This window comes from Candidatus Planktophila sp., from assembly GCA_030681675.1.
GTDB lineage: Bacteria > Actinomycetota > Actinomycetes > Nanopelagicales > Nanopelagicaceae > Planktophila.
The window spans coordinates 1-57,671 of record JAUXRP010000017.1; the positions used below are offsets into that span (position 1 = coordinate 1).

Genomic DNA, 57,671 nt, shown 5'->3' on the forward strand with positions numbered 1-57,671 from the left:
GTTGTGATCATTAATCCACCACCGACTAATCCACCACCGACTAATCCACCACCGACTAATCCACCACCGACTAATCCACCACCGACTAATCCACCACCGACTAATCCACCACCGACTAATCCACCACCGACTAATCCACCACCGACTAATCCACCACCAGTTGATGAAAATGTCACACCAGTAGAGGTCTCATCGACGTATTCAGTACTCTCAGATACAACGAATACGCGAATCACCTCTTCTTCAATCCCTAGCGGTTATTTATCGGCCATGGGAATTGCATCTACATCCGGTTCAACGATTTTTGACCACCCAAGTGGCTTGGCTTCCAATGGAGTTAATTTATTGTTGGCCGATCGTGGCAATAACCGGATATTAGTTTGGAACACGGCGCCAACCTCTTCTTCAACTGCGCCAGATTTCGTTTTGTGTCAATCCTCAACTACCACGACCGCAAGTGGCTCTAGCCTAAATCAATGCAACTGGCCGAGCGATTTGATTGTTACAAGCACTGGCAAATTACTTGTTGCAGACACTGACAATAATCGCGTCCTCGTATGGAATACATTGCCAACAACGAGCGGGCAGAGTGCTAGTTATGCCATGGACCTTGGTGCTGATGCATGGCCATGGGGTGTCTGGTCCAATGGAACAAAAGTCGTCGTGAGTGCGACTGGAAAATCTCAACTAAAAATCTGGAACACTTTTCCCTCAACTGGAACTGAAGCCTCAGATATAACAATGATTGGGAATACAACAAATTGTCTGGGTACTCCGCGCGGAGTAACGAGCAACGGAACGGCAATCATCGTTGGTGACCATAATGGCAAGTGCGGGGTTGAACATGTAGCACATGTATTTTCCTCGTGGCCAGCCTCTTCCAGCGCCGCGGTTTCCTACGATATTGTCCCATCGGATACAAATGGCGCGTGGCCCTCCGGCTCTTTTGATCCAGCGACAGGCAAAATGTATCTGCTTGCAACCTGGCTTGTTGAATATTCTGGTGCGCCCGCAACCCAACCCACTGCGACAAGAATTGCGAGTGGAACTCCATTTGATGGTGGAGATGGCGGAGATGTAGAGATTATTAATGGGTATACCTACGTATCTGAGTACAACGGTAATCGAATCGCAGTTTTCATGGGAATTCCAGGAGCGAGTGCGGCAGCGGATTTCTATCTTGGATCGACCGGTCCTAGTGGAGCTTCGAAGGTAGGAAATGGTGATTACGTGGGCCAGGCCATTGAAAATACTTTGCAGACAAATTATTTAATTACAAATCCACAAGTTGCAACCCTTGGCGGAGCGATGGCAATTAACAGCGACTTTGATCGCAAGATTTATGTTTGGAAATCAATCCCCGCCACCGACGGAGCTAAACCTGATTTAGTGTGGACAACACAAAACCAAAGAGCGAGTAATCCGCTCTTGGCGATGGATTTTCAACCCGACTCTTCTGCTGCAACAGTTGCAGCCGATGGCAATCCGCTTTACGCATTAGCAGGAGAGAAAACCTTTATCATCTGGCGCGGAATTCCTACAAAAACAACAGACCTACCGATACTAAATATCTCTAACTCAATAGGTAATGTGACTTTCGGTGGCGCGCTTCGAGTGGCAGCAGATAATAAGTATTTCTATATTCTAGATACTGACGCAAAGAAGATATTTGTATGGTCGGGTTATCCAACTGATAAAAATGACAGCCCTGATTTTTCAATCAATGCGACACTTAATCGAATTCGATCTGATGGCACGTGGCTAACTGGAACAAGCCTCTACTCGAACCCACATGTATCACTTTGGTCAGTTGCCTCACTCAGTCAAAACGCATCAACAAGTGGCACAGTAAGTGGTGTGGCAATGAATTTACCAAGTGATGCACTCGTTTCAAATGGAGCTCTTTTTGTTGCAGATACTTCTTTTCACCGAATACTTGTGTGGAATAGCCTGAGCTCGGCCTTGGCTGGCGGGTTACCTGATGCATATCTAGGCGCGACATCATCTTCCGATACGAGGGCGGCACAGTCAGCCACTGAAGTTCGCTGGCCAGCATCGCTTTGGGTAGCAAACGGCTATCTCTGGGTCGGTGAGCGTAAATTCGGGCACCGTGTTTTGCGCTATGCCTTATCGCCCTAATTGGGTTGAATTAGCTATTGATTGGGCAATTTGACCGTATGGGGCGCGCATCCGTACTCTTATCCTCTGCCCGCCGCCATTTGAGCGGGCTTAATTGAACTGGAGTAACACGTGTACGCAATCGTTAAAGCTGGTGGGCGCCAGGAGAAAGTCGCAGTTGGCGACACAGTAATCGTCGATCGTATGGCCGCTGCTGTTGGTGCAACCGTCTCATTTCCTGCCCTTCTCCTCGTCGATGGTGCAACTGTTACTACCGATGCCGCGGCCTTAGCTGCAGTGAAGGTAACTGGCGAAGTTCTTGAAGAGGTTAAGGGGCCAAAGATCGACATCTTGCGTTATAAGAACAAGACCGGTCACCGTCGTCGTCAAGGCTTTCGTGCCCAGCTCACACGCGTAAAAATTACCGCCATCAACGGCGCGAAGTAAGGGAGAGAGCGTAAATGGCAAGTAAGAAGGGTGTCTCCTCGACACGTAACGGTCGCGACTCAAATCCACAGTACCTTGGCATCAAGCGCTTTGGTGGCCAGGAAGTTAACGCAGGCGAGATTTTAGTTCGTCAGCGCGGAACACATTTTCACCCAGGCAAGAACGTAGGACGTGGTAAAGATGACACGCTCTTTGCTCTTGCAGCAGGCGCCGTTGAATTCGGTCGCGCTCGTGGACGTCGTGTAGTGAACGTGGTTCCGGCCGCTTAATTTAGGTTTCTCATAATAGAGCGAGCCGCGAATCGTGGCTCGCTTTTTTATTGCTGGTGATTAGGAAAAGTAATGAGTATCAATTAATAAGTAAAGATTGTGTAGAAACTATTAATGTGAAGGGAGTACATGAGATGACAACTTTCGTCGATCGTGTAACTCTCTATGCCATCGCTGGAAAAGGTGGCGATGGTTGTGTCTCTGTTAAGCGAGAAAAATTTAAACCACTGGGTGGACCAGATGGCGGAAATGGTGGACGAGGTGGAGATGTAGTTCTCGTCGTCGATCCATCGGTTACGACGCTTTTAGATTTTCACCATTCACCTCACCGCAAAGCAACTTCGGGTCATCAAGGATATGGTGATCGAAAAGATGGATATCAAGGCGAAGATTTAATTCTCCCAGTTCCAAACGGCACGGTAGTTTTCAATAGTAACGGCGAACAAATCGCAGATTTAATCGGTAACGGAACCGTATTTATTGCAGCCCAAGGTGGACATGGTGGTCTTGGAAACTTGGCCCTTGCATCTTCCAAACGTCGAGCACCTGGCTTCGCACTTCTCGGTGAACCAGGTGAAGAGCGCACACTTTCCCTAGAACTTAAATCCGTAGCCGATATTGCACTCGTGGGTTATCCAAGTGCCGGCAAATCCTCTTTAATTGCCGCGATTTCTGCGGCACGTCCAAAGATTGCCGACTATCCATTTACAACCCTTGTTCCAAACTTAGGCGTTGTCCAAGCTGGTGAGACACGTTTTACTGTCGCCGATGTTCCAGGTTTGATTCCGGGGGCTAGCCAAGGCAAGGGTTTAGGTCTTGAATTTCTACGCCATGTCGAGCGCTGTGTTGCTTTAGTTCATGTGCTTGACTGTGGAACGCTAGAGACAGATCGCAACCCAGTTCATGATCTTGAGATTATTGAAAATGAACTTGCACTTTATGGTGGCCTTGAAGATCGAGTGCGAATCATTGCGCTAAATAAAATAGATTTACCTGATGGCCAGGCGATGGCTGACATGGTGGCAGATGAACTTCGCGAAAAAGGTTATGAGGTTTATCCTGTATCGGCGGCCTCACGCGCTGGCTTGCAAGATCTCACCTATGCAATGGCGCGTTTGATTCAAAAGGATCGCGCCGCTGCAGTCGTCGAAGTACGTACTCGAATCGTTTTGCGACCAGTTGCAGTTGATGACTCTGGTTTTGCAGTTAAGGCAAATGCCGATGGTTCATTTACTGTTCGGGGTAAGAAAGTGGAGCGATGGGTACGTCAAACTAACTTTAAAAATGCCGAGGCCATTGGCTACTTAGCTGATCGCTTAGCTCAATTAGGCGTTGAAAAAGAGCTCTTCAAAAAAGGCGCGGTCGCCGGAAGCGAAGTCCGAATCGGTGATGGAGCTACCGAAGTTGTATTTGATTGGGAGCCAACCATTGAGGCCGGGGCCGAGCAGTTAGCTGGCCATTTACATCGCCGCGGCGAAGATTCGCGTCTTGAATCGACATGGGCGCAAAACGAGCGGGTAGAAGTTGAAGATGTCTTAAGCGATGATGAAATCGCCAAGCAGTGGGAGTACAAGGTAACCGACCCTCATACGCCTAAACTTTCACCACTCATCGCTGATGAAACAGCAGAAGTTGGAGATGCCAAGTGAGCAGAGCGCAGATTACCTCTGCAAAACGCATTGTCATCAAGATCGGCTCATCCTCTCTCACTGGTAAGGCCGGATCCCAGTTAGATTCAGCGGCACTTGAAAAACTCGCTGACGTCGTCGCTGTATGTAAAGCGCGTGGTGCAGATGTTGTTATCGTCTCATCCGGTGCGATTGCCGCAGGACTTGCCCCACTTGGTCTGACATCGCGCCCTAAAGATTTGGCTACCGCCCAAGCTGCAGCCTCGGTGGGTCAAGGTTTATTGATCGCTCACTACACGCAAAGTTTTGCCAAACATTCAATTACTGCCTCACAAGTATTAATTACTACCGAAGATGTTGTGCGCCGTTCACATTATCAAAATGCTCAGCGTACCTTGTATCGCCTGCTTCAACTCGGCGTTGTACCAGTGATTAATGAAAATGACTCGGTCGGAACCCAAGAGATACGTTTCGGTGACAATGATCGCTTAGCCGCACTCGTTGCACTCCTTGTTGGTGCAGACTTATTAGTCCTTGTCTCAGATATCGATGCTTTATATGACGCGCCTCCGACTCAGCCAGGTGCTAAAGCAATCCATGAAGTTGTAGATATCTCCGATATCGAAAATGTCGTTCTCGGCGGTGCTGGCACTGCCGGAGTAGGTAGTGGAGGAATGATCACTAAGGTTGAAGCGGCTCGAATCGCCACTAACGCTGGAATCCCAATGCTTTTAACTTCATTGGCCGATGTTGATAAATCTATGAATGGCGCAGAGTTCGGAACGTATTTTCATGCTCATACAAGCAAAACTACTTCACGCTTATTGTGGTTAGCTCATGCAACAACAACCCAAGGAAAACTCGTTCTAGATGCAGGGGCAGTTACAGCAATTTTGGAGCGCGGAACTTCGCTCTTGCCTGCAGGTGTTACGGCAGTTCATGGAGATTTCATTGCAGGAGATGCAGTTGAATTAGTTGGACCAGATGGGACAGTAATCGCGCGCGGATTAGTGGCATTTGATAGTGAAGAGATTCCAGTGATGCTGGGTCGATCGACTAAAGAGTTAGCCCAAGCACTAGGTCCAGAGTATGAGCGTGAATTAGTGCACCGAGACGATTTAGTCTTACTTTAAATATGGGCTGCCACTCTTAATTTGGATTCCTTAGAAGTAGAGAACTCATTAGAATTTTAGAGCATCCAAGATTGCTCTGAGGAGTGGCAATGGAAAGTAACTCTGCCCACACACGTTCTGTCTTCACTATTGTTTTAATTCTGGCCGGCTTTAGCGGAATGAATTTTACGAACGCTGCACAAGTCAAATACACGGTGCCTTCAGCACCGACCAATGTCTCTGTGACTGCCGGTCTAAATAGTGCAACTTTGAGATGGAAAGCACCTTCAAATAATGGAGGTAAGAAAATCACTTCGTATAGAGTCACATACAACCCAGGTAAGAATATTTATCTTTGCAAAAAATCTGCCACAAGCTGTCAAGTTCCAATTGCAAACCCAAACAAGCCAAGTGCTAAGCCAGCACCTGTTTGGTTCTATTTTACAGTAGCTGCCGTCAACTCAATTGGAACTGGTTCAGAATCTATAGTTGGAAATGCTCGCGTGCTTATTCGTTTTCGTGCCACGAAGACCATCCCGTGGACTGTGCCAGACTCAACTTTGATGCCCACCCCTACGCCAACATCCAGCGCTTCACCATCACCTACAACGCAGGTTTCAACCCCTCCACTGCAGACAGGTATAAAGAATTTTGATGGAAAATATAGAGGCACCGCAGTCGTTTCCGTTACTCAAAATGAGCAAGTAATCTCATTTCTCTCCTCAACCATCGACACCGTAGACACTGTATTGAATGGTGACATCACTGGGAGAGCTGGAATATGGAAAATTAATGGAATAGTCACTGATGCACTAGGTATTGCAACAATTACGGCATCTAACTCTTTATTTGGAAGTATCTCTTTTACGCTAACTTTTGTCACTGATCCAATAACCAAAGTAGCTAAGGGTTCTGGTCAAGGAATCAGTACCGTTGATTACCCCGGTTTGGGTAGCATAAAAATAAGTTTTACCTTCAATATTTCAAGCGGTGCTTAATACGGTAGAACTGTGCACTTTACTTATTTGAAATTAGGGCCAAAACAGGCGCTACACGCTCACTTCGCCCATCTGAGCTCGTTGGCTCATCACTGAGTTTTACGATGACAGTTTTATTGGCAGGATCCATCCAGACAAATTGACCATGTAGCCCCAACATTAAGTTAATACCGGGATATGGATGCCAGACTTGGGCACCATATCCCCAGCCATAATCAAGAGTTACTGTGGGGGTAGAAATTCTGTTTCGCCAAGTGCTACTAATGATGCTTGATGTGGGTTTTATTAACTCAACTCCGACCAGAGCATAATCTCGAGCCGTGGCATTGAAACAACAGAAAGCTTTTTCAGTTCCTCCAATTCGATCAACGTTCCATGTTGCGATTTCTCTAGCTCCAACTTTTTGCCAGATACTTTCGCTGAAATAGTCGACCAAACTTCGGCCCGTAACTTTTTTAATTATCATTCCCAGCATCAGCGTATCAACTGAGCGATACTCAGCAAAGGTGCCAGGCTCTTCCTTCATCATTCGGTTGTGCATCAAAAACCAGTCAACATCGGTGGATGCATACATTTGAGCAATAGCAACGCCCCATCCGCTTGGACCAGTGGGATAGTTATCGGAAACTCCAACACCGGCCTTCATATCAAGTAAATCTTTGATGGTGACGTTATCAAAAGAAGTACCGGCCTTGAACTGAGGCAAAACGCCAACAAAAGTGTCGCTCTCTTTAATTGATCCCTCATCAATTAACTTTCCAATCATCAGCGAGGTCATTGTTTTGGCTACTGAATATGAAGGAAGTCGAGTTTGCGCACTCATCCCATTCAAATACTTTTCATAGGTTAAAACACCATCACGAATGACTAAGAAAGCATTTGTGTGCGTTGATTCCAAGAACTCATCAAAAGTTATTTGTGAACCTTCAAAATCTACGGTTGCCGGCATATCTTCAGTTCCCGTGCTCCAGTTCGCAGGTACATCTGCCGCCTTGATCGTATGTGCCGGCATTAAATCCGGCGTCTTAGATGCAGGTGCTAGACCTAACTTTATGGCGGCAATCGGCTCGGGATATCTAATCGCCTTTGTTAAACCGAAAAGAGCAACATAAATAACCAAGATAACAATGAAGGACCTGCGAATAAATCTAAGCACGCCCATGAGCCTAATCCCGATAGGCTTGCCCGCATGGATGCCACAGCGCTAATTTCCAAACTCGCTGGATCTGCGCGCACCGCCGCACGTACCTTGAACGTTGCCTCGGGGGCAGAGCGAAGTGCCGCCTTACTCTCTATCGCCGAGGCAATTGATCTCCGCAATTCTGAAATTCTCGCCGCCAATGAAAAAGATATGGCACGGGGCCGTGCAACTGGATTAAATCCCTCCCTCTTAGATCGCTTGTTATTGACTCCAGCTCGAATTGCTGGAATTGCCGAGGGTGCACGCCAAGTCGCGGCTCTTGAAGATCCACTCGGTAAAACTCTTCGCCAATCAGTACTTGCTAATGGAATTGAGCTTCAACAAATTACTGTTCCATTTGGTGTGATCGGAATGGTCTATGAAGCGCGCCCGAACGTCACTGTAGATGCGGCAGTTATTTTGCTCATGTCTGGAAATGCGGCACTGCTACGCGGATCATCAAACGCCGCTGAAAGCAACCAAATTCTCGTCACTGTAATGCGCGATGCATTAGCGACAACCTCTATCTCACCCGATGTAGTGCAATTAGTACCTTCCGATGATCGCGACACCGTAAAGGCACTACTGCATGCCCGAGGAAAAGTTGACCTTGTTATTCCACGTGGCAGTGCATCGCTCATTCGAATGGTGGTCGACGAATCTACAGTTCCCACAATTGAAACTGGTGCAGGTGTTTGCCATGTATTTATAGATGAGTTTGCCGATCTTTCTATCGCGCTGCCAATTATTATTAACTCGAAAGTACAGCGCCCTAGTGTGTGTAATGCGGCAGAGACGCTTTTAGTTCATAAAAATATTGCACAAGAGTTTTTACCTGTTGCTATGGCCGCTCTCAATGAGGCCGGCGTAATTTTGCATTGTGATGCTCGCTCCCTAGCTTTGGCGAATTCAATTCCAGCCAGTTTGGCCACTGAAGAAAACTGGTCAACTGAGTATGGGAGCCTTGAAATGAATGTGGCGATTGTGGATTCAGTTGATGCCGCAAGTGATCACATCGCTAAATACGGTACCCAACATACCGAGGCGATAGTGACTGAAAATAAAGCTAATGCTGCGCGTTTTATAGCACTAAGCGATTGCGCTGCGGTAATGGTAAATACCTCGACTCGATTTACCGATGGTGAGCAGATGGGCTTTGGCGCTGAAATTGGGATATCAAATCAAAAACTCCATGCCCGCGGTCCTATGGGATTAGAAGCTATGACTACCACCACCTGGATCGTCACCGGCAATGGTCAAATTCGCAGTTAACCTGCAAATTAATTAGACTCCACACCTATGAGCAGCCTCTCACGCGATGATGTCGCAAACCTTGCACGCCTTGCACGCATCGAAATGAGCGAAGAAGAACTCATCAACTTAACGAACGAGTTTACGGTTATTTTGGACGCAGTTGCTAGAGTGCAAGAGGTAGCCAGCGCTGATGTGGAGCCAACTTCTCATCCTTTGCCACTTCGAAATGTTTTTCGCCCCGATGGTGTTGTGACATCTCTGACTCCAGAAGCAGCATTGTCGGGTGCACCTGCACAAGAGGATTCACGTTTTCGCGTGCCACAGATTTTGGGTGAAGAAGCATGATCCATTTAACCGCCGCCCAGATGGCCTCAAAACTTATCGCTGGTGAAACCACCTCAGTTGAATTAACGCAGGCGCATCTACATCGCATCGCCGAAGTTGATTCCGATGTGCATGCCTTTCTCTTTGTTGATTCAGTGGGCGCGCTCGAACAGGCTGCTGCAGTTGATGATAAGCGTTCAGCCGGTGAAAAACTGGCGCCTTTAGCCGGAGTTCCACTTGCTCTTAAAGATGTCATGGTGCAAAAGGGCATACCAACTACTGCAGGGTCAAAGATTCTTGAAGGCTGGCGTCCACCGTATGACTCAACCGTTGTTACAAACTTAAAAAATAATGGAATTATTATTTTAGGTAAGACAAATATGGATGAGTTTGCAATGGGCTCATCAACTGAAAACTCAGCTTATGGCCCAACCCACAACCCTTGGGATTTAACACGAATCCCTGGCGGCTCTGGCGGTGGATCGTCAGCGGCTTTAGCGGCATTTGAAGCACCACTTGCTATCGGAACCGATACGGGCGGATCGATTCGCCAACCTGCCGCAGTCACCGGAACGGTGGGTGTAAAGCCAACGTATGGTGGGGTTTCACGCTTTGGTCTGATCGCCTTTTCATCATCACTTGATCAAGCAGGACCATGTGCACGTACTGTTTTAGATGCCGCGCTCTTGCATGAGGCGATTGCCGGTCACGATCCAAAGGATTCAACGAGTATTAATGCACCCGTTCCGCAGGTTGTTGCTGCAGCAAAAACTGGCGACGTTAAAGGAATGAAAATTGGTGTTGTTAAAGAGTTAAATGGCGATGGTTATCAAAGTGGAGTACGCATGCGTTTTGAGGAGTCATTAGAACTTCTGGCTGAGGCTGGCGCTGAAATAGTTGAAGTATCTGCACCTAACTTTGAATACGCTTTAGCGGCATATTATTTAATTGCACCATCTGAGTGCTCATCTAACTTAGCTCGCTTCGATGCAATGCGCTATGGACTTCGTGTTGGGGATGTCGATGGAGCATCGGCCGAATCAGTAATGAATTTAACTCGCGAAGTTGGTTTTGGGCGCGAAGTTAAACGTCGAATTATTCTTGGAACGTATGCACTTTCATCCGGTTATTACGATGCGTATTACGGTAGTGCACAAAAAGTTCGCACGCTCATTACACAAGATTTCAATAAAGCCTTTGAAAAATGTGACGTAATGGTCTCACCAACCTGCCCAACAACGGCCTTTAAAATCGGCGAAAAATCAAATGATCCAATTGCAATGTATTTAAATGACATCGCAACTATTCCAGTTAACATGGCTGGTATTGGTGGAATGTCGCTACCTGCAGGTTTAGCCCCTGAAGATGGCTTACCAGTTGGTTTCCAAATCATGGCACCTGCGATGCAAGATCAGCGTATGTACTTAGTTGGCGCTGCTCTAGAGGCCGCGCTTCTGACACGATGGGGTGCGCCTTTGCTTTCACAGGCACCTGAATTGGTAGGTAAATAAGTGGCACTTACGTACGATCAGGTCATTTCAAAGTACGAACCAGTACTTGGCCTTGAAGTTCATGTTGAATTGAATACGCAGTCGAAGATGTTTTGTGGCTGTAGTACGATTTTTGGTGGCGCGCCAAATACGCAGACCTGTCCAGTTTGCTTGGCTCTGCCGGGTGCACTTCCGACGGTCAATGAAAAGGCGATTGAATCCACAATCAAAATCGGCTTAGCGCTGAACTGTTCAATTGCGCCTTTTTCTCGCTTTGCACGTAAGAATTATTTTTATCCCGATATGCCTAAAAATTTCCAGATTTCACAGTATGACGAGCCAATCTGCACCAATGGATTCGTGGATGTTGAAATCGAAACCGATGAAGGTCCCAAGAGCTTTCGTATCGACATCGAACGCGTACATATGGAGGAAGACACAGGTAAATCACTTCACGTAGGTGGCGCAACTGGACGTATCCATGGAGCTGAATACTCTTTACTCGACTACAACCGCGCGGGAATTCCTTTAGTTGAAATTGTGACGAAAATTGTTCCTGGCACAGGTAAATATGCGCCAGAGGTTGCAAAAGCCTATGTTGCCGAGCTCCGCGATATTTTGCGCTCACTGGGTGTCAGCGATGTAAAGATGGAGCAAGGCTCACTTCGCTGTGATGCCAACGTCTCTCTCCGCTTAATTGGAGCCGAAACTTTAGGCGTTCGTAGCGAGACTAAAAATGTTAACTCGTTGCGCTCTGTTGAACGCGCGATTCGCGGAGAAATGATTCGCCATGCCGAACTTTTAAATAAAGGGGAGCGAGTTGTCCAAGAGACTCGTCACTTCCAAGAGGAGTCTGGGCTAACACGCTCTGGTCGCTCAAAAGAGCAGGCCGAGGATTACCGCTATTTTCCAGAGCCAGATTTAGTACCAGTCGCACCAGATTCTGTATGGATTGAAACTCTGCGCCAATCACTTCCAGAGCGACCATCGATTCATCGCAAACGTTTACAAGAGGCATGGTCGGTGCCGGATAAAGAAATGGCGGCGATGATAAATGCCGACGTCTTGAATCTCGTTGAGGCAACGGTTAATGAAGGTGCAGATCCAACCAAGGCTCGCAGTTGGTGGCTCGGTGAGATTTCACGAATTGCAAACGACAAGGATGTCGCTATTTCTGATTTAGCGATCACACCCGCAGATGTCGCAGAGATTGTGGCTTTAGTGAATGCGGGCGAACTAACCGATAAGTTAGCCCGTCAAGTAATCGAGGGCGTAATTGCAGGTGAAGGTAAACCCGCTGCAGTGATCTCTGCGCGCGGAATTAAGGTTGTAAATGATGATGGCGCACTGATGGCCGCAATTGAAAAAGTCTGCGCAGAACAACCTGAGACCGCTGAAAAAATTCGCAACGGCCACTTACCGGCAGCGGGGGCGTTAATTGGCGCAGTCATGAAAGAGACAAAGGGCCAAGCAGATGCCGCTCGCGTACGAGAGCTTCTACTTGGCCATTTGCTTCAAAGATGATTTGGCTCAAACTTAATTAGTGAACTAAAACCTCTTCACTTTCAACCACTGCCTCTTTTCCTATATTGATAAAGAAGAACAAGACCACTGCACCAATAAACAGCAACCCTGCACTAGCCTTAAAAGCAACGGTAAAGCCATGTGTCATTGCAAATGCCTGCGTTAGATCTCCAAGAGAACTATTGGCAGTTGCATATGTGGCCGTTGCTGTAGCTGCAACAGTATTGAGGAGTGCGGTACCAAGTGAGCCACCAATTTGCTGACTTGTATTCACCATTGCACTGGCAACACCAGTGTCATGATGTGAAACGCCATGAAGTGAAGTCGAAGTAAGTGGAATAAATACGAGCGCCATTCCACTAGACATAATTAGGAGCGATGGCATCACATGAGTTAGGTATGAAGTGTCGGGAGTGATTCGTGCAAGAAGAAGCAAACCCAGACTAGATGCTATTAAACCCGGGATCATAAGTGGCTTTGGTCCCACCTTAGGCAAAAGTTGCGAAGCGATTCCGGCAAAAGCAATAATGCCGGCGGTGAAGGGCAAGAAAGCAAAGCCGGATTTCAAAGGACTGTATCCGAGAATTACTTGTAGGTAGAGACCTAAAAATAAGAACATTGAAAATAAACCTGCGCCTACTACTAATGATCCAAGGTAAGAGCCACCACGATTTCGCTCTGTAATAACGCGGAGGGGCATCATTGGATTTACAACTTTGCTTTCAATGATCACGAACATAACTAGAAGAACAATCGCAGTGATTAAGAAGCCAATAGTTAGACTATCTGACCAACCGGTCGTTGCTGCTTGGTTAAAACCATATGTAAGTGAAAAAAGACCTGCAGTTGCGGTGATTACACCTGGGATATCATAAGTTCGATTTCCTTCGGCCTTAGATTCATGAACAAAACGTGTGGCCAATAGAAATGCAATAATCGCGATTGGAACGTTTACACCTAAGCACCAACGCCATGAGAAAAACTCAGTTAAAGTTCCACCAACGATTAAGCCAATGGCCGCGCCTCCACCGGAGATTGCGCCCATGACACCAAAAGCCTTAGCGCGCTCAGCAGGTACTGTGAAAGTTACTGAGATGATTGCTAAAGCTGCAGGGGCAAGAAGTGCGGCGAAGACACCTTGCAGTGCGCGAGCACCAAATAACAAGCCTTGTGTTGTGGCAATTCCGCCCAGAGCAGATGCACCTGCAAAGCCTAATAAACCAATGAGAAATATACGTTTGCGGCCCATGAAATCTCCGATGCGACCACCGAGCAGTAAAAGTGATCCGAATGCTAATGTATAAGCGGTTATGACCCACTGCTGATTCGCGTCTGTAATTCCAAGGTCAACTTTGGCACTTGGGATTGCAATGTTTACGATGGAAGAGTCTAAAACAATCATGAGCTGCGCAATTGCAACTACAAAAAGTGTACGCCAGCGATCTGGGGCCTGACCTGCTGGATAGTTAGGGTTTGACATGTTCTCTCCTTTTATTTGTTACTTTTTCGAGCTGATGGAATTAAGACGTCATCGACTAAGGCTTCGATGAATTTTCGATTAACCGGCTGCTGTGACATAAAAATTCGGTAGGTCATAATTGCGGGAGTGATCTCAGCTAATAGTTCTAAGTTTGCATTAAGTGAGATTTCACCGCGCTTAATTGCTCGTTCAAGAATTACCTCATGTACTTGAATTTCGCCATCTCGGACTGAATGAGGAATAGCTTTTGCAAGCTCTGAATCCATTTTTGCCGCACTCATGATCGATGCTATGACGGCACCATCTGGACCTTTCAAAACCTTCACTTTAGCCAATAGAAGTTCAACTAAGTCGTCGCGTAAATTTCCAGTATTAATGGAAGGGGTTTGAGAAAAGGCGTGATGTGAAATAGCGTTTGCAATTACCTCTTGTTTGTTCTTCCAACGTCGATAAATTGTCGCCTTGCTAACACCGGCTTTAAGTGCAATCGCCTCTATAGTGCATCGCTCATATCCAACCTCTTGGATCAGGGAAATTGCAGCTTCGGCAATTGCATCTTCACGTTTGGAATCGCGAGGTCGCCCTTTAATGCATAGAGCATTTACTGGGCACATATCGACCTCCTATACGAAACGGTACGGTTGCGTATCGTAAAGCAGTGAGGTGCATTCTGCAACTTGAACGCCTACGATTACTCCATGTCAACGATGAAGCCACGTTCAGGGTTAGTGACCGATGGAATGGAGCGTGCTCCGGCACGTGGAATGCTTCGCGCCGTTGGAATGGGAGATGAAGACTGGGTTAAACCCCAAATCGGTATCGCCTCGTCGTGGAATGAAATCACCCCATGCAACTTGTCCCTTGATCGCCTAGCCAAAGCTTCGCGCCAAGGCGTCATCGATGCCGGCGGATTTCCGATGCAGTTTGGCACGATCTCGGTTTCAGATGGAATATCTATGGGACACGAGGGAATGCATTTTTCTCTCGTTTCGCGAGAAGTAATCGCCGATTCAGTGGAAACAGTTATGCAGGCCGAGCGTTTAGATGGAATGGTGACTTTTGCCGGTTGTGATAAATCCTTACCGGGGATGATGATGGCCGCAGCGCGCATCGATGTTGCTAGCGTCTTTGTCTACGCCGGTTCAACGCTTCCAGGACAGGTCGATGGAAAAGATGTCACGATTATCGATGCCTTCGAAGCCGTAGGTGCATGTGCACGAGGCTTGATTACACAGGAGCGCGTAGATCAAATAGAGCGCGCTATTTGTCCGGGTGAAGGTGCATGCGGTGGAATGTATACGGCTAACACAATGGCCAGCATTGGCGAAGCGATTGGTTTATCTCTTCCAGGATCGGCTGCGCCTCCCGCCGTTGATCGCCGGCGCGATGCCTTTGCCGTTAAATCCGGCGCAGCGGTCGTCGAATTAATCCGTGCAGGAATTACTACGCGCGATATTTTAACGAAGCAGGCATTTGAAAATGCAATTACAATTTTGATGGCATTGGGTGGCTCAACGAATGCGGTTCTGCATCTACTTGCAATTGCACATGAGGCTGACGTTGATTTAGAACTCAATGACTTTCATCGCATCGGTTCAAAGATTCCGCTACTGGGAGATTTAAAACCTTTCGGACGATTTGTCATGAGTGATATGGATAAAATCGGGGGAGTTCCGGTAATTCTTAAAGCCCTCCTTGATGCCAAGTTGTTGCATGGCGATGTCTTAACTGTGACTGGAAAGACGATGGCCGAAAATTTAGCCGAGATAAATCCACCAGATCCTGATGGAGAAATTCTGCGTGCGGCATCAAAACCACTCTCAACCGATATTGGAATCACAATTTTAGGCGGCACACTGGCACCCGATGGCGCAGTATGTAAAACGGCCGGAATTGGAATTGAATCCTTTGAAGGTCCAGTTCGAGTATTCGAGCGTGAACAAGCGGCGATGGATGCACTCGAAAACGGAACTATTCAAGCAGGCGATGTCGTTGTTATTCGCTACGAAGGTCCAAAAGGTGGACCCGGAATGCGCGAAATGTTAATGATCACAGGTGCTATAAAGGGCGCCGGTCTTGGCAAATCCACTCTGCTGCTGACCGATGGACGTTTCTCTGGAGGATCAACGGGCTTATGTGTCGGTCACGTGGCCCCTGAGGCAGTAGATGGTGGCCCCATTGCATTTGTAAAAGATGGAGACATTGTTCGCATCGATATCACCAATAGAACCTTGGATTTACTGGTCGATGAGGCCGAACTCGCAGCCCGTAAAATTGGCTGGGCACCCCTGACCCATAAGTACACCCGCGGCGTCTTGCACAAATACTCCAAGCTGGTCGGCTCAGCATCTAAAGGCGCAGTCTGCGACTAAAACTGTTCAGATTGTGAGATGTGCATCTCATACCTTGACTCACATCAAAAGCTATTGGAGAATACATACATGTTTACAACAGTTGTTGTGGTGATTTAAAAGCGCGTGATCTAGCAGTTCGATCGCGCGCTACCCTCAGTTAATCTGGGGGTTTTTTCATTTATACACCACACCGAAGGCGAAAGGAGATGGAGATGAGTGCAATGAATGGAGCCAGTTCACTCGTGGCATCGCTGGAGGCCGCTGGCGTCGATGTGATGTTTGGAATTCCCGGTGGTGCGATCCTTCCAGCATATGATCCAATTTTTTCTAGCTCTATCCGCCATATTCTTGTGCGCCACGAACAGGGTGCCGGCCATGCTGCAACTGGTTATGCCCAAGTAACAGGTCGTGTCGGAGTCTGTATTGCAACATCTGGACCAGGGGCTACAAATCTTGTTACTCCACTTGCCGATGCGGCAATGGACTCAGTCCCAGTTGTGGCAATTACCGGCCAGGTTCCATCGGTTGCAATCGGCACCGATGCATTTCAAGAGGCCGATATCCGTGGCATCACAATGCCATTTGCAAAACATAATTATCTCATTACCGACCCTGCCGATATTCCACGTGCAATCGCCGAGGCCTTCCATATTGCAAGCACTGGTCGTCCTGGTCCAGTCCTTGTGGATATTGCAAAAGATGCTCTACAGAAGATGACGGATTTTAACTATCCAACATCGGTTTCACTAAAGGGTTATCAACCGAGGACTATCACTTGCGCCGAATCGATAACCGATGCCGCTGATTTAATTGCGCAATCGAGCAAACCCGTCTTTTACGTTGGCGGCGGAGTCATCAAAGCAAATGCTTCGCGTGAACTATTAGAGCTCGCGCAGTTACTTGGTGCGCCAGTTGTTACAACTCTCATGGCCCGCGGTGCTTTTCCAGACTCACATCCATTGAATTTAGGGATGCCAGGGATGCATGGCACCGTTGCCGCCGTTACCGCGCTGCAGAAGGCGGATCTATTAATAACTCTTGGCGCTCGCTTTGATGATCGCGTAACTGGAAAACTTTCAACCTTTGCCGTTAATGCAAAGGTAATTCATGCCGATGTGGATCCCGCTGAAATAGGTAAGAATAGATTTGCCGATGTGCCCGTGCTCGGAGATTTGAAACATACAATCACCGCGCTGATTCCAGCGTTGAAGGAATCCCTTGCAAAGAATCGTCCGGATTTAACACCGTGGCTTCGCCAGATGAACTCATTGAAAACAACATATCCAGTGGGCTATGACATACCCGCTGATGGTTCGCTCTCACCTCAGTATGTAATCGAGCGCTTAGGAAAAATCTCTGGCCCGCAAACTATTTTTGCATCCGGTGTGGGCCAGCATCAGATGTGGGCATCTCAATTTATCTCATATGAAAACCCCCGCACATGGCTTAACTCTGGAGGCCTTGGCACGATGGGATATGCCGTACCGGCCGCGATGGGCGCAAAGGTCGGTGCACCAGATACAACGGTGTGGGCGATCGATGGTGATGGTTGTTTCCAAATGACTAATCAAGAGCTAACAACGTGTGCACTTAATAACATTCCGATTAAAGTTGCGATAATTAACAATGAATCATTAGGAATGGTCCGACAGTGGCAGACGCTTTTTTATGAGGGCCGCTACTCAAATACCAATCTTGAATCAAAGCGAATTCCAAATTTTCCTATGTTGGCAGAGGCGATGGGCTGTGTAGGTTTAAGTTGTGATCGACCAGAAGATGTCGATGCAACAATTGAGAAGGCGATGAGCATTAATAATCAACCGGTGGTAGTTGATTTTAGAGTCAATCGAGATGCGATGGTCTGGCCAATGGTCGCCGCCGGAACATCAAATGATGAAATAATGATTGCGCGCGAGACTGCGCCCGACTGGGGTTCTCAGGAGTTATAAAATGGCCCAACACACACTAGAAGTTATCGTTGAAAACTCACCTGGCGTTTTAGCACGTGTGGCAGGCCTGTTTGCACGACGGGCTTACAACATTGAACGCTTATCAGTTGGTCCGACCAGTAACCCCGAGACCTCTAAAATGGAGATAGTAGTTAACCTAGATGGCCACGTTCTTGAGCAAGTAATTGCTCAGCTAGATAAGTTGGTCAATGTAATTTCAATAATTGAGATATTGCCAGATGAAGTACAACCAATTGTTCACGACACACAACCCGATTATCAGAACTAAGGAGAAATACCGTGGCAGCAACGATGTATCACGAAGAGGATGCTGATCTATCCATCATTCAAGCCCGCAAGGTCGCGATTATTGGTTACGGATCGCAGGGACATGCCCATGCATTGAGTTTGCGTGATAGTGGTGTCGATGTACGCGTCGGTCTAAAAGATGGCTCACCATCGCGAGCAAAGGCCGAAACCGAAGGTTTGCGAGTTACCAGTGTGGCCGAAGCGGTCAAAGAGGCAACGGTCATTATGATTTTGGCGCCAGATCATCTTCAACGACATATCTATACCGACTCTATTCTTCCCAACCTGAAAGATGGCGACGCACTTTTCTTTGGCCATGGATTCAATATTCGTTTTGGTTACATTAAGCCATCGGCCAACGTCGATGTCTGCATGGTTGCTCCAAAAGGCCCAGGCCACTTAGTTCGCCGCGAATTCGCTGCCGGCCGTGGAGTTCCAGTCATCGTCGCCGTTGAGCAGGATTCAACTGGCAGTGCCTGGCCGTTAACACTTTCCTATGCCAAGGCGATCGGCGGATTACGGGCCGGTGGAATTTTAACGACATTTACTGAAGAGACTGAGACCGATTTATTTGGCGAGCAATCTGTTTTGTGTGGCGGTGCATCCCAGCTCGTAATGTATGGCTTTGAAGTTCTCACAGAAGCGGGTTACCAACCAGAGGTTGCATACTTTGAGTGTCTACACGAACTCAAATTAATCGTAGATTTAATGTACGAAGGTGGAATCGCAAAGCAGCGTTGGTCGGTATCTGACACCGCTGAATTCGGAGATTATGTTTCTGGTCCACGTGTTATTGACCCACATGTTAAGGAAAACATGAAGGCCGTGCTCGCCGATATTCAAAGTGGAGTTTTTGCCAAGCGCTTTATTGATGATCAAGAGGCCGGCGCACCTGAATTTAAATCACTTCGCGCTAAAGGCGAAGCACATCCAATCGAGGCCGTTGGCCGTCAGCTTCGCACAATGTTTTCTTGGATGAAGGCGACAAAGGGCGACGATTATAAAGAGGGTAGCGTGGCACGTGGATAAACCCGTTGTATTAATCGCTGAGGAGTTAAGCCCTGCAACGTTAGAGGCCTTAGGTCCAGATTTTGAAGTTCTTAACTGCGACGGAGCAAATCGCACCGAGCTATTGGCTGTATTAGCTAAAGGTGTAGATGCGGTGCTTATTCGCTCGGCAACGAAAATGGATGCCGAAGCAATTGATGCGGCTAAGGGTTTGAAAGTTATCGCCCGTGCAGGGGTTGGTTTAGATAACGTCGATATTCCTGCAGCCACGGCCGCTGGAGTCATGGTTGTAAACGCTCCAACATCGAATATTGTTAGCGCGGCCGAACTTGCAATCTCACTGCTTCTCGCTTCAGCGCGATTTGTCTCACCTGCTCACGCCGCATTGCGAAATGGTAAGTGGGCCAGATCAAAGTACACCGGCGCCGAACTATTTGAAAAAACATTAGGGATCGTTGGCTTCGGTCGTATCGGTCAATTAGTTGCACAGCGAATGCAGGCATTTGGCATGGAAATCATCGCGTACGACCCATATTTACAGCCCGCACGAGCCGCCCAACTTGGCGTTCGTTTAGTAGATCTCGACGAACTTCTGCGTACTTCAGATTTCATCACAATTCACTTACCTAAAACTAAAGAGACGGCGAATTTAATCGGCGTTGAAGCGTTGAAAAAAGTTAAGCCCGCCGTACGAATTGTGAACGCGGCACGTGGGGGAGTTCTGGATGAGGCCGCACTCTACGATGCAATTGTTGAAGGTCGCGTCGCCGGAGCTGGCTTAGATGTATTTTCAACCGAGCCATGCACTGATTCGCCCTTATTTACTTTAGATAACGTGGTTGCGACACCACACTTAGGTGCATCAACGGATGAAGCACAAGAGCGCGCGGGAATCGCCGTTGCTGTGTCAGTACGCAAAGCTTTGGCTGGTGAGCTCGTTCCAGATGCAGTCAATGTAAAGGGCGGGGTTATTGCCCAAGAGATTCGACCATCACTGCCACTCGTAGAAAAAATGGCACAGATCGCAACTGAACTTCTAGGTGAAACCCCAGTTCACATGGATATTCAAGTCCGTGGTGAAATTTCAATACATGACTCATCAATCCTTGCAATTAGCGCACTCAAAGGTGCACTCATTGCAGTCGGTGCCGAAGAAGTTACCTATGTTAATGCTCCAGGACTAGCTGCAGAGCGCGGAATGACTTCGAATGTAACGACCACCGCCGATAGCGCAGAGTATCGATCCATGATTTCATTACGCGCCGCAACAGGTAGTGGAAAATCGATGATAGTTGATGGCACTTTAATGGGAATCAGACAGACCCAGAAGATTATCGGAATCGACAATTTCTCACTCGACTTACCTCCAACGACTCACATTCTATTTTTGCGTTACGTTGATCAACCCGGAGTCATCGGCACTGTTGGTCATACGTTAGGTCAAGCCCATATCAATATTGCTGGAATGCAGGTTGCTCGTAGTACTGCCGGCGGACAAGCGCTCATGGCGCTCTCTGTCGACTCAGATGTAAGTGAAGAGGTTTTGGCGACTATTAAGAGAGAGACCGGCGCAGAATCCGTTCGCGCCGTTGTGCTGGTGGATTGATGAAAACTATTAACTTAGCCGTCATCGCCGGAGATGGAATCGGACCAGAAGTTGTTAACGAAGGCTTGAAAGTTTTAGATGCCGTCTCTAAAAAGTACGACGTCGAATTCAAACAGAGTTCTTATGAATTAGGTGCGGCCAACTGGCATCGCACTGGCATCGCTCTTTCCGATGAAACAATGGTCGAGCTTGCAAAGGCCGATGTCATCCTTCTTGGAGCGGTCGGTGACCCAACGGTTCCCAGTGGAGTATTAGAGCGTGGATTACTGCTCAAACTTCGCTTTGCCTTTGATCACTACGTTAATTTACGTCCAGCGAAATTAATGCCAGGCGTAACTGGCCCACTTGCAACTAAGGCCGCAATAGATTTCCTCGTAGTCCGCGAAGGTACTGAAGGTCCTTACTCTGGTGCTGGTGGGGTTATGGCAATTGGCACCGAAGCAGAGATTGCCACCGAAGAGAGTCTTAATACTCGCCGCGGCGCCGAACGTGTAATACGCGATGCTTTTGAGCGCGCATTAAAACGCGATCGTAAAAAAATTACGATGGTGCATAAAAACAATGTTCTCGTCCACTCGGGCGATCTTTGGACCCGCACTTTTAATGAGGTCGCTAAAGATTACCCAGGCGTCACAACAGATTATTTACATGCCGATGCCGCCGCAATGTTTCTTATTACTAACCCAGAACGCTTTGATATCATCGTTACCGACAACTTATTTGGTGACATCTTGACCGACATCGCCGCGGCGATCTGTGGTGGCATCGGTCTTGCAGCATCCGGCAATATCAATCCAACGGGTGAGTTTCCCTCAATGTTCGAGCCAGTACACGGATCAGCCCCTGACATTGCCGGTAAAAATATCGCCGACCCAACGGCCACTGTAATGTCAGTTGCGATGATGCTAGAACACTTAGGTTTTGGCGATGCCGCGCGTGATGTTGAGCGGGCCGTTGCCGCCGATTTATTAGTTCGTGGAGATAAAAAGCGAAGCACTAGTGAAGTTGGAGATGCGCTGGTTGCAGCGTTATAAAACTATGAAGACAACTATCAATCCGCATATGAAAGATGATGCCACACGCAGCGCGCAGATTGCCGAAGGTGGCTTTGGCCGTCATTACACCGACCACATGATCACACGCGAGTGGAGTGAAAAAGATGGCTGGCAAGCGCCAGAGTTAGTTCCTTACGGACCCATCACACTAGATCCTGCGACCGCGGTTTTTCATTACGCCCAAGAAATCTTCGAAGGTATGAAGGCTTACCGCCAACCCGATGGTGGAGTCTCACTCTTTCGCCCCGAGCAAAACGCACAGCGCTTTGCTAAATCGGCGGCACGATTAGCTCTTCCGCAAATGTCGGTGGAAGCATTTATTGAAACTTTAGAGACGCTCATAAAGCAAGATTCGAAGTGGGTTCCCAATAATGTGGGGGAGTCGCTGTACATGCGCCCCTTTATGTTTGCTACCGAAGTTGGTTTAGGTGTGCGGCCATCAAATAAAGCGTTGTACATGCTCATTGCAACCCCTGCCAGTGGTTATTTTTCTACTAACACGGCGGTCTCGGTATGGATTTCAACCGAATATGTCCGTGCCGCCCTTGGTGGAACAGGCGAAGCAAAGTGCGGTGGAAATTATGCAGCTTCTTTAGTTGCACAAAAAGCGGCCGCTAAACAAGGCTGTGATCAAGTGGTGTGGATTGATGCCGTTGAGCGAAAATGGATTGAAGAGATGGGTGGCATGAATCTGTACTTCGTCAGAGGCAAGGGCGCAGATGCAACGTTGGTAACTCCTAAACTCACAGGCACGCTGCTACCCGGAATCACACGCGATTCGATTTTAACTGTTGCCAATGATTTAGGGTATAAAAGTGAAGAGGCGATGATCAGTATCGATGATTGGCATCACGGAGTTGAATCAGGTGAGATCACAGAGATATTTGCTTGCGGAACCGCAGCGGTGATTACTCCAGTTGGATCTGCTAAGAGTGCCATGGGTACATGGGTTACAGGTGATGGCGAACCTGGTCCTATTACTGGACAAATTCGAGCACACCTACTTGGAATTCAGCATGGCACGATCGCAGATACGCATGGTTGGATGCATCGGGTTCTTTAATGGCAATCGATGACGCTTTCCATATTTATGACACAACGCTGCGCGATGGTGCTCAGCAAGAAGGGCTTAGCCTCTCAGTTCATGACAAGTTAACTATCGCGCGACATTTAGATGATCTAGGCGTTGGCTTTATCGAAGGCGGTTGGCCGGGTGCAAATCCTAAAGACACCGAGTTCTTTGCCCGGGCTAGAAAGGAACTTCACTTAAAGAATTCGACTTTTGTGGCCTTTGGAGCAACCCGTCGCCCTAATGTTAAAGCGGCCAATGATGTTTTACTAGGCGCACTTCGAGATAGCGGGGCACCAGTAGTAACGCTAGTTGCGAAAGCTTTTGATCGCCACGTTGATTTAGCGCTAAAAACAACCCTGGATGAAAACTTGGCGATGATTCGCGATTCAGTCACACATTTAATTCACGAGGGCCAACGCGTTTTCTTAGATGCCGAACATTTCTTTGACGGCTATCGAAATAACCGTGCCTACGCACTTGAAACCATTCGCGTTGCCGCCGAAGCCGGCGCAGATGTCATTGCGCTCTGTGATACCAATGGTGGAATGTTGCCCGATGAACTCTCCCAGATTGTTCACGATGTTTTGACGTCAACCTCAGCCCGCCTTGGTATCCACTGCCACAATGACACTGGATGCGCCGTTGCAAATTCAATGGCGGCGATCGCCGCTGGTGCCACACATGTTCAAGGAACTTTAAATGGTTATGGCGAACGCACGGGCAATGCCGATCTCGTAACGATTATCGCTAACTTAGAGTTAAAGAAGCACCAATTAGTTCTACCGCACAATACTTTGCAAGAGGCATTTAGAATTTCCCATGCCGTTGCAGAAGTAACGAATGTCTCATCAAGTTCACGCCAACCATATGTTGGTATTTCAGCTTTTGCCCATAAGGCTGGCCTTCATGCCAGTGCAATTAAAGTAGATCCCGCGCTCTACCAACATGAAGATCCCCAGTCAGTAGGAAACGATATGCGTATGTTGGTCTCTGATATGGCCGGACGGGCATCGATTGAATTAAAATCCCAAGAATTAGGTGTGGATTTAGGTGGCGATAACGAACTCATTAAGCGAATCGTGGGCCGCGTCAAAGATATGGAGTCACAAGGCTTCTCCTTTGAGGCCGCTGATGCCTCTTTCGAACTTTTAATCCATGAAGAAATTAGAGGAGAACGTCCCTCCTTTTTTACTATTGAACATTGGTTAACTACAGTTGAACGCGCCGAGGATCAAAGCATTCTGACCAAGGCCGAAGTCACAGTTATTGCCAGGGGAACGAAGATAGTCTGCATCGGCACTGGCAACGGTCCAGTGAACGCCTTTGATAACGCCCTTCGCTCAGGACTTATTCAATTCTATCCAGCACTTGAGAAATTAAAACTTATCGATTACAAAGTAAGAATCCTTGAGGGCCGCTTAGGTACTGGTGCAATCACTCGAGTTCTAGTTGAAACCAGCGATGGCACTAATGAGTGGAGCACGGTCGGCGTGCATGAAAACGTCATCGCTGCCTCTGCTATGGCGTTAGAAGATGCGATTAACTTTGGCCTATTGCGTCAAAAATAATTTTTGCCAGGAGATTTCTCATACGGTGCTGGATCGAGACTGAGCTAATAAAAGGGCAACATAGGCCTTTAGCAGCCTCACGCTTCAAATTCTCGACAACATAAGGGTAGCCTTAATTTGTGAATGAAGAGTTTGAAAACCTGATTAGTAATTTTGAGCGGCATCTTGGAGTCGAGCGAAATCTATCGGGCCACACAATTCGCGCATACATTGGTGATCTCTCATCACTGCTAGAGCATTTGGAAAAACTTGGGCTGACTAACATTGCAAAACTAGAGCTCTCACATCTTCGATCATGGCTGGCTAATCAGAGTGTAAAGGGCGCGGCGCGCACCACGATTTCGCGCCGTGCGGTTTCAGTGCGTTTATTTACAAAGTGGGCCTTCAAAAATAACTATCTTACCTCCGATGTCGGGGCCAGTCTGGCGACTCCGAAGGGACTTCGCACATTACCTGGAGTACTCGATATTAATAGCGCAGCGCTGGCGATGGATTCTTTGGCCGCTAGGGCAAGTGATGAAGAGACACCATTATCGCTTCGAGATGTTGCAATGGTTGAGCTTCTTTATGCAACTGGCGCAAGAGTGGGCGAACTCTGTGAATTAGATCTGGAGGATATTGATTTTAATCGCAACACGATTCGTGTGCTAGGAAAGGGCAATAAAGAGAGAACGATTCCCATGGGGAAACCGGCGGTTCATGCTTTAGAAGTTTGGTTGGCCAAAGGGCGAAAAGATTTAGCGACTGAGTTATCTGCTACAGCGGTTTTTCTTGGTGCCCGCGGGGGTCGCATAGATCAGCGCACAGTGCGCAGTGTTGTATATGAATCGCTGAGTGCGATTGAGGGAATTGAACGCATGGGTCCGCACGGGCTGCGTCACTCTGCCGCCACGCATCTGCTTGAAGGTGGAGCGGATTTGCGTACGGTGCAAGAGATATTGGGGCATGCCTCTCTAGCAACAACTCAGATTTATACTCATGTATCAACGCAGCGTTTACACAAAGTATTTAAGAATGCGCACCCACGGGCATGAATGCGTCAATAGTAGTTATACCAACTTATAACGAGCGTGAGAGCATCGCATCGCTACTCGATGCTTTAAAAAAACTACCTGTAGATGTTTTGGTAATCGATGATGGCTCACCCGATGGGACGGCGCAGATTTGCAGAGCTCATGGAGTGGAAGTCTTTTCACGTACTGGGAAAATGGGTTTAGGTAGTGCCTACCGGACTGGTTTTGCCCTCGCCTTAAAGCGCGGTTATAAAAATATTATTCAAATGGATGCCGATGGCTCACATCAAGTTCGGGATTTAACGACAATGATGGAGTGGATCGGCAGTAGCGAACTACTTATTGGCTCTCGCTGGGTAGCCGATGGGGCGATTGAGAATTGGAGCAAGTTCCGTGAATATCTTTCAAAAGGAGCCAACGCCTATGCAAATGTTCTTTTATCCCTTGGCGTTAGGGATACAACGTCGGGCTTTCGCATCTACGCCGCCGAGCTTTTACAGCGTATGGATATCGCCACAATCAAGAGTGATGGTTACTGCTTCCAAATTGAGATGACTCGCCGCGCCTTGGCTTGTGGAGCAACTGTCGGAGAAATCCCGATCACTTTTATCGAGCGCGCACTTGGAGTCAGCAAAATGTCCTTTTCGATCGCCCTCGAGGCGATGCTACGCATCACGGCATGGGGGTTTTTACGCTTATTTGGGCGCAGCTAGTTCGGTAAAAAGGGCTTCGTGGCTACAGGTAGAATCTGGCCTGCGCCGCGAGCTCCCAATCTTTGGGGATTTGCCGGTGACATCTCAGCACTGCCTTGGCCTTAAAACCAGGTGAATCATCTCGGTCCGTTTATTCGGTCGATGACTCTCAGTGCGACGGGCTCAACAAACGTTAAGCCATAACCGAGCGGGTTTTTTGCGCGTGCGCATTAAATCTATGAAGGAGTAACCCTGCCATGGCAGTTGTAACAATGCGAGAACTTCTCGACAGTGGAGTCCACTTCGGACACCAAACTCGTCGATGGAATCCAAAGATGAAGCGTTTTATTTTCACTGAGCGCAACGGAATTTACATTATCGATATTCAGCAGTCACTTGGACTAATCGATAATGCATATGAGTTTGTAAAGGATACGGTCGCTAAGGGCGGTCACATTTTATTTGTCGGTACAAAGAAGCAGGCACATGAGCCAATCATTCAGCAAGCTGCACGAGTTGGAATGCCAACTGTCACCGAGCGCTGGTTGGGCGGAATGCTTACTAACTTCCCAACGGTATACAAGCGTATTCAGCGACTAAAAGAGTTAGAAGCGTTAGAGAATACAAACGATCTTCTGCTTACAAAGAAAGAGCTATTGATGCTTCGCCGCGAGCGCGAGAAGCTTTTCAAGAACCTTGACGGTATTCGTCACATGACTAAGTTACCTTCAGCGATTTGGGTAGTAGATACAAAGAAAGAACACCTTGCAGTACAAGAGGCTAAGAAACTTGGTATTCCTGTTATTGCGATCCTAGATACAAACTGTGATCCCGATGAAGTTGATTACAAGATTCCAGGCAATGATGATGCAATCCGTTCAATTGGATTACTCACTCGCGTTATTACCGATGCAATCGTTGCTGGCTTAGCCGCACGCTCTACGGTAGTTAAAGAAGAGACAAAGTCAGGTGCACCAACAGAAGTTGCCGCTGGTGAGCCAATGGCCGACTGGGAGAAAGAGATAGCAGGTTCGTCCGAATCCATGTCCGAGCCAACGGAGAATCTAGATGTGGCACCAGTTCCAGCTCAAGAATCGAGCACAGATGTAGTGGTTGAAACACCAGCTCAAGAATCGAGCACAGGTGTAGTGTCCGAACCAGTAGCTGACGTTACTGTGTCCGAGCCTGTCGTTGAAACACCAGCGCCAGTAGAAGGAGAGTAATTATTATGGCTGCATATACAGCTGCCGATGTAAAAAGACTTCGCGAAGCTACCGCTGCGGGAATGCTCGATTGCAAGAAGGCACTCGATGAGGCAGATGGCGATTACGATAAGGCGATCGACATAATCCGAGTTAAGGGCTTAAAGGGAGTCACTAAGCGCGAAGGTCGTCTAACCTCAAATGGCGCAGTTGTTGCAAAGGTTGAGGGCAACCTCGGCGTGATGCTCGAACTTAACTGCGAAACCGATTTCGTTGCAAAGGGTGATCGATTCATCGCCCTTGCCGATGAGTTGCTAAAGCATTTGCAAATTGTGCAATCGGATTCAGTTGAGGCATTCTTAACAACAACTATGCCTAATGGAAACACAGTCCAATCAGTCATCAATGAGGCCAATGCGATGCTTGGTGAAAAGATTGAAGTTCGCCGCATTGCCGTTCTTAAGGATTCACCAGTGGGCATCTATCTTCACCGTACAAGTCCAGATCTGCCACCGCAGGTCGGCGTGCTTGTGCAGTTAGTAAAAGATGCCGGTGATGTTGGAAAAGACATCGCTCAGCACATCGCCGCCTTTGCACCACAGTTCGTTAATCGCGAAGATGTCCCTGCAGAGATGATTGAAAATGAGCGACGTATCGCCCACGAAACTGCAATTGAAGAGGGTAAGCCTGAGGCCTCCCTTTTGAAAATTGTAGAAGGTCGCGTTACTGGCTTTGTTAAAGAAGTCTCACTTATTGAGCAGTCATTTGCTAAGGATGCTAAAAAGACCGTCAAGCAGATTCTCGATGAGGCAGGAACGGCCGTTAAGGCATTTCACCGCTTCCGCGTGGGTCAATAGGCTTTAGGGGAGTAACGCCTAAGATTTAACCATCGAATAACTAGTTAAAAGGAGCACTTATGTCCGGTACACGAGGAACGTATCGGCGAGTGCTCCTTAAACTTTCTGGAGAGGTTTTTGGTGGAGCCAAAGGCATCGGTGTTGATCCCGATGTTGTACAAGATATTGCTAAGCAGATTGCCGACGTTGCACGAACAGGTGTGCAGGTTGCAATTGTGGTTGGCGGCGGTAATTATTTCCGCGGAGCAGAACTACAGCAGCGCGGAATGGATCGCGCTCGCGCCGACTACATGGGAATGCTCGGAACGGTCATGAACTGTTTGGCGCTTCAAGATTTTCTTGAAAAAGAGGGGATTCAAACCCGCGTCCAGACTGCAATAACTATGGGACAAGTTGCCGAACCATATGTTCCGCTGCGCGCGATCCGTCATTTAGAAAAAGGTCGCGTTGTCATCTTTGGCGCAGGTGCTGGAATGCCATATTTTACAACCGATACCGTCTCGGCCCAGCGTGCACTTGAAATTGGTGCTGAAGCTTTGCTCTTAGCTAAAAGTGGAGTGGATGGCGTCTATAGCGCCGACCCAAAGAAGGATTCTAAGGCGGTCAAGTACGACAGCATCTCGTATGACGAGGTCTTAACTAAGTCGTTAGCCGTTGCCGATGCTGCAGCATTTGCCTTGTGCCGCGAAAACAAGTTGCCCATAGTCGTCTTTGACTTATTGGAGAATGGAAATATCGGTCGTGCCGTTCGAGGCGAATTAATTGGAACTTTAGTCGATTAAATTTCGCTGTAGCGAGATACAAATTATTTATCGGGCACCATCATGATCGAGCTCGAGGGGCACTCTGAGACGCAAATTCCGCAGCCTTTACAGTAATCCAAATTAATCTCAAAGCCCTTACCGGGACCTAATTTTATAATGGCGTTATCGGGACAGACGCCAAAACAGTTATCGCACTCAAAGCAGTTGCCACATGACATACATCGGCGGGCCTCATACAAGGCGTTGCTCTCATCTAAACCCTTTACTACTTCTGAGAAATCCTTAGCCCGTCTGGTCGCCTCTAGGCGCTCGCGCACAATGTGCGGAGCATCGGTGTAGTACCACGTATTTAACTGCTCATAGGTAACTAGATCATTGTTGTCGATCTTTTCATAAACTGTTTTGCGCAGCCAAGCATCGATATTTCTAGCAGCCTTTTTACCGTGCCCGACGCCAGTTGTTACAGTGCGCTCTGCTGGAATCATGTCTCCGCCGGCAAAAATTCCTGGGTGAGTGGTCATCATTGTGGAATCAACTGGCATCACGCCATCTTTAGTATCTAAATCGGCGCTATTGCCCAACAGAGAAAAATCAACCTCTTGACCTAACGCCAAAATTAAAGAGTCGGCTTCAAGAGTTTCAAACTCACCAGTTGGTTGAGGATATCCATCAGCATCTAGCGCCATTTTTTCAATCTGCATACTTTTTTCATCGACGTGCTTAACGGTGGAGAGCCATTTAACTAAAATACCCTCTTCAAGCGCTTCAGTAATCTCTTCATCATTTGCCGGTGCTTTATCGCGGGTTCGACGATAGACAATAATCGCTTCTTCTGCGCCAAGTCTTTTAGCGGTGCGTGCGACATCCATCGCAGTATTGCCGCCACCATAGACAACGACTTTTCGTCCGAGTAATGGTTGATTGCCGTCTTCGACATCATGTAAGACTTTAATCGCATCTAATATGCGCGCAGCCTCACTTGCTGGAATGTAAGCGCGCTTGCTCAACTGGGCGCCAATTGCTAAGAAGACTGCGCTAAAGCCCTCGTTGAGCGCTTCGTGCACGTCATCAACTCGAGTATTCATTTCAAAGAGAACACCCATATCTTTGATGCGATTGATTTCAGCATCGAGTACTTCACGAGGAAGGCGATATTTAGGAATTCCATAGCGCATCATTCCGCCTGGCGCATGCGTTGCATCTCGAACCGTGACGCTATGACCCATGCAACGTAAGTGATAAGCCGCGGATAATCCCGCTGGACCAGCTCCGATAACGAGAACTTTAAAGCCACTCTCTACCGTCGGCGGTGGAATACTCCAACCCTTTTCAATGGCGTGATCGCCTAGGAATCGCTCGACCGAATTAATTCCAACGGCCTCATCAAGTTCGGCTCGATTACAGACGCTTTGACATGGGTGATAGCAGACGCGCCCCATAATCGCCGGAAATGGATTTTCAAGAATTAATGCCCGCCAAGCCGCTTCATACGAGCCATCTTCTGCGATATATAACCAGTTTTGAATATTCTCACCCGCTGGACATGCGTTGTTGCAGGGTGGCATGCGATGGACATACTCAGGTTTTTCTACACGCCATGATCCAGTGTGGTTAGCAAGGGATGAGTTCACTGAAAGCGTTATTGCAAATGGTTTTTCCATTAGATGCTCGAACTTTCATCTGAGAGGAGGTTATAGCGGGATATATTTTTATTGGCCGTTTCTTGCAACAAATCGATAACATCATCGCGGCGGTTAGGTGAAAATAAGTGTGAATATCTAATTTGAAGTTTTAAATACTCTTCGACCATGACACGGTGGCGAATTGGAGTCGTGGAAGTTACTTCGCCGGATTCGGCCTCAAAGACTGGGAAAAGACCAGATTGCGTTGCAAGACGCGCGATTTTGATTGTGTCACAGGATTCTGAACCCCACCCCAGTGGACATGGCACTAAAACATGAATATAACGCGCACCTCGAAAGGACATCGCCTTGATGACCTTTGCCTCTAGATCACGTAAATCTGCAACGGTAGCCGTTGCGACATATGGAATCTCATGTGCCATTGCGATACGAGGAAGGTTTTTTCCTTGACCAAAAACATTTCCAGGGTTTTCACCAACGGCTTGAGTGGTGGCCGTACGCGCTGCTGGGGGAGTTGCACCTGAGCGCTGGACACCGGTATTCATGTAAGCCTCATTGTCATAACAGATGTATAAAACATCGTCATTTCGCTCAAACATTCCAGAGAGTGCGCCGAATCCGATATCTACCGTTGCGCCATCTCCACCTTGACCAATGACGCGAATATCGTTTTTGCCTTGGGCCTTAAGGGCTGCTGCAACACCAGTTGCAACTGCTGGAGCGTTACCAAAAAGAGAGTGAAGCCAAGCGATTCTCCACGATGATTCAGGATACGGTGTCGAGAAAACCTCTAAACATCCCGTTGCATTAACTGCGATTATCTTGTCATCAGTTGCACGCATCGCAGCATCTAATGCATAACGTGCCCCTAACGCTTCACCGCAGCCCTGGCAGGCGCGATGGCCAGAAGTCAGAGCATTGGCGCGTTCAGGATCGGATTGAATCGAGCGATCCTCGGCCGATAGCAAGCGGTTACCGATTGCAAAACTGCCCACTTGATAAAACTTTATAGGTGTTGTTGGCATCTGATTACCACACCTCTCGCAAAATTTCGCTATCTGCTAACTCTTGATCGAGATCTAGAAAAGTTAAATCTTCGACTCCATCAACACATGCGCGATCTAAATATTGTCGCAGCGAATCTTTAGTTATTGGGCGCCCGCCAAGGCCGGCAATGACGGTGTAATCCTTAGTCGAACTTCCGCGTAAGCTTGCGCGAACATTTTCAATCACGATTCCACCGATACCAACTTGGAATGCTTTCTCTAGAACAATAACGCGCTTAGCGTGTGATAAAGCGGCACGTACAACATCGGTCGGAAATGGCCTGAATGCGATTATTCCAAGAACTCCAATAGCAATATCGGCGGCAACCATTTCGTCGACAACATCTTTTATTGTTCCGAGGACTGATCCCAACGCTATAACGACCGTGTCAGCGCCATCGAGTTTGTAGCCACGTACTAAGCCACCTGAGCTGCGACCGAAAATCTCTTGAAAATCCCTCGCAACTTTGGGGATTACTTCTAAGGCCAGTTGGTTCTTCATGTGCGCCATGTACTTCACTTCTGTAAATGCCTCTGGCCCGACCATCGCACCGATAGATACTGGATTACTAGGATCTAAAATTTGGCGTGGCACAAATGGTGGTAAGAACTTATCAACTTGGGGCCGCTCCGGAACATCTACCCGCTCGTAGGCGTGGGTCAGAATAAAGCCATCCATGCAGACCATAACTGGAAGTGAGAGATCTTCGGCGATTTTAAAGGCCTGGACATGTAGATCTGCCGCCTCCTGATTTGTTTCGGCATAAATCTGTATCCAGCCACTATCACGTTGGGACATTGAATCACTGTGATCATTCCAAATATTTATCGGAGCACCTATCGCTCGATTTGCAACGGTCATAACGATTGGAAGACCTAACCCTGAAGCGTTGTAAACCGCCTCAACCATATAGAGAAGGCCTTGACTGGCCGTGGCCGTGTATGTGCGCGCACCTGTTGCGCTGGCTCCGATCGCCACCGACATCGCGGCAAATTCGGATTCTACGTTAATAAACTCGCAACCCACTAAAGAACCATTTTTAACCAGCTGACTTAAACCTTCAACAATATGGGTTTGGGGCGAGATTGGATAAGCGCAAATTACCTGCGGACGACAGGCTGCTACCGTGTCGGCAACGGCCTTAGAGCCCTCTACTTGTCTAAGCATCTGCAGGCACCATCGCTAACACATATTCGTAAGCGGCCGTTGCTGCGGCACAGTTAGAGGCGGCGATTTTCGGTTTAAATTTTTCGCTGATCGCATGCGTTACGGAGTCCAGTGAAATCACTTTAGTAAGCGCAGCAAAGGCTCCAAGTAAAACAGCATTTGGCACTGGTCGACCTAAATGCTCCATCGCCATTGCAGTAGCTGGCACAGTAATTAATCGAGTGTGGGTATCGGCCAATTCTGAAATGCCTAACTGCTCAAAAGTACGAGTGGAATTAATAAGGGCATAGCCGTCACTCTTTAAACCGGCAAAGACATCGACTTGTTTTAAAAGTGTGGAATCTTGAATGATGAGTGCATCTGGAAACATTATCGGTTCTCGAACACGAATTTCAGCATCGGCGATACGGCAAAAAGCAACTACAGGTGCACCAGTGCGTTCAGATCCAAAACTTGGAAAAGCTTGTGCGAATCGTTTTTCATCAAAAGCCGATTGTGCTAAGAGTTCGGCTGCAGTCACCACCCCTTGGCCACCACGGCCATGGAAACGTACTTGAAACATATGGACCTCTCCGTCGCATTTACTATGTAAAAACTACTCCTCAAGCTTGGCCGATTGAATGCATCTAGTGAGTGCCAGCGCCAATTTGAGTAAAAACCCTTGATTTACGCTTAGTTTTTCATACGTAATTTAAATCACTTTTCGTAATATACAATCGCCATCAGCGGTTTCTCTCCGCAACCAGAGAATTAGAACCACGTTAAGAAGGAGAACCGATGTCAGATGTAGCAAGCGTCCTCAAGGATGCCGATACCAAGATGAGCAAGGCGGTAGAGGTTGCCAAAGATGATTTTGCTTCTATCCGCACAGGTCGTGCGCATCCATCGCTCTTTAACAAAATTATGGTCGATTACTACGGCACCTATACCGCACTCTCTCAGTTAGCATCGATTCAAGTTCCAGAGGCGCGCCTTGCCACAATTGCGCCATTTGATAAGAGTGCAATGGCAAACATTGAAAAGGCGATCCGTGACTCCGATTTAGGTGTTAACCCTTCAAGTGATGGTGTTCTTATCCGAATCAATTTTCCTCAGCTCACGGAAGAGCGACGGAAGGAGTACATCAAAGTTGTAAAAGGTAAGGCAGAGGATTCAAAGATTTCAATGCGCAATATTCGCCGAGCCGCAAAAGAGGCGATTGAAAAAATGGAAAAAGATGGCGATGTGGGTAAAGATGATGTTGCCCGCGGAGAAAAAGAGTTGGAAAAAATTACATCAGATCATGTTGCTAAAGTCGATGAGCTTTTTAAGCACAAGGAGGCTGAACTCCTAGAAATATAAGGGGTTGAGGTTCAGATGTCTGACATTCATTCAATAAACGAGGCAATCAATAAACGAGCTGGGCGAAAGCTGCTGCCGTCAATAGTCGTCTCTTTATCTTTGATTGCACTGATCTGGTTTGCTTTGGCTTACCAACGCGAAATCTTTGCTGTGGTTGTGGCCGTAGCCGTGCTTCTAGGAATTCGCGAAATCGTTCGCGCTTTTAACGCACGAGGCATCTATTTATCACTGAGAGGATTAGTTTTCGCGTCCATTGCGCTCTCGTACGCAACATGGAACGGGGGAGTTGCAGGCCTTGCTGTTGCTACGGCGATAGCCATACCAATACTGCTGATTCAACTCTTGACCAAGGGCCCAGAAGGCTTTGTGGCAAGTGCAACGGCAACTACATTCTCTCTGCTATATCTGCCATTTTTAGGCGGTTTTTTAATTCTTCTGGGTAGGACGAGCACTGGTTTTGAGCGTGTCATGACCTTTGTGATATTAGTTTCTTGCAACGATACTTTTGGCTACATCATGGGAGTTCTTTTCGGCAAACATCCTATGGCGCCTAAAATCTCGCCAAAAAAGAGTTGGGAGGGTTTGACCGGTTCCTTAATCTTTACTGTACTTGGTGGAACCCTAGCTTTTTACTACATCATGGATATGAAATGGTGGATCGGGGCCGTGGTTGGTTTGATGATTGTCTTTACCGCAACATGCGGAGATCTCATTGAAAGTGCGATGAAGCGTGATTTAGCGCTGAAGGATATGGGAACGCTTCTGCCCGGTCATGGTGGAATGCTCGATCGTTTGGACTCAGTTTTGATTTCTGCTCCAGCCCTGTGGCTAGCACTTGAGTTAGTAAAGAACTGGTTATGAATCCCCCAGAGATTAATTTAGTATTCGATGAGCCAGCCCAACGAAAAAAAGTACCTAAACATTTAGCTGACTATTCACCTGATGAGCGGCGCGAAACCGTAAAATCAATGGGCTTACCGGCCTTTCGAGCTTCGCAAGTTGCCACACATTATTTCTCTCATCTATCAGATGATCCCCAAACGTGGAGCGATATTCCAGTTGAATTGCGCCACAGTTTGGCCGATCAATTAACACCAAAACTTATTGAATTGGTCCGATCAGTATCGTGTGATGAAGGTATGACACGTAAGGATTTGTGGAAGTTACACGATGGAGTATTAGTTGAAAGTGTTTTAATGCGTTATACCGATCGCGTGACCGTCTGTATCTCATCCCAAGCCGGGTGTGGAATGAACTGCCCCTTTTGTGCCACTGGTCAGGCTGGATTAACTCGGAATTTAAGTGCAGGTGAAATCACCGAGCAGATAGTTGCCGCCGCCCGAGCATGTTTTAATGGTGAGCTGCCCGGAGGTCCAACCCGTCTTTCTAATATAGTTTTTATGGGAATGGGTGAGCCTTTGGCTAACTACAACGCAGTGATGCGTTCAGTTCGAAATATCACCGATTCACATCCAGATGGTCTAGGAATTAGTGCGCGCTCTGTCACGGTGTCAACCGTTGGGCTTGTCAATGGAATTGAAAAACTTACCGAAGAGGGTTTAGCACTAACGCTGGCCGTCTCCTTGCATACCCCAGATGATGAGCTTCGGAATACGTTAGTGCCGATAAATTCGCGTTGGAATATTAAAGAGGTTTTAGCCGCCGCCGATAGGTATGAAAAGCGCACTGGACGCCGATATTCCATTGAATATGCCTTGATTCGTGACATCAATGATCAGTCGTGGCGCGCGGATCTACTTGGCCGACTTCTTAAGAATCGCAACGCTCACGTGAATTTAATTCCGCTCAATCCAACCCCCGGTTCGAAGTGGACAGCTTCTCGCCGCGAAGATGAGGCCGAGTTCGTTCGCATTTTGGAAAGTTACGGGGTGCCCGTCACGGTACGGGATACTCGGGGGCGTGAAATCGATGGTGCATGTGGACAGTTAGCGGCCGCTGAAAAAACTCGAACCGACTAGTTACCTTTTACCTCAGTTGGTAGGCTCAATCCCATGGAAAAGTTAACGAACTTTATTAATGGCAGCGCCGTAGACAGCACTTCCGGTGAAACAAGCTCTCTTATAAATCCATCTACAGGAGCGGCATATGCAACTGCGCCGAAATCAAATGCAGCCGATATCGATACCGCATTTCGCGCAGCAAGTGATGCATTTCCTGGGTGGCGCGACTCAACACCATCGCAACGGCAACGAGCACTATTAAAAATTGCAGATGCAATTGAAGATCGCCAGAGCGAAATAATTGCAATTGAATGTCGAAATACAGGTAAGCCAATTTCCTTAACTACGACGGAGGAAGTTCCACCAATGGTCGATCAAATTCGATTCTTCGCTGGAGCTGCAAGAAACCTTGAAGGTAAATCTGCCGGCGAATACATGCCGGGTATGACATCGATGATTCGCCGCGAACCTGTCGGTGTCATCGGCCAAGTAACGCCATGGAACTATCCGATGATGATGGCCGTGTGGAAATGGGCACCTGCAATTGCAGCTGGCAATACCGTTGTCTTAAAGCCAAGTGATACGACACCGGCATCAACTGTATGGATGGCATCACTGATGGCCGAGTATTTACCTGACGGAGTCTTCAATGTAGTTTGTGGCGAGCGCGAAACTGGACGTGCAATGGTTGAACACAAGCGTCCTGACATGGTTTCAATAACAGGTTCAGTTGGAGCTGGAATTCAAGTTGCCCAATCTGCAGCTGCCCAACTTAAGCGTGTTCATTTAGAGTTAGGTGGCAAAGCTCCCGTCGTTGTATTTGCCGATGCCGACTTAGAGGCCGCAGCCGAAGCTATTGCGATCGCTGGATATTTCAATGCTGGCCAGGACTGCACCGCCGCAACTCGCGTGATTGTTCAAGCGAACGTGTATGAGGATTTTGTAGCACTTTTGAGCGCGCAAGCTAAGGCAGTTGCCATCGGTGCACCAGATGAAGATGTCTTCCTCGGTCCAGTAAATAACGCCAACCAATTAGCGCGAGTTTCGGGCTTTCTTGATCGCCTACCAACACATGCCAGCGTCATGAGTGGAGGAAGCGCCCTAGACCGACCAGGATTTTTCTTCCCAGCAACCGTTGTCGCCGGCCTGCACCAAGATGACGAGATGATTCAAAATGAAATTTTCGGACCCGTTATCACGGTCCAGAGTTTTAGCGATGAGGCCGAGGCGGTATCTATGGCAAATGGTGTTGACTATGGCCTTGCATCAAGCATCTGGACTAAGGATCATGGCCGTGCAATGCGTATGGCCAAGGCCTTTGACTTTGGTTGTGTATGGATCAATACACATATCCCCGTCGTCGCTGAAATGCCACATGGTGGCTTTAAACGTTCAGGCTACGGTAAAGATTTATCGGCCTATGGTTTTGAAGATTACACACGGATTAAGCATGTAATGACCAATCTTGGGGCATAGAATTTGCGCCAGAACCTCACTTTCTAAGGAGTAAATCAGAATGGCAACAGAGCGATCAATCTCACCAGAGGCACGTTCAATTCTTGGCGCTCGCATTTCGCGCAGAAGCGTTCTTGCAGGCGCAGGCGGATTAGGAGCTGTCGGCTTACTAGCAGCATGTGGTGGTGGCGGTGATTCAGCTACTGAAAACACAGTGAGATGGGGCAACTGGCCTTTGTATTTAGATTTTGATGAGGCAACCAAAACCTATCCAACTCTCGTTAAATTCTCTGAGTCAACTGGAATCGATGCACAGTACTTTGAAGATTACAACGACAACGATGAGTTCTTTGGAAAAGTACAGGCACAGCTCAAGCTCGGCGAAGACATTGGCTATGACGTAGTCACACCAACTGACTGGATGGCGGCGCGATGGATGCGCCTTGGATATACACAGAAATTTGATTTAGCAAATATTCCAAATGCAGGAAATATTTTGGACTCTCTTAAATCTCCATCGTATGACCCTATGCGCGAATCATCACTAACGTGGCAGGGCATCATGGCTGGCTTTGGTTGGAATACTGAAAAGAATCCAAAGGGCATACGTACTCTCGATGAACTCTTTGCACCACAGAACAAAGGCAAGATCGTTGTACTCACTGAAATGCGTGACACGATTGGAGTAATTCTTCTTGCTCAAGGCGTAGATATTACAACGGTCACTGAAGATCAATTTATGAACGCAGTTGATTTCATGGCCGGAAAGATTTCCGATGGTTGGATTCGTGGAGTTAAAGGCAATGAATATGCTGAAGATTTAACTTCAGGTGATGCAACCGCAGTTATCGGCTGGTCAGGGGATATGTTCATTCTCGCAAATGAGAATGAGGGTAAGTTCGACTTTGCAATTCCAGAGTCGGGCGGCACAATCTCAGGTGATAACTTGATGATTCCATCCACGGCCTCACCAACAGGTAAAGCAAATGGCGAAAAATTAATTAATTATTACTACGATCCTGTAGTGGCCGCCGAAGTTGCCGCTTATGTTAATTACGTATGTCCAGTTCAGGGAGCTCAGGCTGAGATGGAGAAAATCGCTCCAGAGCTTGCAACGAGTGAGTTCATTTTCCCTAGCGAAAATACTTCTTCTCGCCTCCATGTATTCCGCTCATTGACTCCAGCAGAAGAGACAACTTGGGCCGAGGCCTTTCAGCAGGCTCAAGGCAATTAGTGGCAATTGATCCAATTGCCGCACGTGGGGATTTACAGTTAACACGAATCACTAAGTCTTACGGTGATTTCAAAGCCGTTGATGATTTAACGTTAACGATTCCTAAAGGCTCTTTTTTCGCACTTCTTGGACCTTCGGGCTGTGGCAAAACAACGACGCTGCGCATGGTTGCCGGACTTGAAGAGCCAACGGTTGGAAGTATTTACTTAGGTGATACTGACATAACTACGACTCGCCCCTATCAACGTCCTATCAATACCGTTTTTCAAAATTATGCACTATTTCCACATTTAACTATCTTTGAAAATATCGCTTTTGGTTTACGCCGCCGTGGAGTTAAAGATGTTAACGAGCAGGTCGATAAAGTGCTCAACCTAGTTGAGCTTCCGCATCTTGCCGAGCGCAAGCCAACACAGTTATCCGGTGGACAGCAACAGCGCATTGCACTTGCCCGTGCAATTGTTAATCGACCAGCGCTCTTACTATTGGATGAGCCACTTGGTGCACTTGATTTAAAACTGCGCCGTCAGATGCAGATTGAACTCAAGTGGATTCAACGCGAAGTCGGCCTGACTTTTGTGCACGTGACTCACGATCAAGAAGAGGCTATGACAATGGCCGACACAATCGCAGTTATGAACGAAGGCAAGATTGAGCAGATGGGCTCACCAGTTGATTTATATGATGATCCAGAGACTGCATTTGTTGCAAACTTTCTTGGACAGTCAAATCTGATTAAAGGAAAGATTGAAGGAAATGATGGTGATAATTTAGTTATCGATCTCTTTGGCCAAAAGATATCTATGCCCAAGTCGCGCTCTCATGCCGTCGATAACTCCCTCTATGCCGGAATTCGTCCAGAGAAGTTCCGTATTTCACGCACAGGTTCGGATGTGCGTGGCAACTTTCTCACTGGTGGGCGAATCGAAGATGTTTCATATATCGGCGTGAGTACGCAGTATGTGGTTGCAATGCCATGGGGACAAGAGTTGATGGTCTTTGAACAAAACGATGATGGGGTACCTCCATTTAATAAAGGTGAAGATGTTGTCATCTCGTGGGAACCAAGCTTTACTTTTGGTCTTCGCGGAGATGAAGATATTGAAGCAGGTACTGAGGTAGATCTAGAGCAGTTAGATGAATAAAGAGTAATGAGCATGACCTTACCAAAGGTGCGTGTTCCTTACCTGTTGTTATTTCCAGGTTTTGCATTTCTCTTCACTTTCTTCATCCTTCCAATTGCTAACTTAGCTCAGACATCAACCCAAACTCCTATTGTTGGGGGTGATACAGGTCAAAATGAGCAGACATTTGCTTTTAGCAATTACATCAATGCCTTTCTCGAAAATAAAGAGCAGTTTGGCCGCTCATTTATTTACGCCTCCCTTGCAACTATTTTTGCTTTGGCTATCGCCTATCCACTTGCCTACGCAATTGCATTTAAGTCAGGCAAATTTAAGAATATTTTGTTGGTTTTAGTTGTTGCGCCATTCTTTACATCGTTTTTGCTCCGTACAGTTGCCTGGAAACAAATCCTTGGTGAAGAGGGTTTTCTAGTTCCAACACTTCGAAGCCTGAACTTAATGGGCGAGCAGACCACGATAACTTCCACTGCCGTAGCAGTAGTGGCCGGTATGACGTATAACTTTCTTCCCTTTATGACCCTACCTTTATATGCCTCTCTTGAGCGCATAGATCCGCGCACTATTGAGGCCTCGGGAGATCTTTATGCCAATGCGATCACAACTTTCCGCAAAGTTACGGTCCCGCTTTCGATGCCCGGAGTTGTCGCCGGCACTTTGCTTACATTTATTCCAGCAGCCGGTGACTATGTAAATGCCGCTATTCTCGGAAGCCCGAACACAAAGATGATCGGAAATGTTATTGAGTCACGCTATTTCAAGATTGTTGACTATCCAACGGCCGCGGCACTCTCATTTACTCTGATGGCCGCAATCTTAATTCTTGTAACGCTCTATATTCGAAAAGCCGGGACGGATGAGTTGGTATGAGTACTAAAACCATAGCTCCCAGTATTCCTACAATTCCATACAAAGCTCGCCTCGCGCGTTGGTTTGGGCGTAACCTTCTTCGCATTTACATGGTCTTTGGTTTTAGCTACCTCTTTATTCCAGTTGCATATACCTTCGCATTTTCATTTAATGATTCAGGCAAAAGCAATTTAATTTGGAAGGGTTTTACCTTAAACAACTGGCAAAACCCTTGTGGCGCTCCACAAATTTGTAACGCGCTTGGCAACTCAATAAAGATTGGCTTACTAGCCACCATTTTTTCAACGATTCTTGGCACGATGATTGCCTTTGCGATTGGCCGATATCACTTCGCGGGACGCTCAAGCTCTAACCTTCTAATTTTCTTACCAATGGCTACCCCAGAAATCGTTTTAGGTGCATCTTTACTCTCTCTGTTCTTAGTATTTAAAGTTAATCCAGGCTTCTGGCCTACTGTTATTGCACATGTAATGTTTTGTATCTCATTTGTAGTAGTCACCGTTAAGGCCCGTATCGCCAGTTTAGATCCGCGCCTTGAACAAGCGGCAATGGATTTATATGCCAATGAAGTTGAAACTTTCCGCCGTGTAACTCTTCCACTTGTAGCCCCAGGAATTGCCGCTGCTGCCTTACTTGCATTCTCACTCTCGTTCGATGATTTTATTATCACAAACTTTAATTCAGGAACAATGACGACTTTTCCAAAGTTTGTCTATGTCTCGGCCGCGCGTGGCATACCTGCTCAGGCAAATGTCATTGGATCGTCGATGTTTTTCTTGGCTTTAGCTATTGTTATAGCGGGGCAGTTAGTAAACCGTAAAAAAGCACGCTAAAGGCCGGATAGCACGATGGCCACCATCGATCCCTCTATTCTTAAACATCTCATCTATATGCAGTCAGCTTTGTACTGACTAGATGAAGATCCACTAGAACCTTTGCCACATCCAGCTTTGAACTTTGCATAGTGCCGTCATCAGGTGGATCTTCTCTTCCGTGTTTAAAGCGTACTCACTTCTTGGCTAAAAGTGACGCTATTTATCTATAGATGATGTTTTACGGCCCGAGCGTTTAAAAGCTTCAATTAAAATATAACTATAGAGTTGCGTAATTCCTTCGACGACATTACCTATATTTTCAAGATAGGCATTCAGTAATTTTCTACTTGTCATTGCGACTTCAAATAGAATTTGGTAATCGCCAGAAATTGTTGCCAAATATCTAACATGGTTATCAAGTATTAACTTTTCTGCAATTATTGAAACGTCTCGGGGCGCGCATTTAATCCACATCCAACACTCAACAGGGAAACCAATCACCGCTGGATTTACAACAGCATGAATTGAGAGCGCGCCAGAATCAAGAAGTTGAGTAGTTTTCCTACGAGCCGTTGCTTCTGTGAGTCCGCAAGCCCGCGAAATTTGGTCAAAGGTAGCTCGTCCATTCTTAGAAAGAATCTCAAGGATGAGTTGATCATCGGGTAGCAACTCAATTTCTTCAATTGGACGTGGAAGAAGCTCCATCGAAATCTTTTCACGCTCTTCATGTGTAAGAATACCAGGGTTCCACTGCGCGGCAGTTCGATAATATTTTAAACAGCTCGAGGAGTTTACAGCGATGACTCCAGGAATTCCTGGGATGAAGTTGAGCAAAATATCGGATAACAAGGAAGGACTTCCAAATATTTCGCTGATACATTCATTTGTCCCGGTAGTTAAGTAGACGAAGATTGTTTCAGGTAGATTTGCTAGAGCAGTCGCCACAATTGTGTTAGCTCCGGGTGCGCACGTAACACGAACAATCATGGCCTCCTTGCGTGCCATGGCCCCTCTTTCAATGAGACCCGTGACCTGAATAACGCCTCGTGCGAGCAGCTCTTGACCTCGGCGCGAGACTGTGCGATCGGGCAGTTGGAGCACCTCGGCGATAGTAGTAAAAGCCGCTCGCCCATCTACCTGCAGATAACCAATGATCCTTCGATTGATCTCGTCCAATTCTTCATACATGGCCATAAGTTTGGCGATTTCCGTCACTTCGTGTCAAGTATTGATATTTGTGGCGCAATATGTGAATCTCCTCTCACACAATGAAGTATCTAGCCAAAGGTGGGCCATATGGCCAAAGATGTAGGGTGGGCAGATCTGACCATCGCCGGAGTTTCGAAGAGTTTTCGCGATCCTAGGGGCGCTGAAGTTAAGGCATTAGATGGCGTGAACCTTGATATTCCAACAGGGGAGTTTGTCGTCCTACTTGGGCCATCCGGTTGTGGAAAGACTACCTTGCTACGAAGCATCGCGGGTTTTGAAAAAATCGATGCCGGCTCGATTAATTTGGGTGGAAAGCGAATAGACCAACTGCCACCTCATAAGCGCCCTGTCAATACCGTCTTTCAAAGTTACGCGCTTTTCCCTCACATGAGCGTTGCGCAAAACATTGCATTTGGCCTGGAGAATGAAAAAATTGAAAAAAACGAGGTTAATTCTCGAGTTGCTCAAGTATTGGAGCTTGTTGAGATGAGTGCGCTCGCCGAACGTAAGCCATCCCAGATGTCGGGAGGACAGCAACAGCGTGCTGCACTTGCGCGCGCACTTGCTAAAAAACCTAAAGTGCTTCTCCTTGATGAACCTTTGGCCGCGTTGGATTTGAAACTACGTAAATCAATGCAGATTGAACTTAAAAGAATTCACCGCGCCACTGGAACTACCTTCCTCTTTGTGACCCACGATCAGAATGAAGCAATGGCACTTGGCGATCGAATTGCAGTATTTAGCAATGGTCAACTTCAACAAGTAGGTACCCCGTATGAAATTTACACGGCTCCGAAAAGTGAGTTTGTTGCAAACTTCATAGGTGAATCAACGGTTCTACATGGTGAAGTAAATAAGAGTTCTTTTAATGGCGATGGATTGACCATCCATGAATTGCCAGATTCCATAAAAGAGAGTCGCAACGGTAAATTGATTATTCGTCCGGAAGCACTTTCATTGATAACCGGAACAAATAATTGTGGCCAGGCCGAGCTGAAAGAGGTCATCTTTGCTGGTGATGCTCTTGAGGTTTTGCTATTAACGTCAACTAGGTGCGAAGTAAAAGTTAAATCCGATGTATCTCTTTTGGCGCAACTCAAAATCGGTGATAGCTATGAACTCTTTGTCGATACACATCAAATTGGCCAGCTGGCTTAAATGAAGATAAGCGCGCGTCGTGAACGTGCTCCTGGATTTTATGGTCCTAGCTCCGTTTCAATTCCAGCCTATGTAACTGGAATCCTGTTGGTTGGCTGCCCACTCATTGTTATAACAATATTCTCATTTCTCCAGCGCGGAGATTTTGGTTCAGGGGTAATTCATAAATTCACTCTCGACGCTTACCGAACCGTATTCTTCGAGACCGATCTGATGGGCGTTAAATCCTTCAACTTCTCATTTCTTTCCATCATTTTGAGATCGGTTATTTTAGCTTTTACTGTCACAGTAATCTGTTTAATTGTTGGTATTCCAACCGCAATTTGGATAGCCCTTCAGAAGAAATCAACGCAACGACTCTTAATAGCTTTAGTTACGATTCCATTTTGGGTTAATGTTTTAGCTCGCACCTATGCATGGATGCTTCTTTTAGCCGATGGTGGACTATTTAATCAATTAGGTGCACCAGTCTTGCTTTATACATCTTGGGCCACCTTTATCGGGCTGACATACGCCTTTTTGCCCTTCATGGTTCTACCAATATATGCATCGGCAGAAAAGCTAGATAGAAGTATTTTGGAGGCCGCCTTTGATCTTGGGGCTTCCGGGTGGCGAGTACTGCTTCGAATCGTAATCCCGATGATTAAGTTTGGAATTTTCGCTGGAGTTGCCATTGTCTTTATCCCAGCACTTGGTGCCTATGTTCAGCCAGCTTTACTCGGTGGTAATAAGACAATGCTCATTGGAAGCTTAATTAATGATCAATTTGGTGAATCTCGTAACTGGCCAGTCGGTTCGGCCTTGGCGGTACTTCTCCTTGCTATGACAGGAATTATTCTTCTTTCTACGCGCAAACGTAAGTTGGAGTTTGCACGATGAGGCAGAGACAGTGGAGCGTGGCAAACTTGCCGCTCATTCGACCAATCTGCATTGCGAGTTTAGTTTTCCTATATCTCCCACTCTTGACGGTCTTAGTTTTCTCCTTCAATACGTCTGAAGATGCAACAGTGTGGAGTGGATTTTCGACACGGTGGTACAGCACAATTCTAGAGAACACAGATTTAATTCGAGCTGCAAAAGTCTCTCTTTCGATTGCAATTCCATGTGCCATTATCGCCGCGCTTATTGCAACTGGATTGGCAATTGGAATGGGTATTGCAACTGGCAAATTCCAGAACGCTCTCCGCGCATTAGTTAACGCACCTCTCGTGCTTCCAGAAATTGTTACTGCTGTCGGAACGCTTGCACTATTTTCATTAGTTGGGGTTCCTCTTCATTATTTCTCACTCTTATTTGCTCACGTGGTAATGTGTGTGCCTTTTGCATTCTTGCCTATTCGCTCTCGTCTACGCGATTTCGACCAAAACATATTTGAAGCAGCCCGTGATTTAGGAGCAAGTTCGGTACGAGTAATGATGAAGATTACTGTTCCTCTGCTAATTCCGGCGTTGCTTTCAAGCGGCTTACTTTCATTCATTATCAGTATGGATGACTTTCTCACTTCTCTCTTTGTATCGGGCCCAGAAACTACAACGTTGCCTATCTATATTTTCGGACTTTTGAAACTGGGAGCAACTCCAGAAGTAAATGTAATAGCCGCACTATTGCTAATCATCCCAACTCTGGGGTTATTAGCAGGAATCACATGGAGCACAACAAGGAGGAGAAGCAATGAAGCTAGGAATAAGTAAGTTAACTATGGGGCATCGAAAGCGCTTAGCGCTGGCGAGTGTCGCAACTGCCGTCTCGTTACTTGTCGGAATCGGGATTCCACAAGCAGGTGCAGCAGGTCTGTATCCAAGCAAGCCAAAGGGGACCGAACTCAATCTCTACAATTGGAGTAATTACATTGATCCAGCTCTACTGAAGCGCTTTACTGTTGAGACTGGAATCAACGTAAATCTCGGCGTTTACGACAGCAATGCTCAAATGCTTGCAAAGCTAGAGGCTGGCGCACGTGGATACGACATTATCGTGCCAACTGATTACATGGTTCAGATCATGAAGAAAAAAGGTTTGCTACAACGCATTCACCGTAGTTCATATCCAAATGGCGGAAATCTAAAGTCCGAGTTTTTAAACCCATACTTTGATCGTGGACGCTTCTATACGGTGCCTTATCTTCATGGTCTAACTGGATTTGGATACCTGAAGGACAAAGTAACAACAGAGCCGAGCACTTGGAAAGAGTTCTTTGCTGCTATCCCATCATATCCAGGCAAGACAACTATCTTTGATGACAAGAAAGAAGTTATCGATGCTGCACTACGTTCAATGGGGTACAAGCCTTGTACTAAAAATGTAGCTCAACTTCAAAAGGCCCAGGATTTAATTAAGTCGATTAAGCCAAATCTAAACACGATTGCTAGCTCGGGAAACATTGGACGTTTATCAGGCGGAACGTCGGTTCTCTTGATGATGTATAACGGCGCTACCTATAAGGCGAAGCTTGCCAATCCAAATGTTGTTTTCGTCTATCCAAAAGATGGAATGCCCTTATGGCAAGACAACTTTGCAATACCAGTTGGCGCTAAGAACATTGATAACGCCAAGATCTTCCTTAATTGGATGATGGATCCAAAAAACATCGCCCAAGCATCCAACTGGGCTGCTTACAACAACGGTATTGCAGGATCTGAGAAATACTTATTACCTGCAATGCAAGCAGACACAGCATTCTCGCCAACAGCTGCACAGATGGCTTTGGGCGTTGCAATGGCTCCATGCTCAACAGAGGTAAATGATCTATACACAAAAGTATGGACTGCGTTTAAGGGATAACTAGAGAGTGCGTGGCACCTCACTTCGAGGGTCTTGGTGCCGCGCACGATCTATCTCATTTAAATCGGAAGAACTTAATGGAAGAGAGAGTTGAATTTGTGTTGAAAAATATTGGGAATCAATTCAATAGTGCAGATATTAATCTGGACAATTGGAAGGACTTTCCTTATAGTGCATATACATTTCAAAATGTGGCAGAACTGATTCCAGTCCATGAAATAAGTGGCCCGGGGAGTGCAGCAATTCCAAAGGAGATAGATTTTTCGCTATTGGCAAGTAGCTACGACATTTCTGGGAAGATGCAAACAGGTGCTGACTTTCTGCGCGATAGTTACACAGATGCACTTTTAGTTGTAAGAAATGGCACAATTGTGGCTGAGTATTTTGCTAATGACATGAATCTTCATACTCCCCACTTAACTTTTTCGGTCAGCAAGTCAATCACTGGAATCATTGCAGGAATAGTTTTGAAGAAGTTTGGCATTAGTTCAGATGTAAAGGTCTCAACAATCATTGATGGAACAAGCGGCGGAGCTTATGCCGATGCCTCAATTCGAAACCTGCTCGATATGAGTGTTAGTTTGGATTTTGATGAGAGTTATGCCAGTAAAGAGGGTGTGTATGCTAGATATCGCCAAGCGATGCTATGGATGTCGCGAGAAAAGGGTTCTGAGTACTCTGAAGAAGATTTAGAGAAATTCATTCTCTCGCTTCCAAAGGCGCAGGGCGAACATGGTTACCGATTCTCTTACAAATCACCCAATGCAGATCTTCTCGGATTGGTAGTGCAAAAAATTTCGGGTAAGCCATTGGCTCAATTGATTTCCCAAGAATTATGGCAACCATTGGGATGCGGTCCAGCAACGATAACGATTGATAGAAAAGAGATGGCCCGAACTGCCGGAGGCTTGAGTTGTTCAATTAGCGACCTAGCACTTGTCGGTGAATTAATGCGACGTAGCGGAAAAGATGGTGAAGAGAGTTTAATTGATCCGATCTGGGTCGTTGATACCTTTGCCCATGGTGACGCACAAGCCTGGACACGTGGCGAGTTTTATTCTAGTTTTCCTAAGGGCGCCTATCGAAATCAGTGGTACTCGATTGGTGAGGGAGAGCTTTGCGCCATTGGAATCCACGGCCAGTGGATTTACATCAACACAGTTAAAAAAATAGTAATTACGAAGTTCTCCTGCCAACCGACGGCAGATGATGATGAGCTTGACCGAAAGAGCCTGGATTTCTTTAGGGCGGTTTCCAACAGGCTTTAAAGTCCTAACGCAAACTTTAGCTCACTGGAATCTTCGGCTTTAATAAACACTGGAAATTCATTCTCAATCGATGACTTCATTATTACTAACTTTAATTCGGGCACCATGGTGACATTTCCGAAGTTTGTCTATGTTGCCGCCGATCGCGGAATACCAGCTCAGGGAATTGTCATCGGATCGTCGATGTTTTTCTTAGCTTTAGCCATTGTAATAGCGGGGCAGTTAGTAAATTGTAAAAAAGCACGCTAAAGTATCCTTTGTATCCATGACGAACTACAGGGCATTACAAGAAAACCTGCGTTATGGGGTTAGGTTCCGGAGGACCCGGGCCAGCTCATAGTTATGATTGAAGGGGTGATTCCGGTCAAGGCCGGATAGCGCGATGGCAACCATCGATCCCTCAATTCTTAAACATCTCATCTATATGCAGCCAGCTTTGTACTGGCTAGATGAGGATCCACTAGAACCTCTGCCGCATCCAACGTTAATCGGTGATGCCACAACTGATTTATGCATTGTCGGGGCTGGTTATACCGGTCTCTGGACCGCGCTTCTGGCAAAAGAGCAGAACCCAGAACGTGAAGTGATTCTGCTCGAGCGACTCGAAACGGGCGCTGGCGCATCAGGGCGAAACGGTGGTTTCTGTAGCTACTCACTTACACATGGATTTATGAATGGTTACAACCGTTTTAAAGATGAGATGGCGATTATCGAAGGCATGGGACGTGAAAATTTAGATGGTATCGAAGCAACAATTAAGAAATACGGCATTGAGTGCGATTTTGAATTCAATGGCGAACTCCGTGTTGCAATTGAAGCGTGGCAGATGGAGTCGATGATAGAAGAAGCAGGTCTGCGAAACTCTTTCGGCGATAATGTTGAAATTTTGGATCAAAACCAAATTCAAGCTCGCGTTAAATCTCCACTGTACCAGGGAGCGTTGTGGGATCCAGATGGCACCGCACTCGTTGATCCAGCACGTTTAGTCTGGGGTTTAGAGCGAGTGTGCATAAAACTTGGAGTAAAGATTTTTGAAAATACTCATGTGGAATGGCTAGAGCGAACTAATAGCGGAATGATTGTTCATACACCATACGGAAGTGTGTACGCTCAGAAAGTTGCACTTGCAACTAATGTATTTAAATCACTTGTAAGGCGTGCCCATAAGTATGTAGTGCCTGTATATGATTTTCAATTAGTAACAGAGCCTTTGACGCGCGAACAGTTAGATTCAATTGGTTGGAAAGGTCGAGAGGGTTTATCTGATGCTGGTAATCAGTTCCACTATTATCGACTGACGAAAGATAATGAGATTTTGTGGGGCGGTTATGATGCAATTTATAATTTCCGAGGAAAAGTGCGGCAAGAGTATGAATCTGATGCAGAAACCTACGCCCACCTGGCGGCGGCTTTTCTAGAAACTTTCCCGCAGCTCAAAGGAATTAAATTCACACATGGTTGGGGCGGTGCTATTGATACCTGCTCACGCTTTTCACCTTTTTGGGGCAAGGCATATCGGGGCCGCGTTGCCTATGTATTGGGATATACGGGTCTTGGAGTAGCTTCAACACGTTTTGGAGCACAAGTAATGCTCGACCTCTTAGATGGCATCGATAATGAACGAACACGTCTTGCTATGGTTCGCAAAAAACCATGGCCTTTCCCACCTGAGCCATTTAGATTTATCTTTATTCGCCTTACGCAATGGTCCATAAATAGAGCCGATGAAAAGGGCGGCAAACGCAACTTATGGCTTAAGCTTCTGGATTTATTGGGTTTAGGGTTCGATTCCTAAAGTTTTACGCCTATTCTTAAGCAATGACCAACCACGGCAACATGTATGGCCCTGACTTTACCTTTCTTGGAATCGAAAGGTGTGATCTAGATATTGAATCTACTTTCGCCGATGCCGATGTAGTAATTGTTGGCGCTCCAATTGATAGCGGAACATCACATCGCTCTGGTGCAAAGTTCGGTCCACAAGCGATTCGTGGAGGAGATTATCTTCCGCACGATGGCGAACGCCCACATCTTGCGCTTCGAATCGATGCATTGAACACGATGAAAGTCGTCGATGCCGGGGATTTAAGGATGCCTGGCGGTGACCTAGTCGCATCCCTTGAAGTGTTAGCTCAAGCTACCGAAAAAATCTCTCGAGCCGGTGCAATTCCAGTAATTCTCGGAGGCGACCATTCAATAGCTTCGGCCGATGTCGCAGGAATTGCACGACACCGAGGTCTAGGGACTATCTCAATGATTCACTTTGATGCCCATGCTGACACAGGTGAAGATCAATGGGGTGCATTGATTGGACATGGAACTCCGATGCGCCGTTTAATTGAAAGTGGAGCGGTGCGTGGTGATCGTTTTTTACAACTTGGACTTCGTGGATATTGGCCAGGTCCAAAGACCTTGGATTGGATGCGCGATCAAGGAATGCGCTCATATGAAATGACCGAAATACATCACCGGGGATTAATTTCGGTTTTAGATGAATCTTTTGCCACACTCACCGATGGCTGCGAGGGAGTTTTCTTATCCGTTGATATTGATGTAGTGGATCCCGGAATGGCGCCAGGTACAGGAACACCTGAACCCGGTGGAATGACTAGCCGCGAACTTCTTGAATCAATCCGCCGAATCTGTCTTGAACTACCAGTAGTCGGAATGGATGTCGTAGAAGTGGCACCGGCCTTTGATAACGCCGATATAACCGCGATCCTGGCTAACCGGGTCGTACTTGAGGCGTTGAGTGCGATTGCCAAGCGTCGTTCGGGTGAGAGGTATTCACCTACACAAAACCTTCTGGATCGCTAAATGCGTGAAGTAGTAATTCTTGGTTCGACGGGTTCGATCGGCAGACAGGCATTAGAGATTGTTGCAACACATACAGATTCCTTTCGAGTTATCGCTATTTCATCGGCCGGCGGTAATCCAGCGCGCGTTATCGAGCAGGCGAAGGCATTTAACGTCAAATTTATTGGTGTAGTAAAAAATGCCGAAGAGATTCGCCGCGCACTTCCAGGTGTCACAGTAATTGGTGGACCACTTGCCTCAACCGAGATCGCAGCTATCGACTGCGATGTTGTCCTCAACGCAATAACCGGCTCTATCGGGCTTGGACCAACGCTAGCCGCACTCGATGCTGGAAATACTCTGGCCCTTGCTAATAAAGAATCACTCGTAGCCGCAGGTGAATTAGTGATGTCGAAGGCAAAAGCGCATCAGATTATTCCAGTTGACTCGGAGCACTCGGCGATTTGGCAGTCCTCACTGGCTGGAAAAAAAGATGAAGTACGAAGATTAATTTTAACGGCAAGCGGTGGCCCTTTTATAGATCGAAGTGATTTGCAGGCAGTTAGCGTGGCCGATGCACTCAAACACCCCACGTGGAAAATGGGCGCAGTTGTCACTATTAACTCGGCTACGTTGGTAAATAAAGGTCTTGAAATTATTGAGGCGCATTTTTTATTTGATGTGCCGTATCACTCAATTGATGCCGTCATTCATCGACAATCTGTTGTGCACTCAATGGTTGAGTATGTAGATGGTTCAACAATTGCACAGGCAAGTCCGCCGAATATGAAGGGTGCAATTGCATATGCCCTTAACTTTCCTCGTCGATTAGAAAATGCCACTGGCACAATCGATTGGAGTATCAAACATAGTTGGAGCTTTGAACCGATTGACTTTGTGAAATTTCCTGCCGTTGCACTTGCTAGAGCGTGTGGAGAGCTAGGTGGAGCAATGCCTGCGATCTTCAATGCCGCTAATGAAGTTGCCGTGGAAGCATTTATTTCGCAAAAGATTGGTTTTACTTCGATTCTTCCCCTTGTTCAGGAAGTCATTGAGGCGAGTCAGAGCCACGCGACATCGACGCTGCGGGATTTAGCCGATGTCAGCGGCATAGAAGAGAATGCACGAACCAGAGCCCATGAACTTCTATTACGATTGGCCCCATAATGCAGATACTCGGAATCCTCGCCTTTGTTGTAGCTCTTCTTCTCTCAGTGATGATTCATGAGTTTGGGCATTACTTGACCGCTAAACGTTTTGGCATGAAAGTCTCCGAGTTTTTTGTTGGCTTTGGACGACGCATCTGGTCACAGCAACATGGTGAAACCGAGTTTGGAATTAAAGCGATCCCTGCAGGTGGCTACTGCAAAATCGAAGGCATGACCCCCGGCGACGAGATGCCGATAGGTCAGGAGGATCGAGCATTTTACAAAGCCAGCTCTGGCAAAAAATTGATTGTTTTAGGTGCAGGCTCCTTTCTTCACTTTGTTATTGGTTACGTACTTCTCTTTACGTTATTTGCTGGGATCGGAACCACACAAGTTCTACCAATTATTAGCGAGGTCATGAAAGGAACGGCTGCACATTCCGCCGGAATAATGGTCGGAGATGAAGTGACCTCAATTAATGGAAAGCCAGTTACTAACTGGTATAAAGATGTTAATGCCATTCGTGAATCACATGGCAAAGAGTTAACTCTTGGAATCAATCGCAATGGCGAGGATTTAATTATCTCCGCTACACCAACGTTGGAAACTATTGATGGTAAGACGCGATATTTACTCGGAATTATTAATGAGACAGGTCTTAAGCGAACCGGGGTGCTCACCTCGTTGAAAGATGCAGGAATAGTTACAAAGGATTTCCTGGTTGCTAGTATTAAGTCTTTAGCAAAACTTCCATCTAAAGTCCCAGCGTTGTGGGGACAAACCGTCAGCGGACAAGAGCGCGATGCAAATGGTCTAGTGGGTGTAGTCGGTGTCGCTCGTGTTTCTGGTCAAGCGATAAGTAGCGATAATTTGAGTGCATTGGAGCGTTTTGGAACCTTTATCTTAATTATTGCGAGCTTAAATATCTTTGTAGGTCTCTTTAATCTTTTACCTATCCTGCCTTTAGATGGCGGACATATGGCAGTTGCTATCGCCGATGAAGTTCGTGCATTTTTTGCCCGCCTTCGAGGGCGCCCGAGACCAGCTGCTATCGATGTCACAGTTCTGACGCCGATTACGATGGTGGTTTTTGTAATTTTGGCGGCATTAACACTACTTCTCCTAGTCGCAGATATTGTTAATCCTGTCGTTCTTAATCTTTAGCGGTTAGCCGTTTCTTACGGCAGAATAGCGCCATGGTTGATTTAGGAATTCCGAGCGCTCCTCCACCTACTCTTTCGCCACGTCGAAAGACCAAGCAGATGATGGTGGGAAAAGTTGGAGTGGGTAGTGAATCTCAAGTGAGCGTTCAATCTATGTGCACGACGTTAACATCTGATGTAGATGCAACGCTGCAGCAAATAGCAGAGCTAACTGCCTCTGGCTGTGAGATTGTCAGAGTTGCAGTCCCAAGCCAAGATGATGCCGATGCTTTAGCTCAGATAGCTAAGAAATCTCAAATACCAGTGATTGCCGATATTCACTTTCAACCCAAATATATCTTCGCTGCAATCGATGCGGGTTGCGCGGCGGTCCGCGTGAACCCTGGAAATATTAAGCAGTTCGACGATAAAGTCAAAGAGGTTGCAAAAGCGGCCGGAGATGCGGGCATTCCGATTCGTATTGGAGTAAATGCCGGTTCACTTGACCCTCGATTGCTTGCAAAATACGGCAAAGCGACCCCAGAAGCCTTAGCTGAATCGGCATTGTGGGAGGCATCATTATTTGAGGAGCATGGCTTTTCAGATATCAAGATTTCGGTTAAGCACCATGATCCAGTGACGATGGTTAAGGCTTACAGACTTTTGGCCGCACAATGTGACTATCCATTACACCTTGGAGTCACAGAAGCTGGACCGATTTTTCAAGGAACAATTAAATCGGCAACAGCTTTTGGAATTTTGTTGGCAGAAGGCATTGGCGACACAATTCGAGTTTCATTATCGGCTCCGCCGGTTGAAGAGGTAAAAGTTGGAATCTCTATTTTGGAATCACTCAATCTTCGTCAGCGCAAACTCGAAATAGTTTCCTGTCCATCATGTGGCCGTGCCCAAGTAGATGTCTATACATTGGCCGAAAAAGTTCAAGCAGGGTTACAGGGAATGACTGTGCCATTGCGTGTTGCAGTAATGGGTTGTGTTGTTAATGGACCAGGGGAGGCACGCGAGGCAGATCTTGGTGTCGCATCTGGAAATGGTAAAGGTCAGATTTTTGTGAAGGGCGAGGTAATTAAAACCGTTCCTGAATCGATGATCGTTGAAACTTTAATCGAAGAAGCGATGCGATTGGCCGAGGAAATGGAAGCAGCGGGCGTTGCATCAGGCAGGCCAACCGTTGATATTAGATAGGCTCACCTCATGTTGAAAATGTCGACGCTATTTTTGCGTACGTTACGCGATGACCCAGCAGATGCTGAAGTCACAAGCCATCGCCTGCTTGTACGTGCTGGATATATTCGCAGAGTCGCCGCGGGAATTTACTCCTGGTTACCGCTAGGTGTGATCACGCTTCGCAACATCGAAAATGTAGTTCGTCAAGAGATGGATAAAGCTGGATTTCAAGAGGTTCATTTCCCTGCACTTTTGCCACGGGAGGCATATGAAGTAACTCATCGCTGGGAAGAGTACGGACCTTCACTTTTTCGTCTGCAAGATCGCAAAGGTGGAGATTACTTACTAGGGCCAACTCATGAAGAGATGTTTACATTGATGGTTAAAAGTGAGTACTCATCATATAAAGATTTGCCACTGTCTATCTATCAAATTCAAACTAAGTATCGTGATGAAGCTCGTCCTCGCAGCGGAATTATTCGAGGCCGCGAATTTGTGATGAAGGATTCGTACTCATTTGATATTGATGATGCAGGTCTGGATATTTCATATCAAAAGCACCGTGATGCATACATCAAGTGCTTTGACCGCCTTGGAATGAAGTACAACATCGTTAAAGCCGTGTCAGGTGCGATGGGTGGATCTAAGTCTGAAGAGTTTTTGGCACCATGTTCAACGGGAGAGGACACATATGTCTTATGCCCTAGCTGTGGTTATGCCGCCAATGTCGAAGCCATGGTTACTAAAGTCGCCGCCTCTGATCCTTCCGGAATTCCCGCTCTAGAGGAGTTAGATACTCCTAATACTCCGACGATTGATTTATTGGTGGCCGTTATGAATGAAAAATTCGATGGCGGATACACCGCGGCCGATACTCTGAAAAACATTATGGTTATCGCAGATGGTCGCGCTCTTGCTGTATTGGTTCCGGGAGATCGTGAAGTTGATTTAAAACGCATGCAAGAGAATTTAAGTGGAGTGCATGAGCTTCGTGTCTTTGAAGAGGCGGATTTTGCTAAATATCCTCAGCTTGTTAAAGGCTATATCGGACCGCAAGATGTGAAGGCGTTTGGAATAACTCTGTATGCAGATCCGCGTGTAGCACCTGGTACATCCTGGATTAGTGGGGCAAATAAGAAAGATCTCCATGCTCGATTTGTTGTTAGCGGGCGTGACTTTATTCCTGATGCATATATTGAGGCGGCCGAAGTACGCGCGGGGGATTCATGTCCAGAGTGCGCAACCGAGATTGTCATTGATAGGGCGATAGAGATAGGTCATATATTTCAGTTAGGTCGAAAATATGCCGAAGCGCTTAACCTGACTGTTTTAGATCAGAATGGTAAATCACAAGTAGTAACAATGGGTTCGTATGGAATCGGTGTATCGCGAGCGGTAGCGGCAATTGCCGAGCAGACATCTGATGAGATTGGTCTTAACTGGCCAGCTGAAATCGCTCCCGCAAAGGTGCATATTGTCGCCACTGGTAAAGATGACCTGCCCTTTGATACTGCACTCCAACTTGGATTGGATTTAGAAGCGATAGGTATTTCTGTCATGCTCGATGATCGCCGAGATGCAAGCCCAGGAGTTAAGTTCAAAGATGCCGAACTCATTGGCAATCCTATTATCGTGGTAGTTGGCAAAGCCCTTGCCGACGGAAACGTTGAAGTACGTGTTCGCAAAAGCGCAGATAAGAGCGAAGTTGCTCTCTCACAGGCGGTACCGGCAATCGCATTACTGCTTACGTAGGTTTTATTGATGGGTGATATTGCAGTTACCACTGGGATATTTCTTATAGCTGCATCATTTTTCGCCGGTTTTGTTGACTCCATTGCAGGCGGCGGTGGTTTAATTCAACTTCCAGCGCTTTTAATCGGTTTGCCTAAAACTGAAACAGTTACTGTTCTGGGAACTAATAAGTTGGCCTCGGTTTTTGGTACGGCAACGGCGGCAGGATTATATCGCCGCCAAATAAAACCCGAGCCTAAAGTTTTGATTGCAATGGCACTACCAGCTTTTATTGGTTCGGCAGCTGGTGCATCTCTTGCCTCTCGAATTCCAACTGCAAGTATGCGACCCATTGTTTTAATTTTATTAATTCTCGTTGCAATCTATACATGGTTGAAACCAGATTTAGGAGAGATCGAACTTTTGCGCCACCACTCAACTCGCAGAGTTCAAATCGCCGCCTTCTCTGGAATTGTGATCGGTTTCTACGATGGGATCTTTGGTCCTGGCACTGGTTCATTTTTGATGCTTGTCTTAGTGGCATCACTTGGCTATGCATTCATCACAGCCTCTGCGATTGCTAAAGTAGTTAATGTTTCTACAAACTTTGGCGCACTTGTTATCTTTGGCATACATGGTGCAATTATCTGGCAGATAGGTCTGGCCCTTGGTGTTGCAAATGTAACGGGAGCTATTCTCGGTTCTCGTTTGGCAATTCGGGGCGGATCGACGTTGGTTCGTAGGGTCTTCCTTCTCGTAACTATTGCGCTGATTATTAAAGTGGGAATTGATACTTTTCAAAGTTTTTAGATAGGATTAACGTCACAACTTAATAAGAAGGTAGCTACTTATGTCGCTTCAGGAATCACTTACTGAATTACTCACACCTGCTGTAGAAAACGCGGGATTCTTCCTTGAGCAAGTTCTTATTTCAAAACCTGGCAATCATCAAATCCTCACCTGTGTCATCGATGGAGCCAAACCACTCAATCTTGATGAGGTAACAATTGTCTCTCGACTAATATCTGATCTTTTAGATGAAACTGAGCTCATTGATGGGGCATTCACTCTCGAAGTAACCTCTCCTGGTGTTGATCGCCCACTAACGCAGCGCCGCCACTGGGAAAAGAACGTCTCTCGGCTTATATCAATGGTGATGCATGACGGTTCGTTGTTGACTGGGCGCCTTACCGAACTTCGCGATGTTGATGCTGTTTTTATTGAAAACATCAAGGGTCGCATGAAAACCCACATAATTGCACTTGCCGATATAAAGAAGGCTCACGTTGAAGTTGAATTTAG

54 protein-coding genes (1 of these 54 running past the window's edge) are annotated in these 57,671 nt (G+C 46.9%); 45 read left to right on the top strand and 9 right to left on the bottom strand.

Annotation, left to right across the window (positions count from 1 at the left end):
- Nucleotides 1-236, bottom strand: a 236-nt coding sequence (locus Q8K48_05030) for a hypothetical protein (protein ID MDP1851760.1), incomplete at its 3' end; no start/stop codon positions are given.
- A gap of 34 nt (nucleotides 237-270) precedes the next feature.
- On the opposite strand from Q8K48_05030, the gene Q8K48_05035 reads away from it, so the two are divergent.
- From Q8K48_05035 to Q8K48_05060, 6 genes are all read left to right on the top strand, one after another.
- Nucleotides 271-2,139 (top strand): hypothetical protein, encoded by a 1,869-nt coding sequence (locus Q8K48_05035; GenBank protein MDP1851761.1) that lies wholly within the window; start codon nucleotides 271-273, stop codon nucleotides 2,137-2,139.
- 111 nt (nucleotides 2,140-2,250) lie between these two features.
- The gene (rplU, locus tag Q8K48_05040; GenBank protein MDP1851762.1) at nucleotides 2,251-2,565 is read left to right on the top strand and encodes a 50S ribosomal protein L21; all 315 of its coding nucleotides are present in this window, start codon (nucleotides 2,251-2,253) and stop codon (nucleotides 2,563-2,565) included.
- A 14-nt stretch (nucleotides 2,566-2,579) separates the two neighbouring features.
- Nucleotides 2,580-2,834 (top strand): 50S ribosomal protein L27, encoded by a 255-nt coding sequence (gene rpmA / locus Q8K48_05045; protein MDP1851763.1) that lies wholly within the window; start codon nucleotides 2,580-2,582, stop codon nucleotides 2,832-2,834.
- Nucleotides 2,835-2,968: 134 nt separating this feature from the next.
- On the top strand, nucleotides 2,969-4,483 hold the full coding sequence (gene obgE / locus Q8K48_05050) for a GTPase ObgE (GenBank protein ID MDP1851764.1): 1,515 nt from the start codon (nucleotides 2,969-2,971) through the stop codon (nucleotides 4,481-4,483).
- Nucleotides 4,480-5,595, top strand: a complete 1,116-nt coding sequence (gene proB, locus Q8K48_05055; protein ID MDP1851765.1) for a glutamate 5-kinase — start codon at nucleotides 4,480-4,482, stop codon at nucleotides 5,593-5,595. The genes obgE and proB overlap by 4 nt, the downstream gene beginning before the upstream one ends.
- A gap of 89 nt (nucleotides 5,596-5,684) precedes the next feature.
- Complete coding sequence (locus Q8K48_05060; GenBank protein MDP1851766.1) at nucleotides 5,685-6,572, top strand: fibronectin type III domain-containing protein; 888 nt, start codon at nucleotides 5,685-5,687, stop codon at nucleotides 6,570-6,572.
- Nucleotides 6,573-6,591: 19 nt separating this feature from the next.
- On the opposite strand, the gene Q8K48_05065 is transcribed toward Q8K48_05060, so the two are convergent.
- On the bottom strand, nucleotides 6,592-7,728 hold the full coding sequence (locus tag Q8K48_05065) for a serine hydrolase (protein ID MDP1851767.1): 1,137 nt from the start codon (nucleotides 7,726-7,728) through the stop codon (nucleotides 6,592-6,594).
- 33 nt (nucleotides 7,729-7,761) lie between these two features.
- Here Q8K48_05065 and Q8K48_05070 point away from each other — a divergent pair, with 33 nt between their 5' ends.
- From Q8K48_05070 to gatB, 4 genes are read left to right on the top strand one after another with little or no spacing between them, the layout of a single operon-like run.
- A complete protein-coding gene (locus Q8K48_05070; protein MDP1851768.1) occupies nucleotides 7,762-9,024 on the top strand; it encodes a glutamate-5-semialdehyde dehydrogenase in 1,263 nt (420 codons plus the stop codon).
- Nucleotides 9,025-9,051: 27 nt separating this feature from the next.
- Nucleotides 9,052-9,351 carry an Asp-tRNA(Asn)/Glu-tRNA(Gln) amidotransferase subunit GatC gene (gatC, locus tag Q8K48_05075; GenBank protein ID MDP1851769.1) on the top strand — a complete coding sequence of 100 codons (300 nt, stop codon included), beginning with the start codon at nucleotides 9,052-9,054 and terminating at the stop codon, nucleotides 9,349-9,351.
- Complete coding sequence (gene gatA, locus Q8K48_05080; GenBank protein ID MDP1851770.1) at nucleotides 9,348-10,841, top strand: Asp-tRNA(Asn)/Glu-tRNA(Gln) amidotransferase subunit GatA; 1,494 nt, start codon at nucleotides 9,348-9,350, stop codon at nucleotides 10,839-10,841. Before gatC ends, gatA begins: the two co-directional genes overlap by 4 nt.
- The gene (gene gatB / locus Q8K48_05085) at nucleotides 10,842-12,344 is read left to right on the top strand and encodes an Asp-tRNA(Asn)/Glu-tRNA(Gln) amidotransferase subunit GatB (GenBank protein ID MDP1851771.1); all 1,503 of its coding nucleotides are present in this window, start codon (nucleotides 10,842-10,844) and stop codon (nucleotides 12,342-12,344) included. It begins immediately after the preceding gene.
- Between the two features lie 16 nt (nucleotides 12,345-12,360).
- On the opposite strand, the gene Q8K48_05090 is transcribed toward gatB, so the two are convergent.
- Complete coding sequence (locus tag Q8K48_05090; protein MDP1851772.1) at nucleotides 12,361-13,824, bottom strand: MFS transporter; 1,464 nt, start codon at nucleotides 13,822-13,824, stop codon at nucleotides 12,361-12,363.
- A gap of 11 nt (nucleotides 13,825-13,835) precedes the next feature.
- The gene (locus Q8K48_05095) at nucleotides 13,836-14,438 is read right to left on the bottom strand and encodes a TetR/AcrR family transcriptional regulator (GenBank protein ID MDP1851773.1); all 603 of its coding nucleotides are present in this window, start codon (nucleotides 14,436-14,438) and stop codon (nucleotides 13,836-13,838) included.
- A gap of 84 nt (nucleotides 14,439-14,522) precedes the next feature.
- Between Q8K48_05095 and ilvD the strand changes: the two genes are divergently transcribed.
- The 13 genes from ilvD (at nucleotide 14,523) to pyrH (ending at nucleotide 29,291) form a co-directional block, all read left to right on the top strand.
- The gene (gene ilvD, locus Q8K48_05100) at nucleotides 14,523-16,196 is read left to right on the top strand and encodes a dihydroxy-acid dehydratase (GenBank protein MDP1851774.1); all 1,674 of its coding nucleotides are present in this window, start codon (nucleotides 14,523-14,525) and stop codon (nucleotides 16,194-16,196) included.
- Nucleotides 16,197-16,354: 158 nt separating this feature from the next.
- Nucleotides 16,355-18,127, top strand: coding sequence for an acetolactate synthase large subunit (locus Q8K48_05105; protein ID MDP1851775.1), 1,773 nt, complete (start codon nucleotides 16,355-16,357; stop codon nucleotides 18,125-18,127).
- Nucleotide 18,128: 1 nt separating this feature from the next.
- Nucleotides 18,129-18,416: an acetolactate synthase small subunit gene (gene ilvN, locus Q8K48_05110; GenBank protein ID MDP1851776.1), complete on the top strand. Its 288-nt coding sequence runs from the start codon at nucleotides 18,129-18,131 to the stop codon at nucleotides 18,414-18,416.
- Nucleotides 18,417-18,427: 11 nt separating this feature from the next.
- A complete protein-coding gene (ilvC, locus tag Q8K48_05115) occupies nucleotides 18,428-19,465 on the top strand; it encodes a ketol-acid reductoisomerase (GenBank protein ID MDP1851777.1) in 1,038 nt (345 codons plus the stop codon).
- Nucleotides 19,458-21,050, top strand: coding sequence for a phosphoglycerate dehydrogenase (serA, locus tag Q8K48_05120; protein MDP1851778.1), 1,593 nt, complete (start codon nucleotides 19,458-19,460; stop codon nucleotides 21,048-21,050). The genes ilvC and serA overlap by 8 nt, the downstream gene beginning before the upstream one ends.
- Complete coding sequence (locus Q8K48_05125; GenBank protein MDP1851779.1) at nucleotides 21,050-22,084, top strand: 3-isopropylmalate dehydrogenase; 1,035 nt, start codon at nucleotides 21,050-21,052, stop codon at nucleotides 22,082-22,084. The genes serA and Q8K48_05125 overlap by 1 nt, the downstream gene beginning before the upstream one ends.
- The gene (locus Q8K48_05130) at nucleotides 22,050-23,168 is read left to right on the top strand and encodes a branched-chain amino acid aminotransferase (GenBank protein ID MDP1851780.1); all 1,119 of its coding nucleotides are present in this window, start codon (nucleotides 22,050-22,052) and stop codon (nucleotides 23,166-23,168) included. The genes Q8K48_05125 and Q8K48_05130 overlap by 35 nt, the downstream gene beginning before the upstream one ends.
- Entirely contained in the window at nucleotides 23,168-24,745 is a 1,578-nt protein-coding gene (gene cimA, locus Q8K48_05135; GenBank protein ID MDP1851781.1) for a citramalate synthase, read from the top strand. The genes Q8K48_05130 and cimA overlap by 1 nt, the downstream gene beginning before the upstream one ends.
- 119 nt (nucleotides 24,746-24,864) lie before the next feature.
- Nucleotides 24,865-25,779, top strand: coding sequence for a tyrosine recombinase XerC (locus tag Q8K48_05140; GenBank protein MDP1851782.1), 915 nt, complete (start codon nucleotides 24,865-24,867; stop codon nucleotides 25,777-25,779).
- Nucleotides 25,776-26,471, top strand: a complete 696-nt coding sequence (locus Q8K48_05145; protein MDP1851783.1) for a polyprenol monophosphomannose synthase — start codon at nucleotides 25,776-25,778, stop codon at nucleotides 26,469-26,471. The genes Q8K48_05140 and Q8K48_05145 overlap by 4 nt, the downstream gene beginning before the upstream one ends.
- Nucleotides 26,472-26,707: 236 nt before the next feature.
- Nucleotides 26,708-27,673 (top strand): 30S ribosomal protein S2, encoded by a 966-nt coding sequence (rpsB, locus tag Q8K48_05150; protein ID MDP1851784.1) that lies wholly within the window; start codon nucleotides 26,708-26,710, stop codon nucleotides 27,671-27,673.
- 5 nt (nucleotides 27,674-27,678) lie between these two features.
- A complete protein-coding gene (gene tsf, locus Q8K48_05155; protein MDP1851785.1) occupies nucleotides 27,679-28,509 on the top strand; it encodes a translation elongation factor Ts in 831 nt (276 codons plus the stop codon).
- A gap of 59 nt (nucleotides 28,510-28,568) precedes the next feature.
- Nucleotides 28,569-29,291: a UMP kinase gene (gene pyrH, locus Q8K48_05160; GenBank protein ID MDP1851786.1), complete on the top strand. Its 723-nt coding sequence runs from the start codon at nucleotides 28,569-28,571 to the stop codon at nucleotides 29,289-29,291.
- Between the two features lie 23 nt (nucleotides 29,292-29,314).
- Here the strand turns inward: pyrH and Q8K48_05165 are convergent, their stop codons facing one another.
- From Q8K48_05165 to Q8K48_05180, 4 genes are read right to left on the bottom strand one after another with little or no spacing between them, the layout of a single operon-like run.
- Nucleotides 29,315-30,934 (bottom strand): NAD(P)-binding protein, encoded by a 1,620-nt coding sequence (locus tag Q8K48_05165; protein ID MDP1851787.1) that lies wholly within the window; start codon nucleotides 30,932-30,934, stop codon nucleotides 29,315-29,317.
- A complete protein-coding gene (locus Q8K48_05170; GenBank protein MDP1851788.1) occupies nucleotides 30,934-31,941 on the bottom strand; it encodes a thiamine pyrophosphate-dependent enzyme in 1,008 nt (335 codons plus the stop codon). The genes Q8K48_05165 and Q8K48_05170 overlap by 1 nt, the downstream gene beginning before the upstream one ends.
- Before the next feature lie 4 nt (nucleotides 31,942-31,945).
- Complete coding sequence (locus tag Q8K48_05175) at nucleotides 31,946-33,130, bottom strand: transketolase C-terminal domain-containing protein (protein MDP1851789.1); 1,185 nt, start codon at nucleotides 33,128-33,130, stop codon at nucleotides 31,946-31,948.
- The gene (locus tag Q8K48_05180) at nucleotides 33,123-33,692 is read right to left on the bottom strand and encodes a 2-oxoacid:acceptor oxidoreductase family protein (protein MDP1851790.1); all 570 of its coding nucleotides are present in this window, start codon (nucleotides 33,690-33,692) and stop codon (nucleotides 33,123-33,125) included. The genes Q8K48_05175 and Q8K48_05180 overlap by 8 nt, the downstream gene beginning before the upstream one ends.
- 215 nt (nucleotides 33,693-33,907) lie before the next feature.
- Between Q8K48_05180 and frr the strand changes: the two genes are divergently transcribed.
- Genes frr through Q8K48_05220 form a run of 8 tightly spaced genes read left to right on the top strand, consistent with a single transcriptional unit; the run spans nucleotide 33,908 to nucleotide 41,966 of the window.
- Nucleotides 33,908-34,471, top strand: coding sequence for a ribosome recycling factor (frr, locus tag Q8K48_05185; GenBank protein MDP1851791.1), 564 nt, complete (start codon nucleotides 33,908-33,910; stop codon nucleotides 34,469-34,471).
- 15 nt (nucleotides 34,472-34,486) lie between these two features.
- Nucleotides 34,487-35,332 carry a phosphatidate cytidylyltransferase gene (locus Q8K48_05190; protein ID MDP1851792.1) on the top strand — a complete coding sequence of 282 codons (846 nt, stop codon included), beginning with the start codon at nucleotides 34,487-34,489 and terminating at the stop codon, nucleotides 35,330-35,332.
- Nucleotides 35,329-36,450, top strand: coding sequence for a 23S rRNA (adenine(2503)-C(2))-methyltransferase RlmN (rlmN, locus tag Q8K48_05195; GenBank protein ID MDP1851793.1), 1,122 nt, complete (start codon nucleotides 35,329-35,331; stop codon nucleotides 36,448-36,450). The genes Q8K48_05190 and rlmN overlap by 4 nt, the downstream gene beginning before the upstream one ends.
- Before the next feature lie 33 nt (nucleotides 36,451-36,483).
- The gene (locus Q8K48_05200; protein ID MDP1851794.1) at nucleotides 36,484-37,908 is read left to right on the top strand and encodes a gamma-aminobutyraldehyde dehydrogenase; all 1,425 of its coding nucleotides are present in this window, start codon (nucleotides 36,484-36,486) and stop codon (nucleotides 37,906-37,908) included.
- A 40-nt stretch (nucleotides 37,909-37,948) separates the two neighbouring features.
- On the top strand, nucleotides 37,949-39,121 hold the full coding sequence (locus tag Q8K48_05205) for a spermidine/putrescine ABC transporter substrate-binding protein (GenBank protein ID MDP1851795.1): 1,173 nt from the start codon (nucleotides 37,949-37,951) through the stop codon (nucleotides 39,119-39,121).
- The gene (locus Q8K48_05210) at nucleotides 39,121-40,266 is read left to right on the top strand and encodes an ABC transporter ATP-binding protein (protein ID MDP1851796.1); all 1,146 of its coding nucleotides are present in this window, start codon (nucleotides 39,121-39,123) and stop codon (nucleotides 40,264-40,266) included. Before Q8K48_05205 ends, Q8K48_05210 begins: the two co-directional genes overlap by 1 nt.
- Before the next feature lie 12 nt (nucleotides 40,267-40,278).
- Nucleotides 40,279-41,133 carry an ABC transporter permease gene (locus Q8K48_05215; protein MDP1851797.1) on the top strand — a complete coding sequence of 285 codons (855 nt, stop codon included), beginning with the start codon at nucleotides 40,279-40,281 and terminating at the stop codon, nucleotides 41,131-41,133.
- The gene (locus Q8K48_05220) at nucleotides 41,130-41,966 is read left to right on the top strand and encodes an ABC transporter permease (GenBank protein MDP1851798.1); all 837 of its coding nucleotides are present in this window, start codon (nucleotides 41,130-41,132) and stop codon (nucleotides 41,964-41,966) included. The genes Q8K48_05215 and Q8K48_05220 overlap by 4 nt, the downstream gene beginning before the upstream one ends.
- A 198-nt stretch (nucleotides 41,967-42,164) precedes the next feature.
- Here the strand turns inward: Q8K48_05220 and Q8K48_05225 are convergent, their stop codons facing one another.
- The gene (locus Q8K48_05225) at nucleotides 42,165-43,136 is read right to left on the bottom strand and encodes an Lrp/AsnC family transcriptional regulator (GenBank protein MDP1851799.1); all 972 of its coding nucleotides are present in this window, start codon (nucleotides 43,134-43,136) and stop codon (nucleotides 42,165-42,167) included.
- A 108-nt stretch (nucleotides 43,137-43,244) separates the two neighbouring features.
- Between Q8K48_05225 and Q8K48_05230 the strand changes: the two genes are divergently transcribed.
- The 14 genes from Q8K48_05230 to rimP all read left to right on the top strand — a co-directional run.
- On the top strand, nucleotides 43,245-44,315 hold the full coding sequence (locus tag Q8K48_05230) for an ABC transporter ATP-binding protein (protein ID MDP1851800.1): 1,071 nt from the start codon (nucleotides 43,245-43,247) through the stop codon (nucleotides 44,313-44,315).
- Nucleotides 44,316-45,194, top strand: a complete 879-nt coding sequence (locus tag Q8K48_05235) for an ABC transporter permease (protein ID MDP1851801.1) — start codon at nucleotides 44,316-44,318, stop codon at nucleotides 45,192-45,194.
- The gene (locus Q8K48_05240) at nucleotides 45,191-46,006 is read left to right on the top strand and encodes an ABC transporter permease (protein MDP1851802.1); all 816 of its coding nucleotides are present in this window, start codon (nucleotides 45,191-45,193) and stop codon (nucleotides 46,004-46,006) included. The genes Q8K48_05235 and Q8K48_05240 overlap by 4 nt, the downstream gene beginning before the upstream one ends.
- Complete coding sequence (locus Q8K48_05245) at nucleotides 45,987-47,096, top strand: spermidine/putrescine ABC transporter substrate-binding protein (GenBank protein ID MDP1851803.1); 1,110 nt, start codon at nucleotides 45,987-45,989, stop codon at nucleotides 47,094-47,096. Before Q8K48_05240 ends, Q8K48_05245 begins: the two co-directional genes overlap by 20 nt.
- A 77-nt stretch (nucleotides 47,097-47,173) precedes the next feature.
- Complete coding sequence (locus Q8K48_05250) at nucleotides 47,174-48,364, top strand: serine hydrolase (protein MDP1851804.1); 1,191 nt, start codon at nucleotides 47,174-47,176, stop codon at nucleotides 48,362-48,364.
- Nucleotides 48,365-48,469: 105 nt separating this feature from the next.
- Entirely contained in the window at nucleotides 48,470-48,613 is a 144-nt protein-coding gene (locus Q8K48_05255; protein ID MDP1851805.1) for a hypothetical protein, read from the top strand.
- A gap of 133 nt (nucleotides 48,614-48,746) precedes the next feature.
- Nucleotides 48,747-50,159 carry an FAD-dependent oxidoreductase gene (locus Q8K48_05260; GenBank protein ID MDP1851806.1) on the top strand — a complete coding sequence of 471 codons (1,413 nt, stop codon included), beginning with the start codon at nucleotides 48,747-48,749 and terminating at the stop codon, nucleotides 50,157-50,159.
- A gap of 23 nt (nucleotides 50,160-50,182) precedes the next feature.
- Entirely contained in the window at nucleotides 50,183-51,181 is a 999-nt protein-coding gene (speB, locus tag Q8K48_05265) for an agmatinase (protein MDP1851807.1), read from the top strand.
- Nucleotides 51,182-52,327: a 1-deoxy-D-xylulose-5-phosphate reductoisomerase gene (gene dxr / locus Q8K48_05270; GenBank protein MDP1851808.1), complete on the top strand. Its 1,146-nt coding sequence runs from the start codon at nucleotides 51,182-51,184 to the stop codon at nucleotides 52,325-52,327. It abuts the gene before it with no gap.
- The gene (locus Q8K48_05275) at nucleotides 52,327-53,472 is read left to right on the top strand and encodes a M50 family metallopeptidase (GenBank protein ID MDP1851809.1); all 1,146 of its coding nucleotides are present in this window, start codon (nucleotides 52,327-52,329) and stop codon (nucleotides 53,470-53,472) included. The genes dxr and Q8K48_05275 overlap by 1 nt, the downstream gene beginning before the upstream one ends.
- A gap of 32 nt (nucleotides 53,473-53,504) precedes the next feature.
- Complete coding sequence (ispG, locus tag Q8K48_05280; GenBank protein MDP1851810.1) at nucleotides 53,505-54,656, top strand: flavodoxin-dependent (E)-4-hydroxy-3-methylbut-2-enyl-diphosphate synthase; 1,152 nt, start codon at nucleotides 53,505-53,507, stop codon at nucleotides 54,654-54,656.
- Between the two features lie 9 nt (nucleotides 54,657-54,665).
- Entirely contained in the window at nucleotides 54,666-56,390 is a 1,725-nt protein-coding gene (locus Q8K48_05285) for a proline--tRNA ligase (GenBank protein MDP1851811.1), read from the top strand.
- A 9-nt stretch (nucleotides 56,391-56,399) separates the two neighbouring features.
- The gene (locus tag Q8K48_05290; protein ID MDP1851812.1) at nucleotides 56,400-57,179 is read left to right on the top strand and encodes a TSUP family transporter; all 780 of its coding nucleotides are present in this window, start codon (nucleotides 56,400-56,402) and stop codon (nucleotides 57,177-57,179) included.
- Between the two features lie 40 nt (nucleotides 57,180-57,219).
- Nucleotides 57,220-57,671, top strand: partial view of a ribosome maturation factor RimP gene (gene rimP / locus Q8K48_05295; protein MDP1851813.1) — the 5' portion only. Its footprint extends 19 nt past the window's final position; 452 of the gene's 471 nt are visible here — the first part of the coding sequence; the start codon lies at nucleotides 57,220-57,222; its stop codon lies off the right edge, out of view.

Coding starts and splice junctions, on each gene's coding strand:
- Q8K48_05035 (MDP1851761.1), top strand. CDS start 271: ATGGGAATTGCATCTACATCCGGTTCAACGATTTTTGACCACCCAAGT.
- rpmA (MDP1851763.1), top strand. CDS start 2,580: ATGGCAAGTAAGAAGGGTGTCTCCTCGACACGTAACGGTCGCGACTCA.
- obgE (MDP1851764.1), top strand. CDS start 2,969: ATGACAACTTTCGTCGATCGTGTAACTCTCTATGCCATCGCTGGAAAA.
- Q8K48_05060 (MDP1851766.1), top strand. CDS start 5,685: ATGGAAAGTAACTCTGCCCACACACGTTCTGTCTTCACTATTGTTTTA.
- Q8K48_05070 (MDP1851768.1), top strand. CDS start 7,762: ATGGATGCCACAGCGCTAATTTCCAAACTCGCTGGATCTGCGCGCACC.
- gatC (MDP1851769.1), top strand. CDS start 9,052: ATGAGCAGCCTCTCACGCGATGATGTCGCAAACCTTGCACGCCTTGCA.
- gatA (MDP1851770.1), top strand. CDS start 9,348: ATGATCCATTTAACCGCCGCCCAGATGGCCTCAAAACTTATCGCTGGT.
- Q8K48_05090 (MDP1851772.1), bottom strand. CDS start 13,824: ATGTCAAACCCTAACTATCCAGCAGGTCAGGCCCCAGATCGCTGGCGT.
- Q8K48_05095 (MDP1851773.1), bottom strand. CDS start 14,438: ATGTGCCCAGTAAATGCTCTATGCATTAAAGGGCGACCTCGCGATTCC.
- ilvD (MDP1851774.1), top strand. CDS start 14,523: ATGTCAACGATGAAGCCACGTTCAGGGTTAGTGACCGATGGAATGGAG.
- ilvN (MDP1851776.1), top strand. CDS start 18,129: ATGGCCCAACACACACTAGAAGTTATCGTTGAAAACTCACCTGGCGTT.
- Q8K48_05125 (MDP1851779.1), top strand. CDS start 21,050: ATGAAAACTATTAACTTAGCCGTCATCGCCGGAGATGGAATCGGACCA.
- cimA (MDP1851781.1), top strand. CDS start 23,168: ATGGCAATCGATGACGCTTTCCATATTTATGACACAACGCTGCGCGAT.
- Q8K48_05145 (MDP1851783.1), top strand. CDS start 25,776: ATGAATGCGTCAATAGTAGTTATACCAACTTATAACGAGCGTGAGAGC.
- rpsB (MDP1851784.1), top strand. CDS start 26,708: ATGGCAGTTGTAACAATGCGAGAACTTCTCGACAGTGGAGTCCACTTC.
- tsf (MDP1851785.1), top strand. CDS start 27,679: ATGGCTGCATATACAGCTGCCGATGTAAAAAGACTTCGCGAAGCTACC.
- pyrH (MDP1851786.1), top strand. CDS start 28,569: ATGTCCGGTACACGAGGAACGTATCGGCGAGTGCTCCTTAAACTTTCT.
- Q8K48_05165 (MDP1851787.1), bottom strand. CDS start 30,934: ATGGAAAAACCATTTGCAATAACGCTTTCAGTGAACTCATCCCTTGCT.
- Q8K48_05170 (MDP1851788.1), bottom strand. CDS start 31,941: ATGCCAACAACACCTATAAAGTTTTATCAAGTGGGCAGTTTTGCAATC.
- Q8K48_05175 (MDP1851789.1), bottom strand. CDS start 33,130: ATGCTTAGACAAGTAGAGGGCTCTAAGGCCGTTGCCGACACGGTAGCA.
- Q8K48_05180 (MDP1851790.1), bottom strand. CDS start 33,692: ATGTTTCAAGTACGTTTCCATGGCCGTGGTGGCCAAGGGGTGGTGACT.
- frr (MDP1851791.1), top strand. CDS start 33,908: ATGTCAGATGTAGCAAGCGTCCTCAAGGATGCCGATACCAAGATGAGC.
- Q8K48_05190 (MDP1851792.1), top strand. CDS start 34,487: ATGTCTGACATTCATTCAATAAACGAGGCAATCAATAAACGAGCTGGG.
- rlmN (MDP1851793.1), top strand. CDS start 35,329: ATGAATCCCCCAGAGATTAATTTAGTATTCGATGAGCCAGCCCAACGA.
- Q8K48_05200 (MDP1851794.1), top strand. CDS start 36,484: ATGGAAAAGTTAACGAACTTTATTAATGGCAGCGCCGTAGACAGCACT.
- Q8K48_05205 (MDP1851795.1), top strand. CDS start 37,949: ATGGCAACAGAGCGATCAATCTCACCAGAGGCACGTTCAATTCTTGGC.
- Q8K48_05215 (MDP1851797.1), top strand. CDS start 40,279: ATGACCTTACCAAAGGTGCGTGTTCCTTACCTGTTGTTATTTCCAGGT.
- Q8K48_05220 (MDP1851798.1), top strand. CDS start 41,130: ATGAGTACTAAAACCATAGCTCCCAGTATTCCTACAATTCCATACAAA.
- Q8K48_05225 (MDP1851799.1), bottom strand. CDS start 43,136: ATGTATGAAGAATTGGACGAGATCAATCGAAGGATCATTGGTTATCTG.
- Q8K48_05230 (MDP1851800.1), top strand. CDS start 43,245: ATGGCCAAAGATGTAGGGTGGGCAGATCTGACCATCGCCGGAGTTTCG.
- Q8K48_05235 (MDP1851801.1), top strand. CDS start 44,316: ATGAAGATAAGCGCGCGTCGTGAACGTGCTCCTGGATTTTATGGTCCT.
- Q8K48_05240 (MDP1851802.1), top strand. CDS start 45,191: ATGAGGCAGAGACAGTGGAGCGTGGCAAACTTGCCGCTCATTCGACCA.
- Q8K48_05245 (MDP1851803.1), top strand. CDS start 45,987: ATGAAGCTAGGAATAAGTAAGTTAACTATGGGGCATCGAAAGCGCTTA.
- Q8K48_05250 (MDP1851804.1), top strand. CDS start 47,174: ATGGAAGAGAGAGTTGAATTTGTGTTGAAAAATATTGGGAATCAATTC.
- Q8K48_05255 (MDP1851805.1), top strand. CDS start 48,470: ATGGTGACATTTCCGAAGTTTGTCTATGTTGCCGCCGATCGCGGAATA.
- Q8K48_05260 (MDP1851806.1), top strand. CDS start 48,747: ATGGCAACCATCGATCCCTCAATTCTTAAACATCTCATCTATATGCAG.
- speB (MDP1851807.1), top strand. CDS start 50,183: ATGACCAACCACGGCAACATGTATGGCCCTGACTTTACCTTTCTTGGA.
- dxr (MDP1851808.1), top strand. CDS start 51,182: ATGCGTGAAGTAGTAATTCTTGGTTCGACGGGTTCGATCGGCAGACAG.
- Q8K48_05275 (MDP1851809.1), top strand. CDS start 52,327: ATGCAGATACTCGGAATCCTCGCCTTTGTTGTAGCTCTTCTTCTCTCA.
- ispG (MDP1851810.1), top strand. CDS start 53,505: ATGGTTGATTTAGGAATTCCGAGCGCTCCTCCACCTACTCTTTCGCCA.
- Q8K48_05285 (MDP1851811.1), top strand. CDS start 54,666: ATGTTGAAAATGTCGACGCTATTTTTGCGTACGTTACGCGATGACCCA.
- Q8K48_05290 (MDP1851812.1), top strand. CDS start 56,400: ATGGGTGATATTGCAGTTACCACTGGGATATTTCTTATAGCTGCATCA.